Origin of the sequence: Bradyrhizobium lablabi, from assembly GCF_001440475.1 — a bacterium.
In the GTDB taxonomy this organism is placed as follows: Bacteria; Pseudomonadota; Alphaproteobacteria; order Rhizobiales; family Xanthobacteraceae; genus Bradyrhizobium; species Bradyrhizobium lablabi.
In genome coordinates, this window is sequence record NZ_LLYB01000034.1 from 224,692 (window position 1) to 282,362 (window position 57,671).

General features: G+C 60.6%; 52 protein-coding genes (1 of these 52 running past the window's edge). 36 read left to right on the plus strand and 16 right to left on the minus strand.

All coding sequences use genetic code 11. From position 1 onward, the window contains the following. A partial coding sequence (locus CQ14_RS02535; RefSeq protein WP_199805423.1) for an acyltransferase family protein occupies positions 1–511 on the minus strand: 511 nt, incomplete at its 3' end. Between the two features lie 55 nt (positions 512–566). Here CQ14_RS02535 and CQ14_RS02540 point away from each other — a divergent pair. The 7 genes from CQ14_RS02540 (at position 567) to CQ14_RS02570 (ending at position 4,772) form a co-directional block, all read left to right on the plus strand. Next, the gene (locus tag CQ14_RS02540; protein WP_057856356.1) at positions 567–1,253 is read left to right on the plus strand and encodes a hypothetical protein; all 687 of its coding nucleotides are present in this window, start codon (positions 567–569) and stop codon (positions 1,251–1,253) included. Then, positions 1,250–1,480: a hypothetical protein gene (locus CQ14_RS02545; protein ID WP_057856357.1), complete on the plus strand. Its 231-nt coding sequence runs from the start codon at positions 1,250–1,252 to the stop codon at positions 1,478–1,480. The genes CQ14_RS02540 and CQ14_RS02545 overlap by 4 nt, the downstream gene beginning before the upstream one ends. A gap of 1 nt (position 1,481) precedes the next feature. Further along, complete coding sequence (locus tag CQ14_RS43170; protein WP_156434633.1) at positions 1,482–1,649, plus strand: hypothetical protein; 168 nt, start codon at positions 1,482–1,484, stop codon at positions 1,647–1,649. 369 nt (positions 1,650–2,018) lie between these two features. Continuing rightward, the gene (locus tag CQ14_RS02555; protein ID WP_057856358.1) at positions 2,019–2,321 is read left to right on the plus strand and encodes a hypothetical protein; all 303 of its coding nucleotides are present in this window, start codon (positions 2,019–2,021) and stop codon (positions 2,319–2,321) included. Between the two features lie 49 nt (positions 2,322–2,370). Next, positions 2,371–2,799 carry a GNAT family N-acetyltransferase gene (locus tag CQ14_RS02560; RefSeq protein WP_057856359.1) on the plus strand — a complete coding sequence of 143 codons (429 nt, stop codon included), beginning with the start codon at positions 2,371–2,373 and terminating at the stop codon, positions 2,797–2,799. A 181-nt stretch (positions 2,800–2,980) separates the two neighbouring features. Further along, on the plus strand, positions 2,981–4,207 hold the full coding sequence (locus tag CQ14_RS02565) for an acyl-CoA dehydrogenase family protein (RefSeq protein WP_057856360.1): 1,227 nt from the start codon (positions 2,981–2,983) through the stop codon (positions 4,205–4,207). 10 nt (positions 4,208–4,217) lie between these two features. Next, positions 4,218–4,772, plus strand: a complete 555-nt coding sequence (locus CQ14_RS02570; protein ID WP_057856361.1) for a flavin reductase family protein — start codon at positions 4,218–4,220, stop codon at positions 4,770–4,772. Positions 4,773–4,825: 53 nt separating this feature from the next. Here the strand turns inward: CQ14_RS02570 and CQ14_RS02575 are convergent, their stop codons facing one another. Next, entirely contained in the window at positions 4,826–5,701 is an 876-nt protein-coding gene (locus CQ14_RS02575) for a polysaccharide deacetylase family protein (RefSeq protein ID WP_057856428.1), read from the minus strand. A 19-nt stretch (positions 5,702–5,720) separates the two neighbouring features. Then, the gene (locus CQ14_RS02580) at positions 5,721–6,827 is read right to left on the minus strand and encodes an LLM class flavin-dependent oxidoreductase (protein ID WP_057856362.1); all 1,107 of its coding nucleotides are present in this window, start codon (positions 6,825–6,827) and stop codon (positions 5,721–5,723) included. 170 nt (positions 6,828–6,997) lie between these two features. Between CQ14_RS02580 and CQ14_RS02585 the strand changes: the two genes are divergently transcribed. The 4 genes from CQ14_RS02585 to CQ14_RS02600 are packed head-to-tail and all read left to right on the plus strand — an operon-like array spanning position 6,998 to position 11,608. Further along, positions 6,998–7,879 carry an FAD binding domain-containing protein gene (locus CQ14_RS02585; protein ID WP_057856429.1) on the plus strand — a complete coding sequence of 294 codons (882 nt, stop codon included), beginning with the start codon at positions 6,998–7,000 and terminating at the stop codon, positions 7,877–7,879. Beyond that, the gene (locus tag CQ14_RS02590; RefSeq protein ID WP_057856363.1) at positions 7,876–8,361 is read left to right on the plus strand and encodes a (2Fe-2S)-binding protein; all 486 of its coding nucleotides are present in this window, start codon (positions 7,876–7,878) and stop codon (positions 8,359–8,361) included. The genes CQ14_RS02585 and CQ14_RS02590 overlap by 4 nt, the downstream gene beginning before the upstream one ends. Next, a complete protein-coding gene (locus CQ14_RS02595; protein WP_057856364.1) occupies positions 8,358–10,751 on the plus strand; it encodes a xanthine dehydrogenase family protein molybdopterin-binding subunit in 2,394 nt (797 codons plus the stop codon). Before CQ14_RS02590 ends, CQ14_RS02595 begins: the two co-directional genes overlap by 4 nt. A gap of 41 nt (positions 10,752–10,792) precedes the next feature. Beyond that, positions 10,793–11,608, plus strand: coding sequence for an enoyl-CoA hydratase/isomerase family protein (locus tag CQ14_RS02600; protein ID WP_057856365.1), 816 nt, complete (start codon positions 10,793–10,795; stop codon positions 11,606–11,608). Positions 11,609–11,624: 16 nt separating this feature from the next. Here the strand turns inward: CQ14_RS02600 and CQ14_RS02605 are convergent, their stop codons facing one another. Then, a complete protein-coding gene (locus CQ14_RS02605; protein ID WP_057856366.1) occupies positions 11,625–12,779 on the minus strand; it encodes a zinc-dependent alcohol dehydrogenase in 1,155 nt (384 codons plus the stop codon). 188 nt (positions 12,780–12,967) lie between these two features. Between CQ14_RS02605 and CQ14_RS02610 the strand changes: the two genes are divergently transcribed. The 6 genes from CQ14_RS02610 (at position 12,968) to CQ14_RS02635 (ending at position 18,652) form a co-directional block, all read left to right on the plus strand. After that, complete coding sequence (locus tag CQ14_RS02610; protein ID WP_057856367.1) at positions 12,968–13,975, plus strand: ABC transporter substrate-binding protein; 1,008 nt, start codon at positions 12,968–12,970, stop codon at positions 13,973–13,975. Positions 13,976–14,012: 37 nt separating this feature from the next. After that, positions 14,013–14,828: an ABC transporter permease gene (locus tag CQ14_RS02615; protein WP_057856368.1), complete on the plus strand. Its 816-nt coding sequence runs from the start codon at positions 14,013–14,015 to the stop codon at positions 14,826–14,828. A 4-nt stretch (positions 14,829–14,832) separates the two neighbouring features. Continuing rightward, a complete protein-coding gene (locus CQ14_RS02620; RefSeq protein WP_057856369.1) occupies positions 14,833–15,618 on the plus strand; it encodes an ABC transporter permease in 786 nt (261 codons plus the stop codon). Beyond that, a complete protein-coding gene (locus CQ14_RS02625; protein ID WP_057856370.1) occupies positions 15,615–16,676 on the plus strand; it encodes an ABC transporter ATP-binding protein in 1,062 nt (353 codons plus the stop codon). The genes CQ14_RS02620 and CQ14_RS02625 overlap by 4 nt, the downstream gene beginning before the upstream one ends. An 8-nt stretch (positions 16,677–16,684) precedes the next feature. Then, the gene (locus CQ14_RS02630) at positions 16,685–17,524 is read left to right on the plus strand and encodes a phosphodiesterase (protein WP_057856371.1); all 840 of its coding nucleotides are present in this window, start codon (positions 16,685–16,687) and stop codon (positions 17,522–17,524) included. Positions 17,525–17,683: 159 nt separating this feature from the next. After that, entirely contained in the window at positions 17,684–18,652 is a 969-nt protein-coding gene (locus CQ14_RS02635; protein WP_063800282.1) for a Bug family tripartite tricarboxylate transporter substrate binding protein, read from the plus strand. A 45-nt stretch (positions 18,653–18,697) separates the two neighbouring features. On the opposite strand, the gene CQ14_RS02640 is transcribed toward CQ14_RS02635, so the two are convergent. Next, positions 18,698–18,970, minus strand: a complete 273-nt coding sequence (locus CQ14_RS02640) for a hypothetical protein (RefSeq protein WP_057856372.1) — start codon at positions 18,968–18,970, stop codon at positions 18,698–18,700. Between the two features lie 348 nt (positions 18,971–19,318). Here CQ14_RS02640 and CQ14_RS02645 point away from each other — a divergent pair, with 348 nt between their 5' ends. From CQ14_RS02645 to CQ14_RS02655, 3 genes are all read left to right on the plus strand, one after another. Further along, positions 19,319–22,513, plus strand: coding sequence for an ATP-binding protein (locus CQ14_RS02645; RefSeq protein ID WP_082649668.1), 3,195 nt, complete (start codon positions 19,319–19,321; stop codon positions 22,511–22,513). A gap of 57 nt (positions 22,514–22,570) precedes the next feature. Further along, positions 22,571–22,990: a hypothetical protein gene (locus tag CQ14_RS02650; protein WP_057856374.1), complete on the plus strand. Its 420-nt coding sequence runs from the start codon at positions 22,571–22,573 to the stop codon at positions 22,988–22,990. A 234-nt stretch (positions 22,991–23,224) separates the two neighbouring features. Beyond that, the gene (locus CQ14_RS02655; protein WP_057856431.1) at positions 23,225–23,959 is read left to right on the plus strand and encodes a Crp/Fnr family transcriptional regulator; all 735 of its coding nucleotides are present in this window, start codon (positions 23,225–23,227) and stop codon (positions 23,957–23,959) included. A 45-nt stretch (positions 23,960–24,004) separates the two neighbouring features. Here the strand turns inward: CQ14_RS02655 and CQ14_RS02660 are convergent, their stop codons facing one another. From CQ14_RS02660 to CQ14_RS02685, 6 genes are all read right to left on the minus strand, one after another. After that, the gene (locus tag CQ14_RS02660) at positions 24,005–24,667 is read right to left on the minus strand and encodes an ATP-binding cassette domain-containing protein (RefSeq protein ID WP_057856375.1); all 663 of its coding nucleotides are present in this window, start codon (positions 24,665–24,667) and stop codon (positions 24,005–24,007) included. Continuing rightward, positions 24,664–25,410, minus strand: a complete 747-nt coding sequence (locus CQ14_RS02665; protein WP_057856376.1) for an ABC transporter ATP-binding protein — start codon at positions 25,408–25,410, stop codon at positions 24,664–24,666. The genes CQ14_RS02660 and CQ14_RS02665 overlap by 4 nt, the downstream gene beginning before the upstream one ends. Then, entirely contained in the window at positions 25,407–26,396 is a 990-nt protein-coding gene (locus tag CQ14_RS02670) for a branched-chain amino acid ABC transporter permease (RefSeq protein WP_057856377.1), read from the minus strand. Before CQ14_RS02670 ends, CQ14_RS02665 begins: the two co-directional genes overlap by 4 nt. Next, positions 26,396–27,292 (minus strand): branched-chain amino acid ABC transporter permease, encoded by an 897-nt coding sequence (locus CQ14_RS02675; RefSeq protein WP_057856378.1) that lies wholly within the window; start codon positions 27,290–27,292, stop codon positions 26,396–26,398. Before CQ14_RS02675 ends, CQ14_RS02670 begins: the two co-directional genes overlap by 1 nt. 95 nt (positions 27,293–27,387) lie before the next feature. Then, positions 27,388–28,695 (minus strand): ABC transporter substrate-binding protein, encoded by a 1,308-nt coding sequence (locus CQ14_RS02680; RefSeq protein WP_057856379.1) that lies wholly within the window; start codon positions 28,693–28,695, stop codon positions 27,388–27,390. 185 nt (positions 28,696–28,880) lie between these two features. Beyond that, positions 28,881–29,567, minus strand: coding sequence for a cyclase family protein (locus CQ14_RS02685; protein WP_057856380.1), 687 nt, complete (start codon positions 29,565–29,567; stop codon positions 28,881–28,883). A gap of 211 nt (positions 29,568–29,778) precedes the next feature. Here CQ14_RS02685 and CQ14_RS02690 point away from each other — a divergent pair, with 211 nt between their 5' ends. Further along, entirely contained in the window at positions 29,779–31,287 is a 1,509-nt protein-coding gene (locus tag CQ14_RS02690) for a tyrosine-type recombinase/integrase (RefSeq protein WP_245320147.1), read from the plus strand. 15 nt (positions 31,288–31,302) lie between these two features. On the opposite strand, the gene CQ14_RS02695 is transcribed toward CQ14_RS02690, so the two are convergent. Then, the gene (locus CQ14_RS02695; protein WP_057856382.1) at positions 31,303–31,512 is read right to left on the minus strand and encodes a MerR family transcriptional regulator; all 210 of its coding nucleotides are present in this window, start codon (positions 31,510–31,512) and stop codon (positions 31,303–31,305) included. Positions 31,513–32,798: 1,286 nt separating this feature from the next. On the opposite strand from CQ14_RS02695, the gene CQ14_RS41800 reads away from it, so the two are divergent. From CQ14_RS41800 to CQ14_RS45585, 4 genes are all read left to right on the plus strand, one after another. Then, positions 32,799–32,978: a hypothetical protein gene (locus CQ14_RS41800; RefSeq protein WP_082649669.1), complete on the plus strand. Its 180-nt coding sequence runs from the start codon at positions 32,799–32,801 to the stop codon at positions 32,976–32,978. A 1,878-nt stretch (positions 32,979–34,856) separates the two neighbouring features. Further along, positions 34,857–36,272 (plus strand): Wadjet anti-phage system protein JetA family protein, encoded by a 1,416-nt coding sequence (locus CQ14_RS44415; RefSeq protein ID WP_057856384.1) that lies wholly within the window; start codon positions 34,857–34,859, stop codon positions 36,270–36,272. Next, the gene (locus CQ14_RS02710) at positions 36,262–36,903 is read left to right on the plus strand and encodes a DUF4194 domain-containing protein (RefSeq protein WP_057856385.1); all 642 of its coding nucleotides are present in this window, start codon (positions 36,262–36,264) and stop codon (positions 36,901–36,903) included. The genes CQ14_RS44415 and CQ14_RS02710 overlap by 11 nt, the downstream gene beginning before the upstream one ends. Beyond that, positions 36,900–38,969, plus strand: coding sequence for an ATP-binding protein (locus tag CQ14_RS45585; RefSeq protein WP_245320149.1), 2,070 nt, complete (start codon positions 36,900–36,902; stop codon positions 38,967–38,969). The genes CQ14_RS02710 and CQ14_RS45585 overlap by 4 nt, the downstream gene beginning before the upstream one ends. Positions 38,970–38,992: 23 nt before the next feature. On the opposite strand, the gene CQ14_RS45590 is transcribed toward CQ14_RS45585, so the two are convergent. Beyond that, entirely contained in the window at positions 38,993–39,442 is a 450-nt protein-coding gene (locus CQ14_RS45590) for a hypothetical protein (RefSeq protein WP_245320150.1), read from the minus strand. Here CQ14_RS45590 and CQ14_RS45595 point away from each other — a divergent pair. The 6 genes from CQ14_RS45595 to CQ14_RS02740 all read left to right on the plus strand — a co-directional run bounded on the left by CQ14_RS45595 (position 39,416) and on the right by CQ14_RS02740 (position 49,530). Further along, on the plus strand, positions 39,416–40,399 hold the full coding sequence (locus tag CQ14_RS45595) for an SbcC/MukB-like Walker B domain-containing protein (protein ID WP_245320152.1): 984 nt from the start codon (positions 39,416–39,418) through the stop codon (positions 40,397–40,399). The two genes, CQ14_RS45590 and CQ14_RS45595, sit on opposite strands and share 27 nt — an antisense overlap. Then, positions 40,396–41,607 (plus strand): Wadjet anti-phage system protein JetD domain-containing protein, encoded by a 1,212-nt coding sequence (locus CQ14_RS02720; RefSeq protein ID WP_057856386.1) that lies wholly within the window; start codon positions 40,396–40,398, stop codon positions 41,605–41,607. Before CQ14_RS45595 ends, CQ14_RS02720 begins: the two co-directional genes overlap by 4 nt. Before the next feature lie 249 nt (positions 41,608–41,856). After that, entirely contained in the window at positions 41,857–44,250 is a 2,394-nt protein-coding gene (locus CQ14_RS02725) for a TerB N-terminal domain-containing protein (protein ID WP_057856387.1), read from the plus strand. Next, positions 44,247–45,581, plus strand: a complete 1,335-nt coding sequence (locus tag CQ14_RS02730) for an ATP-binding protein (protein WP_057856388.1) — start codon at positions 44,247–44,249, stop codon at positions 45,579–45,581. The genes CQ14_RS02725 and CQ14_RS02730 overlap by 4 nt, the downstream gene beginning before the upstream one ends. Further along, on the plus strand, positions 45,550–47,787 hold the full coding sequence (locus tag CQ14_RS02735) for a DEAD/DEAH box helicase (protein ID WP_057856389.1): 2,238 nt from the start codon (positions 45,550–45,552) through the stop codon (positions 47,785–47,787). The genes CQ14_RS02730 and CQ14_RS02735 overlap by 32 nt, the downstream gene beginning before the upstream one ends. Before the next feature lie 636 nt (positions 47,788–48,423). Continuing rightward, positions 48,424–49,530, plus strand: coding sequence for a Fic family protein (locus CQ14_RS02740; RefSeq protein ID WP_245320154.1), 1,107 nt, complete (start codon positions 48,424–48,426; stop codon positions 49,528–49,530). Positions 49,531–51,494: 1,964 nt separating this feature from the next. On the opposite strand, the gene CQ14_RS02755 is transcribed toward CQ14_RS02740, so the two are convergent. Further along, on the minus strand, positions 51,495–52,184 hold the full coding sequence (locus CQ14_RS02755) for an IclR family transcriptional regulator (protein WP_057856392.1): 690 nt from the start codon (positions 52,182–52,184) through the stop codon (positions 51,495–51,497). 236 nt (positions 52,185–52,420) lie between these two features. On the opposite strand from CQ14_RS02755, the gene CQ14_RS48045 reads away from it, so the two are divergent. From CQ14_RS48045 to CQ14_RS02775, 5 genes are all read left to right on the plus strand, one after another. Beyond that, positions 52,421–52,567 carry an ATP-binding cassette domain-containing protein gene (locus tag CQ14_RS48045; protein ID WP_283807187.1) on the plus strand — a complete coding sequence of 49 codons (147 nt, stop codon included), beginning with the start codon at positions 52,421–52,423 and terminating at the stop codon, positions 52,565–52,567. Positions 52,568–52,584: 17 nt separating this feature from the next. Beyond that, positions 52,585–53,361 (plus strand): ATP-binding cassette domain-containing protein, encoded by a 777-nt coding sequence (locus tag CQ14_RS02760; protein ID WP_283807183.1) that lies wholly within the window; start codon positions 52,585–52,587, stop codon positions 53,359–53,361. Between the two features lie 42 nt (positions 53,362–53,403). Further along, complete coding sequence (locus CQ14_RS02765; RefSeq protein WP_057856393.1) at positions 53,404–54,660, plus strand: CaiB/BaiF CoA transferase family protein; 1,257 nt, start codon at positions 53,404–53,406, stop codon at positions 54,658–54,660. A gap of 64 nt (positions 54,661–54,724) precedes the next feature. Beyond that, the gene (locus CQ14_RS02770) at positions 54,725–55,552 is read left to right on the plus strand and encodes a citryl-CoA lyase (protein ID WP_057856394.1); all 828 of its coding nucleotides are present in this window, start codon (positions 54,725–54,727) and stop codon (positions 55,550–55,552) included. 88 nt (positions 55,553–55,640) lie between these two features. Then, on the plus strand, positions 55,641–55,826 hold the full coding sequence (locus tag CQ14_RS02775; RefSeq protein ID WP_057856395.1) for a hypothetical protein: 186 nt from the start codon (positions 55,641–55,643) through the stop codon (positions 55,824–55,826). 974 nt (positions 55,827–56,800) lie between these two features. Here the strand turns inward: CQ14_RS02775 and CQ14_RS02780 are convergent. Together CQ14_RS02780 and pabB are read right to left on the minus strand one after the other, a co-directional pair. Further along, the gene (locus CQ14_RS02780) at positions 56,801–57,385 is read right to left on the minus strand and encodes an anthranilate synthase component II (RefSeq protein WP_057856396.1); all 585 of its coding nucleotides are present in this window, start codon (positions 57,383–57,385) and stop codon (positions 56,801–56,803) included. Then, positions 57,382–57,671: the final stretch of an aminodeoxychorismate synthase component I gene (gene pabB / locus CQ14_RS02785; protein WP_057856433.1), read on the minus strand. Its footprint extends 1,105 nt past the window's final position; only the last 290 of its 1,395 coding nucleotides appear in the window; the start codon falls outside the window, past its right edge — the gene reads right to left on this strand; its stop codon occupies positions 57,382–57,384. The genes CQ14_RS02780 and pabB overlap by 4 nt, the downstream gene beginning before the upstream one ends.

Sequence of the window (57,671 nt, forward strand, 5' to 3'; positions counted from 1 at the left end):
GTACCGCCGCGAGGCCGTAAATGCCGGTTAACGGCACAGTGACGGCTGCGACAGAGTAGAAAACCAGCTCGCGCTCTAGGGTCCAGCTTACGTCATATGCTGACGGACCATGCTGCGGCAGCAGCGTCATCGAGTAGAGAAAATGATCGATCGACTGAACGGGATATCTGCCGATCAGAATCATGATGGCAATCGCGCCCATTGCAGTCCAGTACATGGGGTACAGGCGGAAAAGGCGCTTAATGACGAACGACCGGACGGTGAAGCTTTTCTTTTCCGTCACTAGGCAGATCACATATCCGCTGATCGCGAAGAAGAAGTTGACACCGAGATATCCCCAATCCCTTAGAAAGGTGAGTGGATATTGAGCGCTCTCGGGATAGATGCGCAGCGCGATATACGAGTGAAAATAAGCGACACTCAGCGCCGCTAACGCTCTTGCCAACTGGAGTCCTGCAAGCCTGCCTTCCGCTGGTCGCGGCTGCGCGCCGCCGGCTAGATATTCTGACACTGCGCCCCCAAAAGCCTGTGTGTTCGCCCATACCACAACCACCCCGAGAACATCAATGACCGACCTTAACGCCCTCACCGCGGCGAATGCGCAGCGCTGGGTTGAAGCCAAACTGACACGAAATTTCACGCCTGTTGCCCGCCGTCTGGCTGCCCCGGATGCCAAGGCCAGATACCAGGCGGTTTCGGCCAAGACCGGCGTGCCATGGGCGGTCATTGCCGTCATCCATGAACGCGAGTGCTCGCAGGACTGGACCGGGTCGCTGGCGCAGGGGGATCCCTGGAATAGGGTGTCCGTCCACGTGCCAACGGGCCGCGGGCCATTCAGATCCTGGGAGGAGGCCGCAATCGACGCGCTGGTCAATTGCGCGCCCTATGCGGCGCGCAACAGGGACTGGAGCATCGGCCGGATGTTGGCCAAGCTCGAGCAATACAACGGGCTCGGCTATGCCGCGCGCGGAAGGCCTTCGCCCTACATCTGGTCCGGCACCGACCAGTATCGATCCGGCAAGTATGTCCGCGACGGCGTCTACGATCCGAACGTCGTCGATAGGCAGCCTGGCTGCGCTGGCCTGCTGATGGCGATGATGGCGCTTGATCCCACCATCACGTTTACGGGCGCGACCATCACGCCTGCGATGTCCAAAAAGCCTGCCACGCCGTCCATTGCCAACCCAGCGAAGGGATCTATCGGCGCATTCATCACCAACATCTTCAACGCCGTTTTCAGGAGGAAAGCATGATCAGTACTTGGAACAAGATCAAGGCATGGTTCAAGGATTCGGTGACGATAGTCTGGGCGCGTATCCAGTACATTGTCGGCATCATCGGTGCCGGCCTCATCGCGGCCTTCTCGGGATACGACTTCACGCAGCTATCGAGTCTGGATGCCAGGTCCGCATTCAAGATGCTGGCCTTTGCAGCGTTGGCCGGCGTGGTTACCGAAGCCTGTCGCCGCCGGACGCTCTGACATGAAAACCGCTCTCGCTCTGCTGGCATGGGCGGCCGCGCTGGCCGGCGGATGGCTGATCTGGGCGGCGAGCCAGCTCTTTCAGGTTCGACCGGGCGTGCTCGGTGCCGAGGGGCTTCTCGTCGTGTTCGCGGTATGGATGACGCTGGAGGCGCGCAAATGTGGATGACCATCATCAGCTTCATCGGCGGCCCGGTCATCAAGGGTCTGATCGACGGCTACAAGGCAAAGCTCGCGGCCGGCAATACCTCGGAAAAGATTGCGAGCGAAACGGCATCGGCCGAGATCGCTGCACAGGTCTCCGAAACCAACGCCATCATGCAATACCGAATCGCCGAGCTCGGGCATTGGTACGAGCCGGACAAGCTGATCGGGTATTTCGTGGCGATCTATTTCGGGAAATTGTTGATCTGGGACAAGGTTTCGGCCTTGGCACGACTGACCCGCTCGCGGGCTTCGCCGCGATCACGTCCAACCTCGTGGTTTCCTTCTATTTCGCCAAGCGAGGTTTCGAAAACGTGGCGCGGATTATCAGGCGATGACGGAGATGCAGGCTTCGGACGTCCGGGCCATCGTCATCGAGACGCTGGCCGAGCAGCAGAGGATTCGTCATGACGATATCGACGCGGTGGTTCTCAAAGCCGTCGCAACGACACTGACTTCGTTCGGGATAGACGAGGACGATCGGCGGGAGCTTCGCGCCGATTTTCAGCACCTGCGGCGCTGGCGCAGGAGCGTCGAGCAGGCGCAGAGTTATACCTTCAAGGCAGTTGTCACGATGATTGTAACGGGATTCGTCGGTGCCGTTTGGCTCGGCATCAGAGCGACGCTCGGCAAATGATCTGCTGACTGGCTGGATACCGACGACAAACTCGAACCGGGCACGCGCAATGTATCGAATTCGCGAAGTTGACGGAAATGACGATGGCATTGCGGATACCTTGGCGGACCTGCATCAATCGACCTTCCTTGATACCGCGCCCGTGCCGCAGTTTGATCAAGGACACTGGTGGCTTGCGCTTCACGGGACCAAGCCGGTCGGCTTCGCCGGCATCGTTGCGTCGACGCACGTTGTCAACGCGGGCTATTTTTGCCGTGTTGGTGTCGTGGGCAAGCATTGCGGGCATCGGCTTCAGCTACGCCTGATGCGAGCCATGGAGGCGCGTGCACGTCTGAACGGGTGGTTTTCGATCGTGTCCGACACCACGGACAATATTCCATCAGCCAACAACTTCATTCGCGCGGGCTACTGCCTGTTCATTCCGACGCAGCCCTGGGCCTGGCCGAATACGCTCTATTGGCGTAAGGACATGAAATAGCAGCTCTGGCCTTCCGTGCTCCAATGGATCAAAGGCCCGGTGGCTCATCAGCCACCGGGCCTTTTTTGCGTTTGGGGGTAGTGCTTTATGGCGAAATAGCCATGCTCGCCGCGCCTTGATCATTGGCGATCAGCCGGTAGACTAGCAGAGCTCGGACGGCTTAAAGCGGGCGAGGAAAGATATGGCGGAACACAGCGTCAGGCCCGATGCAGGTTTGCCCGGAGCACCGGGTACGGCCGGCTATGCCGCTATGGTCGCGCGAGCCAAGGCCCTGATTCCAGAGCTGCGTGATCGTGCTTCAAAAACGGAAGAGCTCCGGCGCTTGCCGCCGGAGACCGAACGCGACCTGCATGATGCCGGCCTGTTCCGGATCGTGCAGCCTAAACGCGTCGGGGGCGCGGAGCTTGACTATGTTGCTCTGGTCGATTGCGCCGATGCACTGGGGCAGGCGGATGCTTCCGTATCGTGGAATTTCGCCAATCTTGCCAGCCATCACTGGATGCTCGGCATGTTTGACAAGCAGGCGCAGGACGCGGTCTGGGACAGGAATGCAGATGCATTGATCGCGTCGTCCTTCATCTTTCCGGCCGGTCGGGCGAGGAAGGCCGAGGGAGGATACGTGCTGCGCGGTCATTGGCCGTTCTCGTCGGGTGTCGAGTCCTGCGACTGGAACATGCTTGCCGGCGTCGTTGCGTCCGACGATGAGGCCGACGGCATCGAATATCGGCTATTCCTGCTCAACAGGAACCAGTACAGGATCAACGACACCTGGAATGCGACGGGCCTGTGCGGCACCGGATCGAACGACGTTTGGGTCGAGGATGCCTTCGTCGCAGAGAACATGACGGTCGCAATCAGCGATCTGACTGGCGGGCCGACGCCGGGAAGTGCGGTCAATCCAAACGCGCTGTATGCGCTGCCGGTCTTCTCTCTCTTTCCTTATGTGTTGTCGGGTGTGGGTTTGGGCAATGCCCAGGCCTGTCTGAATGACTATGTCGAACTCGCACGACATCGGGCGTCGACTTACAATCGAGCCAAGCTCAGCGATTTGCAGACGACCCAAATCAAGATCGCGGAGGCGTCCGCCAAGATCGACGCGGCCCGTCTCGTCATGCGCACGAACTGCATCGATGCGATGGCTGACGCGAGGCGGGGCTATATCCCCGATCTGGCGGGCAAGACGACGCTGCGGCGGGATGGCGCCTTCGCGGTGAACCTCTGCACCGAAGCGGTCTCGCTGCTGTTTGCGGCAAGCGGCGCGCGCAGCCTGTTCACGTCTGGCGCGCTGCAGCGGCAGTTCCGCGACGCGCACGCGGTGAATTCTCACCTCGCATTCAATTTCGATGCGGCGGGAACCAACTATGGACGCGTGGCGCTTGGCCTGCCGTCCGAAAATCTGACGCTCTGAGGCCTGGTGGATGTCTGACGCACCCAAACATCCGGCCGATCCCGCCAACGAGCTTGCCAGCGACAACTCGGCGATCGACCCACGCGATTTTCGCAATGCGCTCGGCACGTTCGCCACGGGCGTCACCATCGTCACCGCAATGGCCGCGGATGGAAGGCCCTATGGCGTGACCTGCAACTCCTTTGCTTCGGTCTCGCTCAATCCGCCGCTGGTGTTGTGGAGCCTGGGGATGTTTTCGCAAGGGCTTACGATCTTCCAGAACGCCAGTCATTTCACGGTCAATGTTCTCGGAGCTTCGCAGCAGGCGCTGGCGTCGCAGTTTGCAAAATCGTCGGAGGACAAGTTCGCCGGTGTGAGCTGGACACCGGGGCTTGGCAACGCGCCGGTGTTGACCAACAGCGTCGCGAATTTCCAATGCCGCGCGGCCAACCGGTATTATGGCGGCGATCACATCATCTTCCTCGGAGCAGTCGAATCCTACGCCTATAATCGACAGGAGCCTCTACTATTCGCGCGCGGCGGCTTCGGCCGGTTTCTTGCCGGAGATGGCAAGAAATCCCCTTAAGCGGAAGCCGACCTCTCGGTGGAGCTTTCTCGGCCGCGCGCTCGGGCGTAACTCTAGGTCTTCGTCATCTCTGCGCGGTACCAGTCGCCAATCTCACTTGCGGTCATCAGCGCCACGCCGTCGTGACCAAGGACATAGTCGAGCAGTGCCTCCAGATACCTGATGCGGTGCGGCACGCCCGTAATATAGGGATGAATCGAGATCGCCATGATCCGCGCATTCGATGCGCCTTCGAGATAAAGCCGGTCGAACTGATCGGTGCAGCGTTTCAGGAATTGCTCCGAAGGCAGATGCTGCAGCGCATGGATGACGATGTCGTTGGTTTCTACCGAGTAGGGGATCGTCGTGATGGTGCCGTGGGGCGTGGCGATGTCCTGCGGCAGATCGTCAATCACCCAGTCCGCGACATACTCGATGCCGTTGAGGCGCAGCAGATCGAGCGTTTCCTCGGTCTCCGTGAGGCCAGGGCTTTCCCATGAGCGGGGCGGCTTCCCGGCAAACCTGGAAATTATCTCGACCGATCGCTTGATGGCATCCGCCTGGTTTTCGACCTTGTGCATCGGCCCCTGAACGTAGCCGTGGCCCATGAATTCAAATCCAGCTTCGAGCGCAGCCGAGGCAACGCGCGGGTAGGTGTTGCAGACGTTGGCGTTGAGCGCCAATGTCACGGGCATTCTGCGGTCGGTCAGTGCCTTGAACTGTCGCCAGAAGCCGGCGCGCATCCCGTATTCATGCCAGGACCAGTTCGGCACGTCGGGCAACAGCGGCTGGCCCATCGGTGGGCTCAGCACCGTGCGAGGCATCGCGTTCTCGATCCGCCATTCCTCGACATTGAGGATGACCCATACCGCGAGCTTCTTGCCGCCGGGCAGCGTCAGCTTCGGCCGGTCGATCTGTGCCTGATAGGGAATGCGATCGCTCAGTGCCACGGCAAGAATCCTTCGGCGATCATTCGGCAGCTTTGGAGCCGCTGGACGCGCCGACATTGATCATCGGCATGACCTTCTCGGCCATCAGGATCATCGACTGACGTCCCAGTTCGCGATCTTTCCAGTCCTTGCCGGCATAGAGCAATGTGCCGAAGGGCCCGGTCTCTTCCTGAAAAGCCAGCAACTGATCCGCCACGCTCTCCGGCGTTCCATGAATGATCAGCTTGTCGCAGATCGATTCCAGTGTCACTTCGTCGTCGGGTTGATCGCGACGCGTCTTGAACAGTTCGATGCGACCACCGCGCTTCAGCTTGGTGAACAGCGAGCGATAATAGTAGACATAGGGGCCGTCCGGATCGGTGGCATAGGCTTTTGCCGTAGCTGCGTCCTTGGCGACGAACACACTCTTGGCAACGCGCCAATTCGCCGGATCCGCTGGACGTCCAGCACGTTCGCAGCCTTCGACATATTTCGGCCAATGGCTTTTCACCCAGGCCGGCATCAGGAAGTTTGCCGAGATCGGATCCCAGCCACGAGCAGCGGCTTCCGTCACGCCTTTTGAGAACGGCGCCACTGCGGTCACCACGATCGGCGGGTGCGGCCGTTGCAGGGGACGCGGAATGAAGCCCTGGCCGATGTCCTCGATCAGAGTCTTCTGAATCGATATGTTCCAGTACTTGCCTCGAAGATTGTAGGGAGGCTCACTGGCCCAGATCTGTAGCACCTGATTGATCGCCTCCAGGAACATGGCATTCCTGTCCGCTTCGAGATTGCCGAATACTTCGGCGTCCGAGAGCAGGCCGCCGGGGCTAATGCCGAAGATCAGGCGCCCGTCGAGCATATGATCGAGCATCGCTATCTCGGCTGCAATCGCCGCAGGATGGGCATTCGGCATGTTGACGGTGCCGGTCCCGAGCTTGATCTGCCTGGTTACCGCCGCAAGCCATGCGATGAACGCGATGCAGGACGTGATGTTCTCGGCTCTATCGGTGGTGTGCTCGCCGACATAACCCTCGGTGTATCCGAGTTCATCGGCCAACAGGAAGGCCTCACGATCCTCTTTGAGCGAAAGCCGCCAATCCTTGTCGACGGGATGGATGGGCATCGTAAAGAAGCCAAGCTTCATGATCTGCTCTTCCCCAAGGGCAAGCTTTTGTTTGCACAGAGCGTGCGTCGTTCGCCGCTCGAAAACAAGCGCAAACTCGAAAATAATCGCCCGATAACTTGACCTTTGCTGGTCCGAGCCGTCTAATCCCGTGAAAATGCCGATAGTTGGCCGGGGAGGTCACGCTAAAAATGAAAGCCTCGGCTTTCGATTACGCTCGCGCGACCAGCGTCGCAAATGCGCTGGAATTGCTTACCGCGCATGGCGAAAGGGCTAGGGTGTTGGCGGGTGGTCAGAGTTTGTTGCCGGCGATGAACCTGCGCCTGATCGCACCGGAACTCATTATAGACATTGGCGAGCTGGATGAGTTGCGTGGAGTGGCGGCGAGGGGTGGCGTCCTCACCATAGGCGCGCTGACGCGTCATGCCGATCTCCAGAAATCTCCGGAAATAGCAGTCCATGCTCCCTTGTTGATGGACGCGGTCGCGCATGTCGCCCATCCCGCGATCCGCAACCGCGGCACCATTGGGGGAAGCCTTGCCCAGGCCGATCCGGCGTCGGAGCTGCCGGCCTGTATGCTCGCGCTTGGTGCCACCATTATTGCGCGCGGGCCGGGCGGTGAGCGGAGAATTGCGGCTGATGAGTTCTTCGCCGGGATCTACGAAACGGCGCTTACGCCGCAGGAGCTGCTGGTCGCCGTTGAATTGCCGGCGCAGCCAAAAGACTCGATGCATTACTTTCAGGAGTTCTCCCGCCGGCATGGCGACTACGCGATCGTCGGTCTGGCCGCGCAGGCTTTGGTAAGGGATGGGCGGTTTGCGGACCTTCGCCTTGGTTTCTTTGCAGTGGGCGATCGCCCGCTATTGGCCAGGTCTGCCGGGAAACTGCTTGACGTGGCCGTCACGCCTGCAGTCTTGTCCGAGGTGTCCTCCGCGCTGGATGAGGAGCTTAGTTCGCTTGGGGATCAACAGGCGACGCCCGCCATGCGCCGCCATCTGGCGAGGGTCCTGCTCACACGTTGCGTATCCTCGCTGCTCGCCCGGACCGATCTCTGTGCGGGAGTATCCGCGTGACGGCTGCGGTTGCGATTTCGCTGAGTGTCAATGGCGAGCGGATTGAAGCGAGTGTGCTGCCGCGTCTGAACCTGGCGGATTTTCTCCGTGAGCATCTGAAGCTGACCGGCACGCATATCGGATGCGAGCACGGCGTGTGCGGCGCCTGCACGGTCCGCGTCGATGGCGACATCGTCCGTTCCTGCCTCATGCTTGCGGTGCAGACGCACAATGCAAAGGTCGAGACGATCGAGGGGGTATCCGACAGTGGAGAGATCGCCGATTTGCAGTCCGCATTTCGGGAGCGTAATGCGCTGCAATGCGGCTTCTGCACGCCGGGAATGCTGATGGCGGCGCAGGATCTGCTGCAGCAATCGCCAACCCCGGATCGAGAGGAGATCCGCGCGCATCTTTCCGGCAATTATTGCCGCTGCACAGGCTACCAGGCGATCGTCGATGCCGTCGAGACCACAGCGCGGGTACGCGCCGGACGTCTGCCATGACATCAGTACAGCCAATTCCGGAAGCGCTTTCGGCGCTGGATCGTCCGAACTCCTATATTGGCAAGACGGTGCCGCGGCCGAATCTCGACCGGCTGATGCAGGGGCGTGGGCTCTATGTCAGCGATATCGAGCTGCCGCGGATGGCGCATGTCGTGTTCGTACGCTCGCCGCACGCGCATGCGACAATCAATGGTATCGACGTTTCGACGGCCAGGCAGATGCCGGGCGTGATCGCCGTCGTCTCAGGCAGGGAGCTCTCGACCGTCATCACGCCGTGGGTTGGCGTGCTATCGCATTTGAAAGGCCTCAAATCCGCTCCGCAAAATGCGATCGCGATTGACCGGGCGTGCTGGCAGGGCGAAGCGGTTGCGGCCGTCGTGGCGAATAGCCGTGCTCAGGCCGAGGACGCCGCGGAACGTGTCTCGGTCGAATATCAGGAGCTCGATGCCGTCACGGACATGCGCGCCGCGCTCAGTCCGGCATCAGCCGTGATCCATGCTTCGCTTGGCGACAATCTGGCTTTCGAGCGCAATCATGATGCGGGAGCAGTTGACCAGGCCTTTGCCGAATCCGACGAGGTGATCGAGGCGGAGTTCATCTTCGGGCGGCACACCGGCGTGACACTGGAGCCACGTGCGGTGGTGGCAGACTGGAACCCCGCGGAAGCCAGGCTGACCATCTATCAGGGCACGCAGGCGCCGCACATGGTGCAAAATATCGCGGCGCTGCATCTTGGTCTGAAGGAATCGCAGGTGCGTGTCGTCTGCAAGGACGTTGGCGGTTCCTTCGGCATCAAGGTCCATATCTATGCCGATGAGATGGCGACCTACGCGCTGTCCAAGCTGTTGCGGCGTCCGGTCAAGTTCGTGGCCGACCGGGTCGAGAGCTTCAACACCGACATTCATGCCCGCGATCATCGCTGCAAGGGAAAGATCGGCGTCAAGCGCGACGGCACCATCACGGCTTTCGAGATCGACGACCTTACGGGGATCGGACCCTATTCGATGTATCCCCGCACCAGCGCGATCGAAGCCAATCAGGTCGTCAATCTCGTCGGTGGGCCCTATGTGACCAGAAACTACCGTGCCCGTGCACGTGTCGTGTTCCAGAACAAGAACGTGATGTGCCAGTATCGCGCCGTCGGCCATCCGATCGCCTGCTCGGTAACGGAAGGATTGGTCGATCTGGCGGCCATGAAGATCGGCGTGGATCCGGTCGAGATCCGCCGCCGCAATCTGATTGCGGATGATGCATATCCCTGCGCCTCGCCGTCGGGCCTGCGCTTCGAGCAGTTGTCGCACCACGCGGCTCTGACCAAACTTGTTCGGATGATGGACTATGAGGCGTTACGCGCCGAGCAGTCGTCCATGCGGGCAAGAAACATCCATCGGGGTATCGGCATCGCGAGCTTTATCGAGGTCACCAATCCCAGCGCGGCGTTCTATGGTGTCGGAGGCGCGAAAATATCCTCTCAGGATGGCGTCGCGGTGCGGCTCGACGCTCAGGGTTCGGTGATCTGCCAGACCAGTATCACCGAGCAGGGACAGGGGTCGGAATCGCTCACGGCACAGATCGTCGGCAGCGTACTCGGCGTCTCGATGGATCGCGTTCGGGTGATTTTGGGCGACACCGACAATACGCCGTATGGCGGGGGCACCTGGGCCTCGCGTGGTGCCGGTATCGGCGGCGAGGCTGCGCTGCAGGCCACCAAGGTACTGCGCAGAAACATACTCGACGTCGCAGCCGCCATCCTCCAGTCTACGGCGGTTGAACTCGACATCGTCAACAACGCTGTGGTGACGGTGGCCGATGGCGCGCCGCGGATCGAGTTGAGCGAGCTCGCCCGCATCGTCTATTTCCGCCCGGACACGCTGCCGCCGGGCATTCAGCCCGAGCTGATGGCGACCAGGCACTTTGTCCCGCGCGAATATCCCTTCGCCTTCACCAACGGCGTTCAGGCCTCGTGGCTCGAGGTCGATATCGAAACAGGTTTTGTGAAGCTGCTGAAGCACTGGGTGGTCGAGGATTGCGGCACCATCATCAATCCACAACTGGTCGATGAGCAGATCAGGGGCGGCGTTGTGCAGGGGCTTGGCGCGGCGCTGTTCGAAAAGTGCGTCTATGACGAACGCGGCCAGCTCACCAACGCCAATATGGCCGACTATCTCGTTCCAATGTCCGGTGAGATGCCGGATATCGATGTCGGGCATGTGGTTTCGCCGACCTTGGAATCGGAGTTGGGTGCAAAGGGCGCAGGCGAGGCCGGCACGGCGGGTGCGGCCGCCGCAGTAACCAATGCGGTCAACGATGCACTCAAGCCGTTCGGAACGATCATCACGGAAATCCCGCTGACGCCTCAAGTTATCCTGACTGCCCTGGGACGAATATAATAAGACGGCAATAGGATCGATCAAACGGAACGAGAAGCCGCATGGATCAAACCCAACGCACCACGCAGACCGAATCCAACGAAGTCCTCTATGAGGTCGCCGATCATATCGCCGTCATCACGCTCAATGCTCCGGAGCGTATGAACACGATTTCGGGTCCCATGCTGAATGATCTGACGCGGTTGCTCGTCAGGGCAAACGAGGACCGCGACGTCCGCTGTGTCATTCTCACCGGCAATGGGCGGGCCTTTTGCGCCGGTCTGGATTTACGGAGGGAGCGCAGCGGTGATGGCCTTAGCGCGGCTTCCTCCGCGACTTCGCTGGATTTGCGCAACACGCCGCCGACCGTTCTGCAGGCGATGGACAAGCCGACGATTTGCGCCATGAACGGTGGCGCCGCGGGCTACGGCATGGACACGGCACTCGGCTGCGACATTCGCATCATGGCCGAATCGGCCAAGCTGGCTGCGGCATTCGTTAAACGCGGTGTGGTGCCGGAATCGGGAGGCACCTGGTTTCTGCCGCGGATGATCGGCTGGGCCAAGGCGTCGGAACTGATTTTTACCGGCCGCACCCTCTCGGCACGGGAATCACTCGAATGGGGCCTTGCCAATGAGGTCGTGCCGGACATTGTGCTGATGGGACGGGCGCGCGAGATAGCACGCGAGATCGCGGCTAACGCTCCGCTGGCGGTTCAGGCCGCCAAGCGGATGATGCGAATGGGGCTCAACGAAACGTTCCCCGATCATGTGCACCATGTCTATCTGCAACTCCTGCCGCTGTTCAAGACGCAGGACATGCAGGAAGGCATCAAGGCGTTCATGGAAAAGCGAGAACCGAAGTTCGAAGGACGGTGAGTGCTGCCGCTCCGTGCTATTCGGCCGCCGTCCTCGTGATCGCGTCCGCCTTCCGGTTGGTGACGACCACCTTGATCGCATCTTCGACGCGCTCGCGGGCATATCGCAGCGCGGTCGGCAGGTCGGCCAGCGGAAATGTGTGGGTGTGGATCTTCGTCGCGTCGAAGCGCTTCTCCGCCATCAGTGCCATGGCGCGGCGGGTGGCGCTGCGGCCTTCGCCGCGGATTCCGTAGGCATAGATATTGTTCTTCACGAGATGTGCGAGATCCATCACGACTGGATCGTGTGGAAATGCGGCGAGACATATCTTCCCGCCGCGATTGGTCATGTGAATGGCCTGGTTGATTGTCGCCTCGTTTCCGGCACATTCGACCACATAGTCCGCGCCGATGCCGCCGGTGAGCTGTTTGACGACCGCAACCGCGTCTTCGCCGTTGATATTGATAACGCGGTCGGCCCCGAGTTCCCGGCCGATCGCGAGCCGTTTATCGCGCGTTCCGGTCAGGATGACCGGGCTGGCGCCCAGCGCCTTTGCGACGGCCACTGCGAGTAGTCCGATCGGCCCCGGGCCGATCACCACGACGCTCTCGCCGGCAACCAATCCCCCCAACTCTGTCAGCCCATACATCGAGGTGCCTGCGGTAACCACGAGCGTTGCCTCGGCATCGCTCATGGTGTCGGGCACCCGCGCCAGCGTGTTGATGTGATTGACGGCGTATTCGGCAAAACCGCCATCCGTCGTGAAGCCGTTTGCGCGATGGCCCTTGTCCGGCTTCCCGTAGTTCAGGCATGACGTGTACATGCCCTGGCGGCAGCGCTTGCACTGGCCGCAGCCGGCGTGGATCTCGACGCTGATCCGTTCTCCGATCTGGAATTCGTCGACATCGGGCCCGAGCGCTGCAACGGTCCCCATGTACTCATGCCCAGGCGTGAAATTCTTGTTGAAAGGCAGACCACCCTGGATGCTGGCCGGCGAGCCTGAATGAATGATTTCGAGATCGGTGGCACAGATAGCAACGGCATCAATCCGGACCAGCACTTCGGCGCGTGCGGGAACGGGTACCGGCTTTTCCCGCAGTTCAAGTTGATCCGGATCGCCCAGCACCCAGGCCTTCATTCGATCAGGAATGGGAAGCTCCGGTGAGGTCGTTACGCCTGAAGGTTGATACATAAGCGTCTCCTCTCGCACCGGATGCTACCGGAAATCGCCGGCCAGCGAAATCGCCGGATCGCGACAACGTGGTGCCACGTTTGCTGCATAGCAAAACGCTTCGTCGCAAAACCTTCATACGCGGCCTATACTTGCTCCCCGGTTGGTGTTGAAATCCTCAACTACCATTTTTGAAGCCGGAGTGACCCATGAAGACCGCCCGTTTTGCTCTTGCCTTGCTGGCGCTAACGCTGATCGCGCCCTGGCAATCGGCCAAAGCGGCCGACGTCATTTGCTACAATTGCCCGCCGGAATGGGCGGACTGGGCTTCTATGCTCAAGGCGATCAAGGCCGATCTCAACTACGATATTCCACACGACAACAAGAATTCCGGCCAGGCGCTTGCGCAGATTCTCGCGGAGAAAAACAATCCCGTCGGCGACATCGGCTATTTCGGTGTCACCTTCGGCATGAAGGCCAAGGCGCAGGACGCACTTGAGCCCTACAAGCCGGCCAAATGGGATCAGGTCCCCGCCGGCCTGAAGGATGCTGACGGTTATTGGACCACGATTCATTCCGGCACGCTGGGCCTGTTCGTGAACAAGGACGCGCTGGGCGGCAAGCCGGTGCCGGCCTGCTGGAAGGATCTTCTGAAGCCCGACTACAAGGGCATGGTCGGTTATCTCGATCCGTCGTCGGCGGCGGTCGGCTATGTCGGAGCGGTCGCGATCAATCTGGCGCTCGGCGGTTCCGAAGCAAACTTCGATCCTGCCATCAACTTCTTCAAGGATCTGCGCAAGAACGATCCGATCGTTCCCAAGCAGACTTCCTATGCCCGCGTCGTCTCCGGCGAGATGCCGATCCTGTTCGACTATGATTTCAACGCCTATCGCGCGAAATACTCGGAGAAGGGAAACTTTGAGTTCGTGATCCCCTGCGAGGGATCGGTGGTGTTTCCCTACGTCGTCGGCCTCGTCAAGAACGCGCCTGACAAGGAGAAGGCCAAGAAGGTGCTGGACTATCTCTTGTCCGACAAGGGCCAGGCGATCTGGACCAATGCCTATCTCCGCCCGGCGCGGCCGATCGAGCTGCCCGAAGCCGTAAAGAAGAAGTTCCTGCCTGACAGCGATTACGCGCGCGCGAAGAATGTCGACTGGGGGCAGATGGAAAACATGCAAAAAGGCTTCGTCGACCGCTATCTCGCCGAGGTCCGCTAAGGCAATATGGCGCCTCTCGCCGGGGCGCTAACCTCCGATGTCACACAGGTCCTTTGTCTGGTTATGCCTGCTGCCGCTTGCGGTAGTGACAGCGGCATTTTTCCTGTTGCCGATGGCGCGGCTGGTCGTAACCGGGGCAGGGGGACCGCAGGGGCTTGCGGGATATCTCGCGATCCTGGTCGAGCCGCGTTACCGTGTGACCCTCATCAACACGGTTCTGCTCGCCGCCGCGACCACCATCGTAACCCTGATCGTGGCGACGATCGCCGGGATGTTCCTGCAGCGGCACCGTTTCCCCGGCCGAGCCGTTCTGATTGCGATGCTGACCTTTCCGCTCGCGTTTCCCGGCGTTGTGGTCGGCTTCATGATTATTCTCCTCGCCGGCCGCCAGGGCCTAATCGGCGATTTCTCCAACCGCCTGTTTGGTGAGAAGCTGGTCTTTGCCTATTCGATCTACGGCCTGTTTCTCGGTTATCTCTATTTCTCCATCCCCCGTGTCATCCTCACGGTCATGGCGGCGGTACAGAAGCTCGACGTCGGCCTGGAAGAAGCCGCGCGTTCGCTGGGCGCGGGCCCATGGGCGGTGCAGCGCGACGTCGTTCTGCCGGCGCTGGCGCCGGCCTTCGTCGCCTCCGGTGCGATTGCGTTTGCGACCGCGATGGGGGCGTTCGGCACGGCGTTTACGCTGGCGACCAATATCGACGTGCTGCCGATGCTGATCTATACCGAGTTCACGCTGGCTGCGAATTTGTCGATTTCAGCGGCGCTGTCCGTCGGTCTTGGCATCATCACCTGGTTCATTCTTGCGCTTGCCCGCTCCTTCAGCGGAAGCGCCGTCGCGGCTGCCGGATGAGACCATGCGCGATCGCCTGATCTTCACCGGCCAACTTATCTTCACGCTACTGGTCGCCTCCTTCCTGGTGGTGCCGGCGATCTTGTCGATCTCGGCCGGCGTCACGGTGAACTACTTTCGCGGCATCCAGTCCGGCGTCACCCTGCAATGGGTCGTGCAGGTTTGGGAGCTCTATGCCGGCACCATCCTGCTGTCATTTCTGGTCGCCTTTGCGACCCTTGCCGTGACGCTCGCCGCAGGCGTTCCGGCCGCCTATGCCTTGCATGTGCGGGGCGGCCGGCTGTCACGGATCGTCGAGGAAATCATCACCTTGCCGTTGGCGATTCCGGGCCTCGCTATTGCGCTGGCACTTCTCCTGACCTACGGCGGCTTCGGCGACTTTCGCCGCTCCTGGCTGTTCATTCTTGTGGGACACGTCATCTTCACGATGCCGTTCATGGTGCGATCGGTCATGGCGGTATTCGCGACCGTCGACATCAAAACGCTGGACGAGGGTGCGGCATCGCTCGGCGCATCGCCGTGGCGGCGTTTCCGCGATGTGATCGTGCCCAATGCGCTGCCCGGAATATTGGCGGGCAGCCTGATGGTGGTGACGCTGTCGCTCGGTGAATTCAACCTGACCTGGATGCTGCATACGCCGTTGACCAAGACGTTGCCGATCGGGCTCGCCGACAGCTACGCCTCGATGCGGCTGGAGGTCGCTTCCGCCTACACGCTGATCTTCTTCGTGATGATCATTCCGCTGCTGGTTGCCATGCAACTGTTCGCCGAGAAGGAATTGAAGAAATGAGTGCGGAGGCCGGACACGGCGCCTCGGTGCGTATCGAGGCCTGCGGCAAGACCTTTGCCGACGGAACGCACGCGCTCGAACCTGCGACGCTCGACATTGCCAGTGGCGAGACCCTGGTGCTGCTCGGCCCATCCGGCTGCGGCAAGACCACCATGCTGCGTATCATCGCGGGGCTCGAAGCGCCCGATGCCGGCGGCAGGGTGCTGTTCGACGGCAAGGACATGACGGCGGTGCCGATCGAGCGGCGCAACGTCGGCATGGTGTTTCAATCCTACGCGCTTTTCCCCAACATGACCGTCGCGGACAATATCGGCTATGGCCTGAAGATTCGCGGGATGCCCGACAAGGAGCGGGCGGCACGCGTTGCCGAACTGGTGACGTTGACCAACATCTCCGGCCTCGAGAACCGACGCATCGACCAGCTTTCCGGTGGCCAGCGTCAGCGCGTGGCGCTGGCGCGCGCGGTCGCGATCCGGCCGGGCATCCTGCTGCTCGACGAGCCGCTGACAGCACTCGATGCCGCGTTGCGCGACCGGCTGCGCGGCGAGCTGAATCGTCTGCTGCGCGCGCTCGGCATCACCACGATTTACGTGACGCATGATCAGTCCGAGGCGATGGAGCTCGGTGATCGCATTGTCGTCATGCAGAAGGGTGCAATTGCCCAGATCGGCACGCCGCGCGAGATCTACTTCACGCCGCGAAGTCGCTTTGTCGCCGAATTCATCGGTGCCGCGAATATCGTCGAAGCGGCCGTTGAGGACGGTCATCTCGTGTTACCGGGTGGGCGGCAGCCCATTCACTGCGATGGTGACATGCCGGCGGCCGTTGCGATGATCCGCCCGGAAACCATCCACGTGGCGGCGGCCAGAAGTGCGTCGCTTTCGGGCACCATCGACAGTGTCAGCTTCATCGGTGACAGGCAAAGGCTGGTCGTCAGTGGCGCGTCCAGCAGGTTGCTCACGGTCGACGCACCGAATACGGTTCAAGCGAGGCCGGGCGAACGGATCGGTTTATCGATCTCGCCGGATGCTGTCCGTCTGCTGCCGCCCGAGAACTGAGAAGGCCGATGTTGCCAAAGCCGATTCATATCGCCCAGATTTCCGACCTGCATATCAAGCCGCCGGGATCACTCGCCTATGGCAGAGTGGATACGGCCAAGGCGCTCGAACGTTGTGTGGCCGCCCTGAACGAGTTCGCGCCCGTGCCAGATTTTGTGGTGATTTCCGGGGATCTGGCGGACACGCCGACGGCAGAGGAATATCAGTATCTCAAGCGGCTGCTGGCGCCGTTGAAACTTCCGTTCGCCGCTATCCCCGGCAATCACGATTCGCGCGAGTTAATGCGCGCCGCGTTTCCTTCCGCTGCGTACGCCTTCGTATCCGGTCCACTCAACCAGAAGATCGAAGTGGCGGGGCTCGATCTGCTGTTGCTCGACTCGAGCGTGGATCGGAAGCCGCACGGTGAACTCGAAGAGGTCTCGCTGCAATGGCTTGACGCGACGCTGGCTTCGTCGCCCGACCGGCCGGCCCTGCTGTTTCTGCATCACCCGCCGTTCAAGGCGGGCATCTGGCACATGGACCGCCAGAATCTCCTCAACGCAAGCGACCTAGCGCCGATCGTGTGCCGTCATCCACGCGTGCAATTGATCGCAGTCGGGCATGTGCACCGCGCGGCGCTGACCATGTTTGCGGGCGTGCCGACCACAATCTGTCCGGCTCCGAATCATGCGGTCGATCTTGACCTAGCCGCCCTGCGCGAGCCCTCCTTCAAGGTCGAGCCGCCGGCTTTCCACCTCCACAGCTGGTTTCCCGGTGAGGGCGGCGGCACCATCGTCACCCACCAGGTTCCGATCGGGAGTTTCGACGGTCCGCATCCGTTTTTTGGGCCGGATGGAAAGTTGCTTTAGCCACCGCGCCGTGCCGCAGGCCTGGCGAAATTGATTGACCGGCCGGGCCATTTCGCTTCCGGCCGATTGCAAAACGAGGCGTTGGCGCGCACACTTTCCCCAAGAAAATAGCGGCCTCGATTATGCAAATTCGCCGCGAACAAGGTTTGGGGGACACAAATGCGCTTGATCCATTTTCTGATTCCAGCGCTCGCGCTGCTTTCAAGCCACCAGGCGATCGCGCAAGCGAACTATCCGGACCGCCCCATCAAGATGATCGTGCCGCTGGCCGCCGCGAGCGCGGTCGATGTCGCTGCTCGGATCGTGGCTCAGAAGATGGCTGACAATATGGGTCAGCAAATCGTGATCCTGAATCAGCCTGGAGCATCAGGGTCAATTGGCGCAGAGGCCGTTGCCCGGGCTGAGCCGGATGGCTATACGATCGGCGGGTTCAACGACAGCATCATGACCATGGTGCCGAACCTTCAATCCAAGATGCGCTGGGATATTCTGAAGGACTTTGAACCGGTGTCGCTGGTCGCGACGGTGGAGTGGGGGCTGATTGCCAACAATCAGTCCAGCTTTAAGAGCGCAGCGGATCTGATCTCGGCTGCGAAGGCGGTGCCCGGCAAGATCGATTATGGCTCCGGCGGACCGGGAAGCCCGCAGCATCTGGCGATGGCGATGTTCGCGTCGGCTGCCGGCATCTCGTTGACGCATGTGCCCTATAAAGGGGCCACCCAGGCTGCAACCGACATTGCCGCAGGCCAGATTCCCGTCGGTTTCCAGGGACTGGGCACCGTCGCAACGCTGGTGCGCGGCGGCCAGCTCAAGCTGATCGGGGTAACCACCGAAAAGAGATTGGCGCAATTCCCCGACGTGCCGACCGTCTCGGAATCTGGTTTGCCCGGCTTCTTCTTCAATTCATGGTTCGCGATTCTTGCCCCTGCTGGCACCCCGAAGGACATTATTGCCCGGCTGAACGCCGAGGTGCTGAAGGCCGTCGGTGATCAGGATGTGCGCCGGAAACTCGAAGAGCTGGGATTCGCGGTGCGCGGCAGTTCAGCCGAGGAGCTGCGCGCCATGACGCGTGATCAGCTCGCGAAGTATGAGCGCGTGATCAAGGAAACGGGAATCGCCAAGGAATAGCCGCTGGGCGCATGGTGCGACAGGCGCCAGCAGCGAGTCTCGTAATCAGTAGCAGGCGTAACGGCGCCCGCCGCGGCCGACATAGAAGTCAGCGCCCATCGCACAGGGACTAACCCCCCACGCATAAGCTCCGTGAATCTGGTTACGCCGCTGGTAGTCGCCGGTATAGGGGCTGTTGGCTCCCTTGTTCTGGCAGTTCGCGTTCGGATAGAACTGCGCGCAATAGCCGGGATTGTAGACGACTTCCTGCGCGGCGGCCGGCGCTGCGACCGCAGCGGAAAGGAGGGCGGCCACGCCCAGCAACGCGAATTTCATCATGGATATTCTCCTTAAAAGACAGATCAAGGGGGCGCCGGCTCAAGCCAATTCGGTCCCGTGCGCGGGTGGGGGTAACGGTCAATCTGAGCCGTTAGTGCCGCGCATGGAGGAAAGGTTCACGAAGCCATGCGCGGCATGGCGGGTTGTCCGGCATCCCCTAGTTGCATGGCATGTTATCTGCTAGGAGAATCCCGGTTATGTTTGAATCAATTGTCTTCAGATCCCTCCGAGATCCAGTGCACCATGGCTTGCCCGTCCAAACGCCCACCGATCCCGACTGCCGACGTAAAGGCTTGTTCGCCCACGATCTTTCGCTAGTCTGAACAAGGTGGATGGAGGAAGCTGAGGGTGTCTTGCCAGGTCTGTTCGTCGACGCTGAGAGCTGGCGATCTGTTTTGCTCTGCATGCGGCGCGGCCGCGCCCAACCATCCAGTGAGCCCGTCTGTTTCCGAAGCGCGTGGCCGAATTGCCGGCGAGCGGAAATTCCTCACGGTACTTTGCTCCGACCTGCAGCGTTCGACCGATTTGATTTCGGAGCTCGACCCTGAAGAAGCGATTTCTCGTCTCGAGCCGGCCCTGATCGCCATGCGCACAGCGGTTCGGCGCAGCCGCGGCATCGTCAGCAAAGAGGGTGGTGACGGGCTGATTGCCTTGTTCGGCGCACCGCACGCGGACGACAATCACGCCGTCCTGGCCTGTCATGCAGCCCTCGAGCTCGTCAGGCGTATCAAGCTGCTGAACGATCCGGAGCTTCACGTCCGGGTCGGCGTCCATTCCGGCTATGTCGTCGCGCATGTGATCGAAGCGGATTTCTCGTCAATCTATGAAGCGGGCGGACCGGCGGTCCATCTGGTGAAGCGGTTCGAGAGCGCGGCGAATGCCGGACAGATCCTTGCTTCGGAGTCCTGCCAGAGTCTGGCGACCGGAATAGTGGCCTTCAAGGCCCTGCCGCCGAAACGGCTGGAGGGATTTCCCGCACCGGTACCTTGTTACGAGGTCGTCGAGATCAGTGGTCTCAGCCGCTGGCGAGCCCGGTCGACGAGTGGTCTTTCATCCTTCGTTGGCCGGAACGAGCAGATTTCGCAATTGGAGCGCGCGGCACAGCTGGTTGGCCCTTCCGGGAAGATCGCTGCCGTCGTTGGAACGGCCGGAATAGGGAAGTCCCGTGTGGTCCACGAATTCGTGGATGCGTTGCGGCAACGTGATTGGCAGGTGATCGAAGCCGAGGGCAATCCGCTCGAACAAGCGGTTCCCTATGCCCTGCTGAAGAAGCTTCTTCAAAGCGCGCTGCAGCCAGAGAATCTCGTCGTCGCCGATCAGGCAGGCTCAAGCGAGGTCCTTGCGTCGGCTGACGCTGAGCTTTGGCCGGCGGCACTCAATTCTGTTCTCGATCAGCCCGTCGCGGATCCGCGCTGGCGCGATCTTGAGCCGCTGCTGCGACGGCGCGTAATTATCGATGCCGTTCGCAATATGCTGGATCGGGTGATCTCGTCGCGGCCCACGGTGCTGTTGTTGGAGGATTTGCATTGGATCGACGGCCAAAGCGAGACCGTCGTTGAAGCTCTGATGTCGCTTGCGGCAACCCGCCCGTTGCTGGTGCTGCTGACGTGGCGGACCGAATATACGCCGGAATGGCTTGAGAACCTCGATGTGCTGCGGATCTGGCTTCGCTCGCTCGACGCCGCCGCGGCGAACGTGTTGCTCGACAATTTGCTGGGAACTGCTCCCGATCTCGATGCGCTCAAGGCCCGTATCCTCCGCCACACCGGACAGATCCCGCTCTTCATCGAGGAGGTTGCTCGGCAGTTCATCAGTCGACGCAGTGCTGGCGGCGCCAACGCGTCCTGGGACGCTCTCGAAATTCCTCCCACCGTGCAGGGCGTGATCGCGTCACGCATTGATCGTTTGCCGAAAGACGACAAGGCGATTCTGCAACTCGCTTCGGTCCTCGGACCACGCGTATCACCACATCTGCTCACCGCCGTCACCGATATGCCGGCGGCGCAATTGCAAAGCCGGCTTTGGTCGCTGGAGGTTCTGGACTTTCTCGAGGAGGTGCGGTCGGTCCCGTCGGTCGAGTACGTGTTTGCCCACGACCTTATTCGCGAGGTCGCCTACGAATCTATCCTCCGCTCGCAGCGGGAAGTGCTGCATCGCCGGATTTTAACGGCTCTGGAAGCAGCTTCGGCCGGACGCGAGGAAGATGTTGCGGAAGCGCTTTGCCATCACGCGATCAAGGCGCAGGACTGGAGCAAGGTTGACCGATATGGCCATTTGGCCGCCAGGAAGGCGTTTGTCAGATCGGCGTTCCGCGACGCTACGGAATATTTCAAGGCCGCCATGGATGCGGTGGACAAGCAGCCGGAATCGACGGCCCGTGAACAACGGGCGATCGATCTGCGCATCGAGGCGCGGCTCTCGTTCGTGTCCTTTGGAAGCATCGAGGAATGGTTCAGCCTTGGTCAGGACGGCGAGGCGCGGTCCAGGAAGATCGGCGATGAAAAACGCCGGCTCGCCTCTATCGCGATCAGGGCGGCGGCGCTCAATTTTTACGGGACCCCCTATGAAGCAATTGCGGTGGCGGAAGAAGCTGTCGCGCTCGCCAACCAGATGACCAACACCCCCTGGCTTTGCTTCGTCGAATATGGCCTGGGCCAATCGTATTTTTTGGCCGGACGATTTCGGGATGCACAGCGGCATCTCGCAAAGGCAACTGCATTGCTTGCGAGTGCGCCGAATAACGTCCCGCCGGGGACAACGGGATCCAGCCTTCTGGTGCTCTGCCGCATGATGAGCGCCATCGTTCATGCGTGGCTCGGCGAATTCGACGAGGCCGAGCATTGCTCCGAAGAGGCGAGTATCCTGGCGGAAACGAACGACCGCCCTTATGACATGATCGCAGCCGACTACGGGCGCGGGGTCGTGCAACTGATGCGCGGCGATTTTGAAGAGGCAGAAAGCGCCCTCGATCAGGCGCTTCGTGTTTCGCGCGAAAGCGAGGCGCGTCTATTTCAGCCTCTCATCATGAGCGCGCTGGGAAGCCTTTACTCGCAGCAGGGATATGCCGTGCGCGCGACAGAGATCCTGTTGCAGGCGAAGGATGAAGCCGACAAGCTTGGTCACGAAACCAGCAAAGTCGCCGTCTCGGCGTATCTCGGTGCTGCCTATGGCCAGCTGGGGGAAGTCCAGCACGCATTGTCTCTCTTGCGCGCCTGCCAGGCCAGCGCGAGACAGAAGGGATATGCGGGTATCGAAGCGCTGGCGGTGAGTGCGGAGGCGAATATTCTGGCGTCCCAGGGCGAGCACATGCTTGAGGAGGCCATGGGCTGCCTGCAACGGACAATCGAATTCACCGCCAAACTCGGAGCGCTACCCTTCTTGGGAGCGGCAAGAGGGCTGCTGAGCCGGCTCCTGGCGGCCTCGGGGCGGACAGACGAAGCGAGGGAAGAGCTGGTCCAGGCGATCACGCTCTTCGACCAATCAAAAATGACTGTGCATCTAGAACGTGCTAAGGCCGAACTCTCCAATTTCTCTGATATTTGACATATTGTGGCCACGTTGTGGCCACGGCGATTAACGCCGCTATTCAAGGAGCAAGAAATGGGTGGATTAGTCTACAGCGGAAAATTTGAAGAACACATCAATGAATTGTATAGCCCGCAGAATATCAACAAAACCGCGAAGAAATTCAAAGAGTACGAGAAGAAGAACGGTCCTTACGCGTTCGGTAAATTCACGAAATTCCTGGTGCCGAAGAAGGAAAACTGGGCCGGCGAATCCGGATCGACCGAGGGGCATGACAAGTGGGAAAAGCACTCTGGAGCAATTCCAAAGGCGGTCCGCGACAAGATTACCGAAGTCATTGCGACCAATCTCAGATCGCCCAATCCGATGCCGCTCGTGCTGAAGGTTGGCGAGAACGTCGATGGTACGCATGACCTGAAGGTTCGGATTTTTGCCCATAATGGCCACATGCATATCGGGCTTCACATGCTTTGCCCAAACTCTTCGCTGAAATAGCCTCATCGCGTAGAACTGGAGTTAGCCAGCAAGACCATTTGGTTTTGCTGGCTTTTTGCTACAAATATCCCGCCCGCCGGAACGGCCGGCGGTCCAGCCGTGGTTCGGCCGCCAAGGCGGGGGCCGTCTGGTGGCCGCCAAATCGACGCGGCGGTGCGCTTTCCGGTTGAAAACCCTGCCTGCGTTGATTACGGAAGGACTGTAATCCCGTGTTTCCCCTGGAGTTTGACTGGCGTGCCTCAACAAAGGACGGGTGAAGCTCACGGATTCTCGAGCAGCAAACTGTCGGTTTTGCGCAAGTACCGGGCTTTTGCCGACCTCGAGCCTGAGGCTTTCGAACAGCTGTGCCGTTACGCCAAACACACCGCGCTGAAGCGGGGAACCACCCTGTTCTCCAAGGGAGACCCCGGCAACAGCCTCTATGCTGTCATTTCGGGCACGGTGAAGATGAGCATTTCTTCACCGGATGGACGCAATGCCATTCTCAATATCGTTGGGCCTGGCGAAATTTTCGGCGAAATCGCACTGCTCGACGGAAGAGCCCGCTCTGCCGACGCCATTGCAAACAGTAATTGCGAACTCTTCGTCATCGACCGGCGCGAATTCATCCCGTTTGTGAAGGGGCAACCGGCGCTGGCGATGAAGTTCATCGAATTGCTCTGCGACCGTTTGCGATCGACCAGCGATCAGGTCGAGCAGATCATCCTGCAGAATCTGCCGGGACGGCTGGCCAGCGCGCTGCTTCGCCTGTCCGAAAAGCACAAATCGGAGCCGCAGGGCCGCACCATCGCGATCACCCAGCAGGAGATCAGCGAGATGGTCGGCATGACCCGGGAGAGCATCAACAAGCAATTGCGCGCCTGGGCAAGCCGCGACTGGGTCCGCCTCGAGCATGGTGCCATCGTTGTGTTGAATGCCGAGAAGCTTCATGACCTCGCCGAAGCGGGGGCCGGACACGACGGCGAATGACCGCGTCGCGAAGCTGGCCAGCGAGGTCCGTACGTTCAGGGCTCACTAAGGTACGGGATTGGCGCCACGTTCGATCGTGAATTCCATGTCAATCAATTCTCGCGAGTGATTCAGGTCCGATTGCGACATCAGCAAGGTCAGATCCTTGCCCTTGAGAGATGCAAGCACCTCCGACAGCCGTTCCGAAAGCGCCGGTGCGATGCCTTCGAACGGCTCGTCAAGCAGCAGGCATTTAGTGCCAATGGCAAGCGCTCGGCCGAGCGCGACCAGCTTTTGCTGTCCGCCGCTCAGCAATAGCGCCTTGCGCTGTCGCATCTCGGTGAGTTCGCCGATCACCTCATAAACGAAGTCGAGCCGGGCCTTGCGGTCGAGATGCCCCGCGACCCACAGCGGCAACATGATGTTTTCCTCGACCGTCAACTGCGGCACCAGGCAGCGGTCTTCCGGCATATAGCCGATTCCGAGTGCCGCGCGCGCATGGCGCGGACGGGACGACAGGTCGCCGCCTTCGAACCGTACCGTGCCCCTGGCCGGCGTGAGGTGCCCCATGATCGAACGCATCAGCGTCGTCTTACCCGCGCCGTTGCGACCCACCAGACTGACCATCGCGCCTTTCGCGACGTGCATCGTGAAGCCGCGCAATGCCGGCATCGACTGGATCTCGACGACAAGATTGTCGATTGCGAGCAAGGGCGCTGCGTCATTCATCGCACGCCCCCCGTGACGTAGCGGCGGACTTCCTGATTATTCAGGACCTCGGCGGGCTCCCCGTCGGCGAGAATCCGGCCCTGGTAGAATGCCACGACGCGATCGGCATAACGGCTGACGATTTCCATGTCGTGCTCGACGAATACGATGGTCGCTGCGTCAGGCGCGACGGCGTGGATAACGCGATCCATGGTCACGAATTTCTCTTCGGCCGATACGCCGGACGTCGGTTCATCCAGCAGCAGTAGCCTTGGACGACGCACCAGGGCCATGGCGATATCAATCAGCTTGCGCACGCCGCCTGCAAGCTCCGAGATCGGGCGATCGGCCAGATCGGCAAGGCCAAAGCGCTCCAGCAACTCGACGGCCTTGTCGCGGCGGCCTTGGGCCTCCGCCGGCGCCCGGAGTGACATCCGCTTGCCGATACCAGAAATCGCCACAGTGAGATTTTCGGCGGCGGTGAGCTCGACAAACAGCTGCGGAATCTGGAAGGAGCGGGAGATGCCAAGCCGGGCTACGCTGCGCGGCGAGCGCCTACCGATGTCGATTCCGTCGAGCAGGATCGTCCCGCTGTCGGGTTTGAGATAGCCGGTGACCATGTTGACGAAGGTGGTTTTGCCGGCACCGTTGGCGCCGATCAGGCTGATCTTCTGGCCGGCCGGAATATCGAGGGTGAGCGCATCGGCCGCAACCACCGCGCCAAAGCGCTTCTCGAGCTGGCGCACCGAAAGAACCGGGGTCACGGTGCGGCTCCTCGTTCGGCGGTGAGGGTAGCCGCAGCCGGGATACGCCGCTTGCGCCGGTCCCTGATCCAGAGCGAGCCGATGCCGCGCGGCAGAAACAGAATGACGCCCAGGAGGAAGACGCCGAGCACGAGCTGCCAGGTGTTGGGCAGATAGAGATTCGAGAACGAACGGACCAGTTCCAGCGCCATCGAGGCGACGAAGACGGCGGCCACGCTCTGGTTGCCGGCAAGCACCGCCACGAAGACGAATTCGCCCGATGTGGTCCAGTATGCGAATTGCGGATCGATATGCCGCTGCGCCATCAGCGCAAAGGCGCCGCTGGCGCCGGCGAAGATCGCGGCGATCAGGAAGTTGATCGATATGATCCGGTTGGCCGAGAGCCCGAGATATTCCACTCGCAGATTGTTTTCGCGCACCGCAAGACTGGCGAGACCGAATTCGGACCGGAATAGGATGGTCGCGGCAATGCCGGCAAACCCAGTCACGATGACTGAGACGGCATACAGCATGAAGTCGGCCTCGCGCGGATCGGTGAAGCTCATTCCAAACAGGCTTGGCCGTCCAACATTGAATCCGTCGGAGCCGCCAAGTGCGGTCGATTTCACCAATGCGCCGTAAAACACCATCGACAGCGCCAATGTCAGCATGCCGAAGAAGATTCCGCTGTAGCGCGCGATCAACGGCCCGATGACCAGACCGAGCAGGCCGCCGCAAGCCGCGCCGACGATCACCTGTGCCATCGCGTCGGTGAGACCCCAGGTATTGGCGATCAGCGCCACGCCATAGCCGCCGGCAGCAAAGAACAGGCCTTGGCCGAACGACACGTTGCCGGTTCGTGCCAGCACGACGATGCCGAGGGCGATCAGCGCATTGGAGGCAGCAATCGTCGCCAGCGACAGGGTCCAAGTCGGTAGCGCGCGGCCGGCCAGCGTCACCATGGCGATGAGGGCGATCATGACCAGGGGATGCAGGCCTTTCCTCATCAAATCCGCCTTGCCGTTTCGCGCTTGAACAGGCCCTCAGGGCGAAACATCAGCACTGCCGCCATGATCAAATAGATCATGAACAGTTCGGCCTGCGGCATAAGATGCACCGAAGCAGCGCGCGCCAGCCCAACCAGAATCGCGCCGACTGCCGCCCCCTCGACGCTGCCCAGCCCTCCGATTACGACGATTGCGAAGCTCAGGATGATAACGTCCGAACTGAGGCCAGGCTGCATCGATATTTTCGGCGCGGTCAGGGCGCCGGCGAGGGCGGCGAGCAGGACGCCGAACGCAAAGGCGACCGCATAGACGCGGTTGACGCGAACGCCCATGCTCACGCTCATTTCCTCGTTATGTATGACGGCGAGCACGATTTTTCCGATCACGGTGCGATTGAGGCCGAACCAGATCGCAAAGCCGATCAGGGCTGAAATCGGTATCAGCACCAGATCGTAGCCGACGTAATAAAGTCCGGCGAACTCGATATTGCCGAACAGTTCGTATGGCTGCGTCGCATAGATCGGATTGACACCCCAGATCAGCTTGGTGACGTCTTCAAGGATCAGAAACACGGCGTAGGTCACGAGCAGCAGCACTACTTCGTCCCGGCCATAAAACATTTTCAGGAGGCCGCGTTCCAGCAGAAGTCCGACGGCGGACGCGATCAACGCCACCGAGAGCAGCATGGCGACGAACCCAACGCTTGGGGGAAGGCTGCGCGCGGCCACCATGGTTACTACGGTTGCGGCGATGTAGGCGCCGAGGGCGTAGAAGCTGCCGTGGGCGATGTTGAGGATTTTCAATACACCGAATACCAGCGTCAGCCCAAGGGCCACGATGAACAGCCACGAGGCCTGAATCAGGCCATCGAGAACGATCGTCAAAAAGAAATTCATGGCGGTGGCGTCGCGCGGGTCGTCGGTGGACAGAGAAGGGCGGCGCGGCGCACGATCATGCGCCGCCGGTGTGCATCACTGGATGCCGGTGCGGCCTAATTGCACTTGGCGCCTTGCATGCCGCCCTTGATCCACTCGATCGACTTCACGCCTGGGGGCGGGTTGACGCATTCGGCGGCAAAGTACTGGATATCAATCAGATCGACCCGCTTGAGATCCGGATTATATTTGGTGCGGCTGAAGGCGATCGGCTGAATCGCCTGATGGCCGTCGGCGAGCTTCATCTGGATGAGTCCGCCAGGCGACAGCCACTCCAGGCCGGTCATTGCCGCGACCATTTCATCGGTCGAAGGCTTCTTTCCGCCGTTCTTGCTCATGGCCTTTTCGACCGCGGCCTTCAATCCGAGAATTGATTGCGTAATGCGATAGGCGGCCTGAACGGGGTAGACGCCATTGGCTGCCTCGTACCCCCTAAAGAGCCAATCGTTCAGCGGGGATTTCTGCGACATCAGGCCATAGGAGCCCCGCGCGCCGATGATGGTGCCGTCGGGCATCTTGTCGCCAAGCGGCGGCAGCACATGATCGGCGGCGCTGAAGACGAGCTGGCTACGCTTGGGCAGCCCGCGGGGAGCTGACTGCAGAACGAAGGCCTGCAAGTCGCCACCCCACAAGCTCGAATAGACCACGTCGGAGCCAGCGCCTACGAGGGCGGAAATTTCGGTACCGTACTGGCCTGCACCGAACTTGGGCAACAGGTCGGTCTGAACCTTGACGTTAGGGTAGAGCTGCTGGGCAGCGGCAACGAAGTCGGCCCGGCTGTCCTGGCCCCAAGCGTAATCCTGATTGATCGCCGAGAGCGTGTCCATCTTGATGTTCTTGGCCTTCATGTACCTGACGAGGCCGACGTTATCCATCGTGGCATGAGCGGCAGTGCGGAAGACGTAGTTGTATTTGGCTTCCTCGAAGATACGCGGCGTGCCGCAATCCATCAGCACCAGCATCTTCTTCAATTCTTCGGCGATTGGTGCCACTGCCAGGCAGTCGCCTGAGCTGATGTAGCCGAGGACGACGTCGACATTGTCGCGCTGGTAGAGGTTGCGCAGCTCCTGCACCTGCTTGGTGGCGCCACCATTCTCATCGATGATGACGGGCTCTACCTTCATGCCGCCAAATCCGACCTTTTCGTAAGGTGAGGGAACCGAACCTTTATTCAGTTGGTCGATGACGAACTGCGCGCCGTTGCGTGCAGGAACGCCGAAGCTGTCGGCTGCCGGACCGGAGAGAAACGTTACGATACCGAGCTTGAAGGTTTCTTGCGCAGATGCCGGTATCGCCATGGGGAGCGACATCGCGGCGACGGATGCAACAATGAGTGCGCGGTTAGCGCGCCGAAAATGATCCATGAACTCCTCCCTGATGTCGGCGGGTGTGCCCGCCCGATCGTCCGCACCTTTAATCAGGCGTCGGTTTTCATTGGGATGAGTTTAGGCAAGCTTTTCCGGCGCGTCCATACGCGCGAGGTTTAGAAGGGTAGCGGCCTGATGCCGCCTTTGGCGACGCTATGCCGCCAGTTCGGCAGCCGGCTTCCTCACATATCAAATACCGCGACTGCGCGGATCGGCGAAGCCGTCCCGCCGCGCCACTTCATCGGCAGGCCGATGAAGGTGAACTGGCCGCGGCCGAGCAGCGCTTCGAGATTGCACAGGCTCTCGATATGGGTGATGTCGAGGTCGAGGCAGGCCTTGTGGACGAGGGCATTCACCTTGCCCTCGGGGCCCGGCCGCATCGAATCGATGCCGAAATGCACGACGCCTTGCTGCGCCAGCCATTCGGTCGCGGCGACGTTCACGCCTGAATTGTCGCTGGAATATTCCTTGCGGGGGAATGTCCGTTCGTGGTGACCGGTGCAAAGCAGAACGGTGCCGCCCTTCGGCACCGGCACGCCGGCCTTTGCCACCGCAGCCTCGAGATCGGCGGGTGTAATCTCGGCACGGGGCGCGATGTGGCGCAGGTCGATGCAGATGCCCGGCACGATGCATTTCTCCAGCGGATACTGATCGATCGAAATGCCGCTCTTTCCGAAATGCCGGGGCGCGTCGATGTGGGTGCCAGCGTGGTCCACCATGGAGATGAACATCGAGGCCAGCCCGTGCACATTGCCGGATTCGGCAAAGGATTCCTCGTGGGTCTTCCAGACGCCGTGCATCACGGGCGGGTGGCCGGGATAACTCGGCGTACGGTGATAAAGCTCTCGGCTGAGGTCGACGATCTTCACGCGGAGTCTCCTCTGGCCGCAAACTGCGGCGCCTGATCTAGAACCCGAACGCCCTCGGCAGCGCCAGTGACAGCCACGGCACGTAGGTGACGATCATCAGCACCGTAAACATCACGTAAGAACGCTGACTGTTCGGAGACGTCCTAAGATGTTCGATGGTGTTCGCAGACGCTCAGAAACGCTTGAAAAATAGGGGTTTCTGCGTACATTCATGTTCGTCACTGTTTGTTCCCATTCGCGCCCAGCCGCCGACTTTGTTGGTATTTTTGTTGGTATCGGAAGAACAGACGTCGCGGCATACTTCCGGTCTTCCAACACGCGGGAATCGAAGCAGATGGCACGCAGTCAAGTTGGCGAGCACGCGAACCCCGAGCAGATCAGGACCGACGTCGACTGTCGCGCCGCCAAACCGAAACTCGAGAACGGCGCTTGGACGGCCACCAAGATTTCTGACGTGACAGGCGGCGGTCTCTATCTCTTCATCAAGCCGGACCTGAGCAGGCCGGGCAAAGCCGCCTCCAAGCTCTGGCAGATGGCCTATCGCTTTCACGGCCGACAGAAGACCTACTCCATTGGGGCTTACGGCGATGGCAACGACGGCACCTTCTCACTCGCCACTGCACGTCAGAAGCGCGACGCGGCAAAGGCGCTGCTCGCCAAAGACCCACCAGTCGATCCCTCCGTCGAAAAGCAATTCGAAAGACATCGTCAGGCGACCGAACGCCCTCTCAGCGTGTGGATCGATGAATGGCTCGCAGAGAAGAAGATCGAGAAGATCAAACGCGGCAGACTTGTCACAGTTCGCAGTCCTGAAACCATCGCGCTGCTCGAAAGGTGGGCTGGTTATTTGAAGGGTCGTTTCGGCAAGCTCTATCGAAAAGACATCAAGCGCCCCGACGTCCTCGCTTTCTTTCGGACGATGCAGGCTGAAGGCAGACTAGAGACTCGTGACCGAGTTCACAGTATCGGTTCGCAAGTTTGTGACTACGCTGACCTCGAAGGGGATGGCTACAATCCGTTTCGTGCCTGCAAGAAGCAGCTTATTGTCAACGTCTCGACGCCGCGGCCCGGCGTCACTGATCCGCAGGATGTCATTCGCCTGTTCAGGCTGATCATGCCGACATGGGCGAAGGCCAGATTTAGCGATGTCGTCGGTGATGCCCTTCGGCTCGATGCACTTACGATCCCGCGCCCCGGCATGATCAACAACATGGAGTGGTCAGAAGTCGACTGGGATAGCGAACGATGGACTATCCCTGCTGCTAAGATGAAGACCGGCTGGGATCATGTCGTGCCCCTGTCGCGACAAGCCGTCGCTATCCTGCGACGCGTGCGGAAAATCACCGGCAATCGGCGATACGTGTTCGCTTGTGCCGAAGATGCACCCTTGTCCGGTAGAACGCTCTGTTCTCGGCTGCGCGCGCTCGGCATCGACACCAAAACCGAACATTGCGCCCATGGCTTCCGCACTACGTTCTCGACCCTTTGTCACCATGAGGAGATCAAGGAAGCCAAGGCATGGGATGGCGACGTCATCGAGTTGCAACTTGCGCATCTCGAAAGTGACTCGGTAAAGGCGATCTACAAACGGCATGGACCGCTGGCCCTGATCGGCTCGCGCACCAAGCTGATGCAGCATTGGGCTGACCGGATCGATAGCTTTGCCTATCCAAAAAAGATTGTGCCGATCAAGGCAATCCTTGAAAGCTGCGCCAACTAGCTAGAGCGCCTTTCTTCACGTCCTCGGCTGAATGCGAGGGAGGGTCATATGATAGGCGTCGATGGAATCGGCATCGACCATGGTCTGGCCCTCCATCTTGTAGGCGATGATCTTTCCCTTCCTGATGAGCTTGTAAGCCTTGGTCCGGCCAAAACCACCCCGCTCCAACGCCTTTTTCAACGGAATCAGGTTCCTTTTTTGACGGGGCTCATCCGTAATCGCCATCGATCGCTCCCGTGCTCGGTTGTTCATTCTTCTCCCCGCCCGCAATTGAATCAACATCGGCGGTCTGGTGCTGCTAACGTCCGCGCGTTCGGAACAGCGCGCGCCTGACGTCCGCCTTTGTAAGTATGGTTCTCGAGACCAGGTTGGTCACCGCAATATAAAACGAGTGGCAGGGAAGAAAGCTCGGCGTCGATCCATTCAATCACGGCGTTCGCTCCTCTCTCCAGTGAAAGCTAAGAAAGTTTCGAGTATTACGGGACAGCTGAAAGAGCCGAGGATCATTGAGAGCCGGTGAGATCGGGAGAAGAACACAGCGATCATTTTCCGGTGACTTCATTTTTGGGTGTGGCCAAGTTTGCTGAACGCGCATCAAGCCGTCGCCTTCGTTGCTTTAGCTCGCGCAATTTTGGCCATGATGGACTGGACAGGCCGACGGTTGCCCTAACTGGCTGCTATCGGATCACGTGAAGTGACGATGTGATGCGGAGAGATCGTCAAAAATTGCGCGTTGTGATTAATGGGCAGAATTCGTCAACGGCGTGTTTGGGAAGCCAGTGCTCCAAGTTGCTAGAGGTGCCGTAATTGTCCCGCCGAGTGCTATTTGGATTGGTCACATGTAAGGCTGATCGTAAGGGACCAGATGGCCCGCCGGGCGCAGCACTAACGGTTATGACGCGTTCGGGCTAGACGGCAAGAAAGTGCAGGTAAGAACAAACTATGCCGCGTCGCAAATTGGCTTATTTAACGATCGACATGAACGGTGACTGGGAGCGCAGCGCTGAAAATCGAGAATCTGGATACATGCCGCCGGAAGTCTTGCCTTTTGTTGAGGCAGGTCGAGTCGCCCATTTTGCGGGTAGGAATATTCGACCCGCCGCTCGATGCCCCGAAAAAAACGCTACAGAGCAAAAGGGTCGGCCAATTTGCGACCCGGCTTTCGAATTTAGAACTTTGCGCGGGCTTCTTTTTCACGTGACCGCTCGGTGTCTGCGCTCGCATGCCGTCGTCATTGTTCGTAAGGCCCAGAAGCCGTTTCTTAACAAAGGGTCTGTCTCTTCCGCAAGCGCCCGAACGAGGCGCGCTCTATCCATATATAATCGCTCGCCCCATGCAGGTCCCCCCTTGACATGAGAGGTACATGCTCGTTTTTGCGCCCGACAACAGTAATTCAGATCTCAGGCAGCGAAGTCGCATTCACATTCTCGCAATAGAAGCTTGTTCATTGTCGTCTACGCAGACTGTCATGATAGAAGCCCGGCTCTGTCCCAATCCGATTCGGAGAAAGAATGGCAAAAGCAAAGAAAGTAGTTCGCCGCGCGTGGACAAAAGACGATGTTCGAAAAATGAAGACGATGGCAAAAGCAAAGTTAGGCGTCGCCAGGATCGCAAAGGCGCTAAGGCGGACTCCAGGTGCCACCACTGTGATGGCAGCAAAGCTAGGCGTTTCATTATCAACGCGCGCTTAACCTATAGGCGACGGGCCGGTGTGCGGCCTGTCGCCCATTTCCCGCATCGCCGGTCTTAGCGATTGGTGGCGGTCATGTCGGGACCAATCAATGCGAGCCGGCTAAGATCTTGATTTTTGGTCTAGTCCAAAAAAATCGTGAGTCTGAAAACCAAAAAAATATGAGTCGATTCAAGCCTTGAAACCAACAATTGCGAATCGCTTCTTTGAATGGGCTTGGACTTGGGTTCGGAATGCCACGGGTCCCCATAGACATTCTAGATCGCCGCCAGGATCAGATGGATAAACTACCGAGCATTCGGAATCTCGCCGTCCTTGTGAGGCGTTCGTTGAGGGGGGCGTCCAGGTGCGCTCGGAGGGTGCCCACAGCCCATATTCCTTCGCGTTGGACACCACCCGGGTTTCGCCGATCGTGGCGTCGAAGGACTCGTGCGTGTGGCCGTAGAGCCAGAGCGCCCCGTCCGTCGTCAGGCGCAGAGACTATCAGTCGGCTTAGATCGCTGCGGTAGGCGGGGTCGAAGGTGAGGTCGCTCTCCGGACGCCGCGCTGCGGGCGGCATCTGGCGCACCGGCGCTTGGTGCGTGATGACGACCAAGCGGTCCCGCCGCGCGGCTTGCGCATTACGGCCTCCAGAAACGCCCCAGACTTGAAACGCCTCGTGAGGGCGTGACGTGGCAGGAAGCGCGGCTCATAGTTCGAAATCCGGATCTTCTTGAAGTCGTTCGTCCGACGCCGGTGGTCATCATCGCGCGATGCGCGTCGTCGCCGTTGAGGCCGACGTCCGCCCAGAGCGTCGCACCGCGAACGTGACATCGCCGACGCGGACGGTCTCGTTCTCCAAAACGTGCACGTGCATTCCGGCAGCCGCAGCCCTGGCCTTCTCAAGCGTTCTTCCCAGGTCGGTGCAGTAGGCTTGGTGATTGCCGGGCTTTCGATGATCTCGTCGGCGAGCTGGTCCGGCATTTCTTCGACGCCGAGCGCGAACTGCACCTCGCGCGAGCCGCAGCGCGGGCACTCGTGCCGCTTCGGGTCGTAGACGAAATCGCCTCGATTCAGGGGGAGGCGGGATCGACGTCCACGAACGCGTCGTTCTCCCGGTCGTAGCGGCGGCAGGTGATCCGTCGCTAATCGCCGATGCCGTACCGGACGATGTGGATGTTCTCGAAGCCGGGACGGACCTCGGCAGGGGCCGGCCCTCGGCGTGCCGGTCGCAGCGCGGATCGAGCCGTATTCCTCTTTGATCTGCGTCAACTGGAAGGTGCCTCCGTCGGCTTCGACCGCCGTCCGGATCTCGACGCAGCACGGTCGATGAGATCCTGCCACCCGGGCCCGCACTCGCGCGAGCCTTGCTCAGGGGCGCCGGCGGTTGGAAGAGGTCGCGGTGGCGTTCGATGAGCTCGACCCTCCAATTTCCAACGACGCCCGACATGTGACCGACCTCGAATACGACTTGATAACGTGAGAACGAAACAAAAACATTAAAAATCAGGAAAGTCAGCTCGGTCAGGCGCTTAGCGCGTCCTTCTTATATAAGAAGGAAATAAGAAGGGGCGCGAGCGCTAGCGCGGCCCCTTCTGGTTAACGAAAGGTTTCTCGCAGCGGATGGGTCAATGGTGGGAAGGAAGAGGGCGCCGAAAAGGGGCAAACGAACCCCCATCGGGGATCGGGTTACGTTTATTGCGATGATGGACAAGGACGTCATCGCAGACATCAAGCAGGCGGCCAACTACGAGCATCGGGCAGCCTGGGATATCATGGAGCAGGCTGCGAGGGAGTTTCGGAATCGGAGGAAAGCAAGGAGAACGCCCTGAAACTCTAATGTTTTTCCTTGCGGTTGAAGGTGCGTAACGGTTCAATCTATCGGCTGAAGGACCGATAAATGAAGCTGTTTGGTTATCTTCCGGAGACCCTCTTCAAGCCTCTGTCGGGGCCGAAGAAGCACGTCTACGCGCGCCTGCTGATGCGTCTCTACGAGAGGCTCTATTCGGCACGGATCCTCGAGACGCCGCTTAGGGAAGAGGTCGTGAAGCAGATCGAAATCGGTCTCTCGGAGTTTGCCATAAGATCGACGGGCGAGCTTTCCGAGGGCGACCCTGAAGAAGATCAGACCACGAGCCAAGCTCATTACCTCGCCTATTATCGACTGCGCGATACCGGTTGGCTCACGGAAGAGACCGAGAAGTGGCGCACCTACGTCGACATGAATCCGGACGCGTTCATGGTCCTGGGCGCGATCACCGATTTCGGCAACAGCCGGGTGCGCGTCGCCGGCGCCGTTGTCGACGTCAAAAACAACCTTGAGGCCGCGAACCGCGAGCCGGAAACCATGGCCCAAGGTCTGGCCAACGCGCACGACACCGCCTTGCGGTTCGCCCGCAGCATGCGCCGGATCCTCGCCGGCATGCGCGAGATTGAGGACCGCATTCTGGGCAATCCGAACGCAGCGGCCATCCTCCGCACTTTCTTCCAGGACTTTGTCGACGGGCTGCTGATCGCCGACTACAAGCAGCTCAAGACGTCTAACAACCCCTACCGTCATCGCCGCACGATCGCATCGCTTGCGGGCGATATGCTCGCGGACGCCGAGCGCATCGGCAAGATCGCGCGCGCCTACATCGAGCAGGGCGTCATGGCCCCGGGCGCCACGGTCGCGACGGCCGAAGAACGCGTCATCGCGGAGCTCGAGAAGATCAAGAGCGTGTTCGAGGACGTCGGTCCCTTCATGGACAAGATCGAGGACTTCCGCGATCGCCTCGAACGCCGCATCCGCACCACCGTCCACTACATGGATGTCATGGGAGAGGGGGCGGCCGAGCGGATCGTCCGGTTGATCGAGCAACTCTCGAAAATCGGCACCGACGAGGTGGAGATCCGCCTGAGGTCGCCGGATGTGGGTCTGCCGATCACGTCGCTCGCGCTGTACACGCCGCCTCCTCCGAAGGCGCCGCCCGAGCGGACGCGCTTCAAGGTCCCGAAACAGGATCCTTATCTGCGCGCCTACGTCCAGGCCACTACCGAGTTCGACCGGATGGTGCGCGTGTCCGACCAGAAGCTGCTCGAGTTCGCTCGCCGGCACATGCAAGGCCGCGACGCCGTGTCATCATCTGAGATCGAGATCGAGAGCATTCCCGATCTCTTCGCCTATCGGGCCATCCCGAATCTGGCTGCGGTCGGTCGCTCTGTGCGGCTGGGCGAATTCACGATCACGCTCGAGGAGGGGCGCACCACCAACGACTGGATCGACGTGACCGCCTTCCGGATCGATAGAACGAGGACCACGGCCGATGCTGCGTGATCTTTCCAAAATCATCGACGACGCGGACTCCGAAGGGCAGTACGGCGACCAGTTGCAGAAGGAACTGCGTCAGGCCGCCCAGACGCTCTGGCGCGCCCAGTTCATCTACGAGAACGATTGGGGCGTGAAGACCTCCTACGAGCTGCTCCGCCGCTACACGGGCTACTTCGAGAACCTGTTCGATGCGCTCGGTTACCGCGTCGTGGGCAGGCCGAACGACGGCTACGTCGGCCTGGTGGCGAACGAGCTGCCTCAGCGTCAAAGCATGAAACTCGACGAGAGCCTGCTCCTGCTGGTGCTGCGGCTGCACTACGAGGAGGCGTTCACGCGGTTCGAGGCCAAGGAATTCGGCGAGGTCGAGGTCGAGAGCGAGCAGATTCTACAGATCTACGAGGACCGGACCCATCGGGAGCGACCCAACTTCGGGCGCGTAAAGGAAATCCTGGCCGGCTTCAGGCAGCGCGGGCTCGTCCGGATCGAGGATAGGGACGACAGAAACTTCACCTTGTTCCTGCGGCCTGCCTTGCCGATGGTGGTCTCCAAGGACACGCTCGGCTCCCTCGAAGAGTTCGTCTCGCGCTCGACCGCGGCGACGGCAAAGACCGACGCCGCGAGCGAGGTGCAGGCGTGATCGAACTCCGTCGCATCATCCTGGTCGATTGGTACCTGTTCCGAGCGCAGCAGGTCGATATGCGCGGCATGACCGCCATCATCGGCCCGAACGGCGCGGGGAAATCGGCGATCATCGACGCAGTGCAGACCGTGCTCTCTGGTGCGAGTATGGCCAGCATCCGCTTCAACCCGAGTGCCCAGAGCAACGTCAGGAGCAAGCGGACGCTGCGCGACTACTGCCTCGGCGTGGTCTCGCTCGACGAGAAGGGCGAGCGGTCGGAGCCGACGCGCCGGCACGCCTACACGTACATCATCCTGGTCTTCGAGGATCTCGACGACGGCTCGGCGGTGAGCCTGGGCGTGGCCTTTTCGGCATCGGCATCGAGAAGCGACGAGTCCTGCGAGGCGCGCTTCATTGCGAAGGGCGCGCTGACGAAGGACGACATCCTCGCTGCGGTTGGCGACGACGAGGTCGAGACGCTGCAGTGGCATGCCGTGCGCAACGCTCTGCGCGCTCGCAAAATCGAAGTCGACGACGCGTTCTCGAGTGCAACCGACTTCGTGGCTGAATCGCTCAGGGCCTTGTCGCCGGCGGGCTTCCCGCTCGATCCGAGGCGCTTCCAGAGGGCCTTCCGGAATGCCCTCCTGCTGAAGCCGGTCGACAATCCCACGGATTTCGTTCGGAACTACGTTCTCGACGTTCAGCCCATCCAGGTCGAGAGGCTTCGGCGCGGTATCGAACATTGGCGTTCTCTGACGCGCCGCATCGAGGAATTGAAGGCGCAAAGCGCGAGCCTGGCGGGAATCTTGCGCATCGTCGGCCGCGCGGTCGAAAACGAGCGTGTTATCGCAACTACTAGCTGGCAGATCGCCCGCCTGGAATGGGAGAGGTTTCGCCGGGAGGCCAGGCGACAGGAAGAAGCTCTCGCGCAGCTCCGGAGCGCCGCAGGCAAGGCCGAAGTCGAAGCGACCGCGGCTGCGGCCAGACACGCCACGCTCGTCGCCGAGCACAAGACAATCGAACTCTCGATCAGGACCAGCGACGCCGAGCAGCTCGCCCAGATGTACGAGTCGGACAAGACCGCAACGCTGAGCCAGCGCGCCAACGCCATGGCGCCAGTCAAGGACATCGATGGTCTCATCGCTTCGGTCAAGAAGGCCGTCGAACTCAATCTGCTGGTTCGTCGTGATGACCTGCTGCATGCGCTGCTCAGCGCGGTCGTCGTCGCGCGAGGAAGGGCGCCACTTTCCGAATGGGACAAGATACTCCCGGACGACTGGAAGGATAGCGCCTCGCACCTCGACGCGGCGCTTGTCGCCGTCGACCAGGAGCGGCTTGCGGCGGTCCGCAGGACGTTCTCGGATGCCCATTTCACTGCCCGCGTCGCGACAAAGGATCTTCAAGATCGCATCGATCAGATCGACAGCAATCTGAAGCGGATGGACCAAGGGCTCAGTCCTATCGAGCGCGGCACCCGGGATCTGATCGATCAGCTTCATTCGCACGGTATCGAAGCCGAGCCGCTGTGCGATCTGGTGGAAATCCGCGACGACAAATGGCGAATGGCGGCCGAGGCCGTCCTGGGTCGCTCCCGTGAGGCGTTGATCGTCGAGCCTGGTCGGGCCGTCCGCGCCCTGGAGATCTACCGGGAAGGAGGCGAGTATTCATTCCAACACGCCGAGGTCATCAACACGACCAAGACCGACAGTACACGACCCGCCGAGAAGGGCTCGTTGGCGCAGATCATCAGCACGGAAAACCGGCACGCTCGGGCCTTCCTCAACTATCGGCTCGGCCGGCTGATGATGGTGGAGACCATGGACAGGATGGTCGCCGCCGAGAACGCCATCACCCCCGACCGGATGATGCAGGGCGGGCGGACGGTCCGACGGTTACCCAGGCCTGAGCACCTCAAGCTCGGGCGCGCCACGCAGGGCCAAATGCGTCAGCAACTTGAGGCCGAGCGAAAAGAACTTGAGCAGCAGCTCGCCGAGCGGGCGCGCGAGGTTGGCCGGCTGGAGGATGAAGCGCGGTTGTTCGAGGACATGTTCGCCCGCTTCGAGAAGATGATCAAGCTGGTCTGACCTGCTCCGGATGCGGTGCCGACCTAGCCGCTTTCGACCGCAAGCTCGCCGAGATCGGGAAAAACATCGAGGATGCCAAGCGAAATCGCGATCCCAAGCTCGTCGCCGATCTGGAGCGCCTCGCCGGCGAAGTCGAGACGGCCGGCCGTAAGAAGTCGGAGACGCAGAAGGCCTTCGATACTGCAAAAAGTGCTCGAGATAAGGCCGATGGCGCGTACGAGGACTATTTGAAAAAAAACCGTGAAGCCTGGTCGGCCGCGCGGCGCGACCGCGCGCGCCAGATGCGGGGAAGCTTCCCGCAATCGCCGGCCATGCGTGAGTACCAGGGGCAGGTCCCTGCGATCACCACCGAATCCATACAGAACCTCATCGCCGGCTTCGTCGCGGATCGGGATCGCCGCTCGACGGATCGCCGCTCGAGTCTCATGCGCGAAATGACCGGGGCGATGAACAAACATGGCCAGGAATTCCATGTCGTGCCGCCATTCACCGCCGAAGAGGCGACGCCGACGGCCGTCGAGCAGTGGGCCGCGGCCGAAAAGGAGCGCCTCGATGGGCACGAACTGGTCCAGTATGAGGAGCAGTGCCGGAACGCCGCGACCGAGATGACATCGGCCTTCCGCGACGATCTCCTTCATCGCCTCGACGATGCCTTCACCGGCATCAAGGCCACTTTGAACGAGCTCAACCGTCACCTGAAGGATCGTCAGTTCCACGGGCGAGACTACTACTCCTTCAAAGCGCTGGAGGCCCCGACCCATGTCGACATGATCGAGCTCGTTGAGGAATCCAGGAAGCCGGAGTTCAATCTACCGCTCTTCGGCGATCGCTCCGAGGATGCGAACACGCCGATGATGCGCGCCGTCCGTCAGATCGAGGAGATCCTGTCGAATCCGGAGGCTCGGACCGAGGAAATCGAGGATCCGCGCAAGTATTTCAACTTCGAACTCTACATCCAGGATGCCGAAGGCAAGATCCGATCATCGCTGACGAGCCGTGCGGGCACGGGATCCGGTGGTGAAGGCCAGTTGCCGTTCTACATCGCCATCGGTGCCTCGTTGGCCGCCACGTACCAGAACCGGCGCACCGGCGAGAGCGGACTGTCGCTCGCCATCTTCGACGAGGCTTTCAATCGATTGGACACGAAGGCGATCGGTCAGTGCTCGGAATTCATGCGGGATCTCGGGCTCCAGGTCATGCTGGCCACACCCGACGAAAAGCGCCATGTGTTCATGGAAGTGGTCGACACCGTCGTTAACGTGAACCGGCTTGGCAACCAGGTGATGATCGATACCGAATTCCTGACCGAGAAGGCCCGCGACGCGATCGTTGCGATCGATCCGTACCGCAAGGGCTTCGACGTGTTCAAATCTGAGCTGATCGCGGCTGAGAAGGCTGAGGTTATCCCTCGGGATCAGGCCGCTGAATGACCGACGTTCGTACAACGGATGCCGGCGTCGAATTCTTGGAGCGACTGCTGGAGCGGAGCGAACGCAACCCTGATCGCTCACGGCCAGCTTCCGCGGCTCCGGAGTACGACCTGCTTTCGACCGCACAGCAGGTGAGCCGGTTCCACGATCTGATGTCCGCGGCGGAGAGGTTCGGCGCCGTCGAAGTGCAGCGGGGCAAGAGGGACCGCAGCCACCTGATCGAGCGGGTCCGAGTCCTAAATCCCGAACTGCTCGCCAGGCATCTCGGTCGCCCGACTGCGTCGGCGACAGCGCAGCGCGTTAGACAAGAATTGCAACGAGTGGCAGCGACAGGAGAGCCGTGGGTCGCCACACTGTTAGACGAGATGGCCGTCCGGTGGGCACGCGGAGAGGCCGCTTATCGTCTGACGGCCGCTCAGGCCGATGCCGCCAAGGAGTTCTTCACGCTATTGGCGTCCATCTCGCGGGAGGAGGCTCGCGGACTGGACGCGCGAACCTTCTCCCTCAAGGCAACGGATGACACAAAAGCCTTCGATCGCCACGCTTCGCGGCTTGCCGCCATCATAGCCGTTCGGATCGGCCAGCCTGGCGCAGCCGCGGACGTGGTCTGGACGCACATCGGACTGGAGCGTTTCAGTCACCCTATTTATCTGAGGGGGCCCGTTGCCGTGGAAGGGGCAAGCGGTCGTTTGGCCGACGGTCGCGCGAAGCCCTTCGCCTCAATTCATCCGGAGATGCTCTCGCAACTATCGGTCTTTGAGCAGCCGACGGCAATCCTGACGATCGAGAACTACGCAAGCTTTAACCGGCAAGTCCGCGAGATCGAGGATGGCAGCCTGGTCGTATACACCGGCGGTTTCCCGGCGGCGGGAGTCACCGAGCTCCTGTCGAAGGTTCTGGTGACCGTGCCGGCCGAGGTCCCGTTCCTTCACTGGGGCGATGTGGATGCCGGTGGTCTGCGGATTTTCAGGCATTTGGAGGAAAACTTGCCTCGTGGGCCGCGGCCGCATCTGATGACCAAGGAGCTGGCCGAGAAGGCCGGGCAGCCGGCCAATCCGGAACCGAGCCTAGCGTCGATCGCGAGATCCGAAAGCGCTATCCGCAATTTGGCTGACTGGCTGGCGTTTGGATCCGATGTGCGCCACCTGGAGCAGGAGGCGCTGGAGCCGCGGTCCGTCGTGCCAGCTGCCGATCACGGCCTAGGCTGATCGTCAGGAAAACAGGCGCAGGGGGAGCAGGGTGCAGATGGAAATGAAGCGGTTTTGGGGTAGGACGGCCGATCGTTCGCGCCTAATCTTCTTATGAAGTCAAAGTCATACAACGCATAGGCCTTCAAACAGGTGGAAACGGCAATGGAGTTTCTCGATTGCGCTTGCGACAATCGGCATCTCCATGGGACGGTCTTGTAATAACGGCGCCCATTGGATCGGTGCCTGCATTTATCACGAAGCTGAGCGATGGGGCGACGCAGCAATAATTCGGCGGGAATGGGCCTATTGATCGTTTTGGGTCTCGTTTTTTGGGCCCTGAGCGCGGCGTACCACTTCGTCCTGCAAAATGGCGCTGCTATCGCAGGGTTTGCAATTGTTGTGGGGGTAATACTCCTGATCTGGTCCATAGGGGCGCGGGCGCTGTCTTCGGGCAAAGCTCCCCCGCCGTTGCCCGCGCAGAGCGACCACGGTTCAGTCGCCGCGCAGATGAACCGGCAGGCAGCAAAGCGGGCTCTAGCGCGGTGGGTTGATCCTTCGGAAACTGTGGTCGTGCAGGGCGCGCAGATCCCGGGCGGGTTGTTCTATCTGGGCGATTTCGTGAAGTTGGACGACCGGCGCTCGACGGATCAGTACGCGATCAATCCGAAGCTCTCCGCGAGCGCAACTCGGCCTGACGTCGAAGGAAGTTCGATGCCCTATTGGCCGTCCTATGCCGCCATCACTCCTGCCGCCCGCCGCGCCTTCCTGAACTGGATGGCCGAAGGGCGCAGCAGCCGAGCTTACGGCGTGGGGCATGTTTTCCTTTTTTTCTACGGTCTGGAGCACCGCGCCTTCATCGAGACGAATCCTGCGTCGTTGCCTGCTCTCATTCAGGAAGTGGAGCGGCTGCTGACTGTCTACGCGGACAACAACTCCTTCCGTGGCTACGCCACGCGCTTTTTGAGCTATGCCAGAATAGCCGCCGGGATTCCGATCTCGCCGCCAACTCCTTCCCCGGAGCGGACAGTCTCCTCGGAAGTGGATGTCGCGATCCGGCTGCACCTCGGGCGGGCGCTTCAGCAGAATGGAGCGCTCGGCCCCCACGACGCCTTCCTGTGGGCGCTTGCAAATCCGGACGTCTATCTTCGGACGCCTGCATTCCGGTGCTTCGAGGAATTCGAGCGGCTCTTCCGCTATCGGTTCAACGAGCGCTATCCCAGCGGACTTGCGCTTCGAGCAACGGGCAGCATCCGCCTCAGCTATAAGGCCGCGAGCGGCGCGTTCGAAGTTCCCGTACCGGGTAGTCACGAGAGATATCCGGATATTTGCCAGACTTCGGAAAGGGGGCGGGCCGATCTGAAGAGGATCGTTCAGGAGTGCACGGACGAACTCGACAGCTTCAGTCGCTTCGTCGGACGGCGTCCCGACTCCCGCGAGTCTATGCAGGCCGCACTTTTGTTGCCGGAGCCGCTGCAACGAGACCCTGCGGATGGCCGCATTCACCTCTTTGGCCAGAAGATGCACCGCTCGATGGGCGAACACAAACGCGCCAGCACGAAGATGCGCAACATGCTGGAGGCGGCGGGCTTCGACATGCCGGCGAACGGGAAAGTCACGCCTACGCTTGCCGACCAGCTCGGCGCGGCTCTGGACCGCATCGACATCGCGATAGAGCCGGATCGCCGCTATGGGAGCGGCGTCCCTCAACTCGAGGATCAGGTCATCATCTTCAAAGCCGATGGAGGCGGAAAGGTCGATTCCGAGCGATCCAGCTACAGAGCCGTGAAGGCTCAGGTCGAGGTGGCCGTGTTGGCCGCGGCCGCTGACGGCGATGCCTCGGCCGACGAGTTGAAGCGCGTGGTCGCAGGAGTTCGAGACGCCTCGGATCTGTCCCCGATCGAGCAGGCACGGCTGATCGCCTATGCAGCGACTGTGTTCAACAGTCCGCCCAAGCAGGAGCGGGTAATGCGCAAGCTGGGCGAGCGCAGCCCAGAGGAGCGCACGATCATCGCCGATGCCGCACTAGCGATCATCGCTGGCAACGAGAACGTGGATCCGAGCGCAGTGCGCTTTCTGGAGCGGCTCCATAAGGCGCTCGGTCTTCCGAACGAACGGGTGTATTCCGCCTTGCATCGCGCAAGTCCAACCCAGCCTGCCGACGAGCCCGTCGCCATCTCACAAGAAGTCGGTGCCGAGGAGGTACCGATCCCCGTCTCGGAGAAGGCGCTCATTCCGGCCGAGATGGCCAAGGCGCAGGCGGAGTCGGCGGCGGCATCGACGATCCGCATAGATGCCGCCCGGCTTGCACGTACGCAACGCGAGACCCAAACGGTTTCGGCGCTCCTAGCGAATATTTTCGAAGAAGACGCGCCATCGCCGCCCGAACCATCCCCTGCCGTCTCCGGCACGACCGGCTCGCTCGATGGGCTCGACGCCGCACATGCCGAATTGGTCGAGCTCCTCGAAATTAAGGGATCTCTGCCGAGGGCGGAGTTCGAGCAGCGCGCGAAGGACCTCAAGCTGCTGCCGGACGGGGCCATCGAACGGATCAACGATTGGGCCTTTGACCGATTCGAAGAGGCAATCATCGAGGACGGCGAGTACGTCGTCATGGTAGAGCACCTGCGCAACAGGCTGGCTGAACTGAGAGAAGCGGCATGAATCCATCCACTGCACGCCCGATCAAAGCGAAGGATCGGGACACCATCATCCAGGCGCTCGCCGCCGGCGTGGTGCCACGCATAGGGCTGCCGCACATCCAGGTCGGCCGCGCGGCGGAGATCACCGCGCTGGTTCGCGACATCGAACGAATCTCCGACGGCGGCGCGGGCGTTCGCTTCATTATCGGCGAATACGGTGCCGGCAAGACGTTCTTCGCGAACCTGATCCGTCTCATCGCGTTGGAGCGGAAGTGCGTCACCGTCCACGCCGATCTTGCACCGGATAGACGCATCCACGCGGGCGGCGGACAGGCGCGGGCGCTGTACTCAGAGGCTATTCGCAATATGGCCACTCGCACGAAGCCGGACGGCGGCGCGCTGGGTGCGCTAATAGAAAGGCTGGTCACGGACTCCGTTAAGGAGGCCGCCGATCGGCAGCTTTCGGTGGAGACCGTGATCGATCAGAAGCTCGCTCCCATTCAGGATTTCGTCGGGGGATACGATTTCGCCGTCGTGCTGAAGGCTTATTGGCGCGGCAGCGAACATTCCGACGAGTCGTTGAAAACTTCGGCCCTGAGGTGGCTCCGCGGGGAGTTCTCGACCAAGACGGAAGCCCGCCAGGCGCTTGGGGTGCGGACCATCATCGACGATGATAACGTCTACGACTCGCTGAAATCCCTCGCCTGTCTGACGCGGTTGGCAGGATATGCCGGCCTGATCGTGATGTTCGACGAGATGGTCAACATCTACAAGCTGCAGAATTCCCAGGCCCGCAATCAGAACTTCGAGGAAATCCTTCGCATCGTGAACGACGCCCTGCAGGGCAATACCACCGGCATCGGCTTCATGATGTGCGGGACGCCGGAATTCCTCCTCGACACGCGGCGCGGCCTGTACAGTTACGAAGCGCTTCAATCGCGTTTGTCCGAAAACCGCTTCGCGGTGAACGGGCTGGTCGACTATAGCGGTCCGGTCATCCGACTGCAGAGCCTCACGCCGGAAGATCTCCTCGTGCTTCTCTCCAACATCAGGAACGTCTTTGCTAGCGGTGACTCCGCGAAGTTCCTGGTGCCGGACGAGGCCTTGACCGCGTTCATGGATCACTGCAATCGCCGCATCGGAGAGGCGTATTTCCGGACGCCACGCACCACCGTCCGCGCGTTCGTGCAGATGCTCGCCGTTCTTGAACAGAACCCAGGCGCACGCTGGCAGGACCTGATCGGCGGGATCCAGATTGCGCCCGATGCGCCCGATATCGCCGTCACGGAGGAAACGACGCAGTCCGCGGGAGGGGAGGGCGATGAGCTCACCAGTCTCCGTATCGGCAACTGAAGGGGCCTTCGATCGGCTTCATCCAAAGATCAGACGTTGGATACGCGACCAAGGCTGGGATGAACTTCGCGAAATCCAGGCACGCTCCATCGGCACCATTCTCGACGGGGCGGGGGACGTCGTAATCGCTGCTGCGACCGCCGCCGGAAAGACGGAGGCGGCGTTCCTGCCCATCCTGACTTTGATCACGGATAGGAAGGGTGGCGGATTCTCTGCAATCTACGTCAGCCCTCTGAAGGCGTTGATCAACGACCAATTCCGGCGGCTGGATGAACTCTGCGAAGCGATGGAGATCCCTGTCGTCAAATGGCATGGGGACGCCTCTCAGGCGGAAAAGCGGAAGGCCATCGCGAAGCCTTCGGGTATCGCGCTGATTACGCCTGAATCGATCGAGGCGATGTTGACGCGGCGCCCGGGCGATGCGCATCGCCTTTTTGCGTCGGCAGACTTTATCGTGGTCGACGAACTCCACGCATTCCTGCAGGGTCCGCGCGGACTGCATGTGGCCAGCCTCCTGAAGCGCATCGACGCGATGGCTCAGAAGCCAGCCCGCAGAGTCGGATTGTCGGCTACCATCGGTGATCTGACCCAAGCTACGGCCTGGCTTCGTCCGTCGGCTCCGCAAAATGTCGACCTTCTGGTCGCGAAGGCGGATTCTCCGGAGTTGCGGCTCCAGATACGTGGCTACGTCGAGCCGCCGGATCTCGACGATCCCGATCATGCGGAAGGAGCCAGCCAAGACGCTCAAGCGCCTAAGCGCATCGCGCTGGACGCGATCTGTGACCATCTATTTTCGACCTTGCGCGGCACGAACAATCTGGTCTTCGGCGGGTCTCGGCGAACCGTGGAGTCGGCCGCCGACCGTCTTAGGCGTCGATGCGAGAAAGCGGGCGTTTCGAATGAGTTCTATCCTCATCACGGCAGTCTTTCGAAGGTTCTCCGAGAGGATCTCGAGATTCGGCTGAAGGACGGCAGTCTGCCGACGACGGCGGTATGTACGTCCACCCTCGAGCTTGGCGTCGACATCGGCTCCGTCAAATCGGTCGCCCAGGTCGGCGCGCCTCGCTCTCTTTCGTCGCTGCGACAGCGTCTCGGCCGAACTGGTCGGCGGCGCGGGACCCCGTCGATCCTACGCGTGTACGTTCGCGAGCCCTACGTCGACGTCAAGTCGGGGATCCTCGACCAATTGCGTCCGAATACTATCCGGTCAGTGGCTGTCGTCCGCTTGCTGCTGGCTGGGTTCGTCGAGCCTGCTGCGCCCAGCCCCGAAACGACCTCCACGCTGATCCATCAAGTTCTGTCCGTCATCGCCGAACGGGGCGGCATCCGTCCGAAGCCGTTGTTCGATCTGCTGTGCGGGCCGGGACCGTTCAACTCGATCGATAGGGCGGACTTCGCGCAGCTGCTGCGTCATCTGGGATCCGGTGAGGTCCGGATGATCGAACAGGCGCCAGACGGCGTCCTGATGCTCGGTTCGGAGGGCGAGAAGATCGTGCAGTCGCGCGATTTCTTCGCTGTGTTCGAGACTTCGGAGGAATGGCGGCTCACCGCGGCCGGGCGCACGCTCGGCACTCTCCCGATCTCGTTCCCGGTTCACAAGGACAGCCTGGTGGTCTTCGCCGGGCAACGGTGGATCGTTCTCGAGGTCGACGAGGCCGGAAAGGTCCTGTCGGTCGCTCCGCATCCGGGAGGCATGGTGCCGCGGTTCGAGCCGTCTCACGGTGAGGCCGCGCACGACCGATTGTTGGCCGAGATGAGGGCGGTCTACCTCGACAACGATGTTCCGGAATACCTGGACAAGGCAGCCCAAGAACTGTTGGCCGAAGGGCGCGATACCTTTCGGGCGCTCGACCTCGATCGGCGCTCCCTCATTCAGGAAGAGCGCGACCTCCACCTCTTCGTCTGGAGGGGCTCGCAGACCACGGCCGTCTTCAGCGCTGCGCTCGGAATGGCCGGCTTGGAGTGCGGTGTCCACGATTTGGGAGTGACCGTGCCCGAGACCACGCCGGCGCAGATGGTGCCCATTCTGGAGAAATTCGGCTGCATGTCCGCGCTCGACCCTATGGACGTCGCAGCTTTCGTGAAGAACGTTCGCTCAGGCAAGTTTCAGGACTTCGTACCGGAGGCGCTCGCTCAGAAGCAGTGGGCACTTCAGAACGGGCAGTTCGTTGGCACGGCCACGGCAATCGCTAAGACTTTGCGCTGACCATCCGCCGATCCTCACCAGACGCGTGTGTAGCTCCGGCAAAGAAGATCGAATCCCCGCGGAGGCCGCGGTAAAATGGTAGGACTGGTTTTTCGGATTTCGAGCGGCATGTTTTACCGATCACGGCGTCGAGCCGGCGCCTTCTTGATCGGGCGAATAGTTGCCGAAGAGTTCAACCGGTGAGAGCATTCCGCGCCTTTCAAGGACTCAGGCTGCGCCAAAATACTGTCAACTCGAGGCGCACCAAAGGCGGGGCTTTTCGTCGGCAGATGCAAGTGCGCAGAAGGGTGGTCGTTCATACGTCTCTCGCCGGTCATCGTACGGGTACATGCCGCGCGTCGCAACGAACCTGACGTGCACGTCATGACCATGGCCAGCTTGCAGGTGGCCTTCAGGACGGCCGAGGTGCGAAGGGGTGCTGCACCCCAGCGATGGGTAGGATCCTGGAGCACTGAGGGGGACGGCAGGCACGTTGCCGCTTGCAATAGCCTTCGTTAATGGAACATATAGGGAACATAGCCCGGCCGAATCCGCGAGAGCCTTAAAAGGCTACCGCCGCCCTACGACTCCCATTACGGGATCGTCCCGCCTGCCCCCCCGGAGGACGGCGTCTTCGTTGGAGGAGCGACGAAGGCCTTGGACGCCGCTCAAGCGGCCTTCGGCAAGGTCGATGCCATCGCGGCCCAGATGAAGGACCCCTACATCGTCAGTCGGGTCCTTACCAGACGCGAGGCAGTCAGTTCCTCGTCGATTGAGGGCACCCAGAGTACTCTTGACGAACTGCTTTCCGTCGAAGAGTCGGGTGACGACGGCGCCCGGGACGAAGCGCGCCAAGTCCGCAACTACGCCGTTGCCTTGGACGGATTCATCCCGAGAGCCGCCAAGGACGGCTACAGCGTCTTCACGATGGACCTGATCAAGGATCTCCATCACGCCGTGATGAAGGATGACCCCGACTACCAGGACGTTCCCGGCGACCTCCGCACGCGCGTTGTGTGGATCGGCGGAAACAAAGACATCGCATATTCTAGTTTGAATCCTCCCCCTCCTGCCGACGTCCCCGCCTGCCTCGCCCAAACGGTCGATTACCTACGGAACGAGGGGATGCAGCAGATGACGCAAGGATTCATCACGCGCATGGCGATCGCGCACACCCATTTCGAGGCAGTGCACCCCTTTCGCGACGGCAACGGACGTGTCGGTCGCCTTCTACTTCCACTCATGATGGCGGCGGAGAAGCATGTGCCTCTGTACCTTTCGCCTTACATCGAAAGCAAAAAGAGTGCGTACTACGCTTCGCTTAAGGATGCTCAACAACGGCTCGACTGGGAGCCCATCATCACCTTCATGGCCGACGCCGTGACCGGTACCGTCGAAGAACTCATCCGAACCCGGACGGCACTTTCGGAATTGTCCGAGCGCTGGAGGCAGCGCCGAAAATTCCGAAAGGGATCTGCGGCCATGCGAGCCTTGGATGAGCTTCATAACTATCCGGTCGTGACTGCGAAGCGGCTCGGCCAACTGCTCGATATCTCGCCTGCACAGATAAATCAGGGCATCGCGCAATTGCAAGAAGCCGGCATTCTGCAAGAGAGGACCGGATACGCGCGCAATCGAATCTACGGCGCTCCCGAAGCTCTCGCTATCATCAACCGCCCGTTCGGCGAAGAGCCTATCTTTGCCGAGGTCGATCCGGACCAGATTGATCCGGACGCAGTTTCGGCCGGCCCAAAAGGGCCGTGATCCGCGTTACATTCGAGGACCAGGCAGTCGATCTTCCCTGCGGTTGGTGGTTAATAGCCCGTAAGATGGCAGGCTGACGATCATCACCGGCACGATCGAGATGCTGGCATTACGATCATGGTGGCCGGCACCAGACGATCATCATCATCGGTGGCGCCGCCGGCGATCAGTAGCGCCTGATCCATCAATTGGATCGGAACTCCGGTCGGGAGCGAAAGTGGGCAGTCGAGCGTCTAGTCGACCCTGCAGCTTCCCTTCAGATCTGTCGTCGTAAGGCGCGGGCTCCGGCAGCACAAGGCTCAAAGTAGCATAAGAAGCGCCGATCATCGGCCGACGCTACGCCGATGATCAGCATGATGCCGCTGCTCATCGGCGTGTTGATCGACACAGAGCGAGCATGAGACGATCATCGCCACCGGCATCATCATCGTCAGCACCAGCAGCAGCGCCGATCGTGGTGCTGACAATTGTTAACAGCCTGCGGTCATCGATCGCTTGCGATCACCGCGAAACCTATTATCTGCCTTACGGCAAAATCTTAGCGGCGTTAATGTTTGGCTCCGAGCCCGGCCGCCGATTTCCCCTGATAGGCATCGAATTTACGAAATCGACTCGTTCTTAAAGCCCTGAATCAAATCGCTATTATAGCCCGAGCGAGTCGTTCTTAACTTGGACCAACAACCTAAACCGCAAGGGCGATCCAGGCAGGACTCGAAACTGGAATGAAACCGCTATGAAAGACGGGCTCTAACTATTCAAGCGTGGGAGAGACATTTGCGGTCGCTCGCAAGCGCCCCTTATTTGGACTTTCGTCGCTCCAGCTGTTGTGTCACGGCTTCCTCCATTACATCCCACGCGGCGCGGTCGTCCTCCAAAGCGGCCTGCTTTATCGCCTTTATGATTTGTGGCGACATCATTGTCAGGAACTGCCTGCTATTACCGAGCGAGCTTACTGTCGATCGCCGCTTTGTAGAACTTGCGCGTGGCGTGACGTTTTGGTTGGCCGAACGTCGGTGGTTTGCGCATCGCCCTTTGGCGCAACAACGCTGATTTGATGACGAAGATCCCAGGCGCAACGTCGCCCTTTGGCAGATCGCGCGATCTCACTCCAGTTGCGAACGACCAGCGCGATTTGGCTCAAGCCGCTGACTAAGCTGACGGCACTGGAGGTCGCCGAGCGTTCGATTCGGTTGATCAATCGGGCGGACTCAGCAGGCATGGCAAGGCCTCTACGGCGTCATCATCACCCTCAGCTCCTCGCGATGGGCACCACCATCATGGCGATGGGAAGACGGCACTCAGAGGGCCCACCGCGCGGACGGGACAGTTCGTGGCTGGGACGTCGGCACAAGACGCCCAGCGGGCAGCTGCATGTGCTTTGAATAAGAGCCAGTGCTCCGGCTAGCCGGTCTCAAGGACGAAGGCGGCACTGACGTACAGCTCTGCTTTCGAGGGCGAAGCGGAATTGTTGTCCCTGATCTGAGACTCACCGATTTGAGGCTGACCTTCGCCTGGTCCAGACGTGCCGACAGGAACATCCCGATCAGAGAAAGCTTCGGAATCTGGCGAGTTCCGTGATGTGATCGGCTAACAAGATTTCCGTTACGAGCGGAGGCTGTGGCGCTGTGTGGATCTCGTAAAGATGACGTGTGTCCTCAGGCTTCGTCATAAACTCTCGTATGCAGTCGTCCAGCGTGCCTTCCGCCAGCTGATAGGAGCTTCTGTCTGCACGTCGTTTGTTGTTTATGGAGGGCCATTTGCGAAGCGTGGCGGGCGCATCGAATCGCATGTGAATGCCATTCGCCTCCATCATCTCTGTTGTCGATCGTTCAATGTGGCTGCTCCGCCTCTGAACAGTCGGGAAATGCCTAATTGCCTCATGCTGCGCCATAAGACATTGCCAGCCTTTGCCGAAGCCGCGTCTGCTTCTTTACAAAATGGCGCGAAGCAGATGCCCTCAAAGATCAGTATTCGCTTGCGGGCAGTAACCCCGCTAAGGCCTTGGCTTCCGATTTGAGAGCCCCGATTGCCACCTTGCGGGCTTTGGCATCGAAGCGCGTCTTGATCGCTGATAGCGAAAGGGCACCCCTCAGGTTGCCGTGTACGTCCATCAACGGCACGGCCGCCGCGGCGGCCTCCGGATCCCGCTCTCCGATCGAAACATAAAAGCCTCTATCGCGGATCTTCTTCCCTTCTACGTTCGTTGGCTCGCGGAATGCAGTGAGAATTCGACCGGCGGCGCCGCAATCAATTGGCAATCGCTGGCCTTCTTCGAGATGATGTCGAACTGAACGTGGAGAATTGACGCGGTAAAGACAGATGCGTTCGTCGCCATCTGCAACATAAAACGATCCAGTTTCTCCCGTTGCCTCAACCAGACGCCGAAGGGATGGCCGGATGACTTCGCCAAGATCCAGACCGCGCTGATAGAGCGCCCCAAGACGCCACAATTCCGGTCCTGGTCGAAACAACCGGTCCGCGCCGCGGACGAGAAAGCCATCAGCTTCCAAGGAAGAGGCCAATCGGAGCACTGTGCTCTTGTAGAGGTCTGTCATCTCGGCAATCTGCGTCAGCGTCATCGCAGACTGCTCCGGGTCGAAACTTTTCAGAATCGCGAGCGCTCTCCTGACGGCGTCAACTCCTATCTTGCTCATCCTTACTCCAAGTTCTGAACAGTAGAACCACCGTAAAATTGAGGTGCTAGAGGCTATCAAATTTGGAGGAAGATAGTTCTGTTTGCCAGAACAGATTGACCTTTTTCACACGCAGGACTATGAGTGCACATAACAGAACGAGTTCTGAAATGCGAGACAATGGAACGCCACCAACGCTGGCCGTTGACTTGCGCGAGGTAATGATCCGCTTCGGCGCATTCATCGCAGTCAAAAGCATGAACGTCCAGGTAGGCGACGCGGAGTTCGTTGCGGTGGTGGGTCCAACCCATTGCGGCAAGTCCACCATCCTGAACACTGTCACAGGCCTCTTCAAACACGCCTCGGAGACGTTCAGATCTTCCGCAAGCCGCTCACGAAACTGAATGATCAGCCCGGCTACATGCTCCAACAGGCGGGCCTAATGCCGTGGAAGATCGCGCAGGACAACATTGGGCTCCGGCTCGTCCTTCAGGGCAAGTCAGTCAAGGAGGCGCGCGCCGAGGCTCGGTTCGGCGTGACGGGGTTTGAGCAGCGTTATCCGCATCAGCTATCAGGCGGGCAACGCAAGCGCGCGGCGATGCAGACGCTCATCACGGAGCCGAGAGTATTTCTTCTGGACGAGCGCTTCTCGGCCCTCGACGTTCACACGCGCCGGCTGATGCACCGCATCCTGCTCCGGCAGGCCGGGCGCCGCTCGTTGATCTTCATCACCCATGATCTCGATGAGGCGATCACGCAGGCTGACCAAGTCGGCGTGATGTCCGCGGGGCCTGCAAGCGGGATGGTCGGCGAGCTCAGGAAGGCGCTGCCTGATCGCCGGGACGTCTCCGCGCTGCAGACCACGGACGAGTTCGTCGCGCTCTATCTCGAAATCTGCTCGCTACCTGGCGCTAAAGTGGAGAAGAGCTATGCCGGCCGAACTAAACTCGTTGTCGCGCAAGGCGCCATATTTGTCGCTCTTGTCCCGATCTCGGAGCTCGGGGTGCGATCAGGCATCATCGACGCCTTCTTGTTTCCGGGGCCGTCGACCCTTGTCGTCGGCAGGATGAGGGAGTGGACGTCGACGCCGAATTTCCGGGGCGATGTTGGAATAACGCTGGTCGAGACGATCCTATCGACTTCAGCCAAAAACTTCACCAATCGCTTCGCCGAGCGTGCGACCCAGCAACTGCAGTAGCAACCGCAGCGGCCGAAGATACCGCAAAGAAGGCTTCGTCAGATGTCCCTGCCGCTCACCGGTATCCGTGTCCTCGACCTGTCGAACGTATTGGCAGGCCCGTTCTGCGGCTACCATCTCGCGCGCCTCGGCTCGGAGGTCATCAAGATCGAAAACTCCAATGGAGGCGATCTCGCGCGGCGCCTTGGCGCCGATCCGCAAAGGGCAGAGCGCCTTCAGGGCCTCTCCTTCGTCGCCGTGAACGCCGGTAAGCAGTCGGTGGCGCTCGATCTGAAGTCAGAAGCGGGAAGAGAAGTGTTTTTCAGGCTGGTGTCCAAGGCCGACGTCCTTCTCGAAAACTTCCGGCCCAAGGTCATGGAGCGACTTGGTCTAGGTTTTGACGCGTTGTGCAAGCGCAACCCACGGCTCATATATTGTGCGATCTCAGGCTTTGGGCAAAACGGTCCTTGGTCCGCCCGCCCGGCCTACGACCAGATCGTCCAGGGCCTTTCCGGCGCGATGAGTATTACCGGTGATGCAGCCACGGCTCCGCTGCGGACCGGCTTCCCGATCTCTGACACCATCGCCGGGCTAACGGCCGCCTTTGCCATCTCCGCGGCACTCGTCGAGCAGCAGCAAATGGGCAGGGGCCGGTTCATCGACGTGTCGCTGCTCGAAGCGACAATCGCAGCTATGGGATGGGTGGTTTCCAATCACCTGAACGGCGGAGTCGAGCCGCGGCCGATGGGGAACGAGAATTTCACGGCCGCACCCTCCGGCACGTTCCGTACCGCAACCGGCCCGCTGAATATAGCCGCCAATGAGCAGAAACACTACCGGATCCTTTGCGATCTGATCGGCCGGCCGGATCTGAAGACAGATCCGCGCTTCGCTAAGCGCGAAGCACGTAAACTGAACCGCGGGGCGCTTAGCGATGAGTTGAATGCGGCCTTGAGCTGCAGGCCTGCGGAGGAGTGGGAGGTACTGTTGAATGCCGCCGGCGTCCCCGCCGGCTGTGTGCTGACCGTTCCGCAAATTTTGCGCGAGCCGCAGTTGCTGGAGCGCGGCTTTATCGAGGCGCTGCCGCTGGGCAGGGCTGGCGAACTACCATTACGCATTACGCGCCCTGGTTTTCGGCTGGATGAGGCGTTTCCTGTCCCCGCACTCCCTCCGTCGCTCGGTGCGGACACAGAGCGATGGCTGGCTCGGCTCGGTTATACCCATCCGGAAATTGAGCACCTTATCGCAAGCGGTGCCGCCGGAACGCGACGTCAAGGAGGAGCTCCGCGGGGCCGCCCGGCGATGGGTGGAGCAGCGTGACGGGCAGGGCGTTGCGCGCAAGCAAGCTTCGGCCGGACATAGGCTGACGAGATCGGAGAACAGAATGAGCGAAGCGCAGCTGCGAGAGCAGGCCGCCCATTGGTGGCGGACCTCCATATGCGACATTGCGCCCGGGCGGATCGCCTACCGCGGATACACCATCGAGGAATTGATTGATCATATTTCCTTCCCGGCAATGATCTGGTTGATGCTGCGCGGCGAGCTACCCACACCGGCGCAGGAGCGGCTGTTGCAGGCTGCACTGGTCGCATCAGTGGATCATGGCCCGCATGCACCTTCTATCGCCATCGCGCAGATGGCTGTCAGTTGTGGGCTTCCGCTCAATGGCGCGATGGCTTCCGCGATCAACACGCTCGGCGACCTGCATGGCGGAGCGGGGGAGCAGGCGATCGAGCTCTACGACGAGGTCCTACGACGCAGCGAGACCAAGAATATGGATGAGGCTGCCGCTGAGGCAATCGATCATTTCACCGCCACGCGCAGCAAATATCTGCCCGGCTTCGGTCACCGGTTTCATCCCGTCGACCCGCGCGCTGACCCGCTGCTCGCACTAGTCGATGCTGCGGTCAGTGATGCTGCCGTCAGCGGTCGCTACGCCAGCGCTGCGCGCGCGATCGAGCGCGTCATGCGCGAGCGCAAAGGCAAGCTCATCCCGATGAACGTCGATGGAGCCACTGCAGTCATCTACGCGGAGCTGGGCTTTGCTCCACCCCTAGCCCGCGGCATCTTCTGCTTGTCACGCGCGGTTGGCATCCTGGCGCATGCATGGGAGCAGACCGGACGCAAGGACCGTAATAAAGGGCCAATGCCCAAGCAGTTCGCCTACAAATATCAGGGGCACCCAAAGCGCGGCCTGAAAGAAGCGCCATGATGTACCTTGAGGGACTGCCGCAGCTCATCCAAATGCGCGTCTTTTCGGCCGTGCACGCCAAATTTCGCCGGCCCGGAGTCCGCTCCGATTGGACGGACGCAAACCGCGTAGGCAAGCCCCGGCTGACTGCTTCATCGAGGGGCCGTCGTTCGATGCGTCTGGAAATCTTTATCTGGTCAATATTCCCTTCAGCCGCATCTTCAGGATTGCACCCGATGGCTTCTGGTCCTTGACCATCGAATTGAGGTTGGCCGAACGGGTTGAATTGCGCTGATGGCCGCATTCTGGTCGCCGACTGCATGAATGGGCTCGTGGAGCTTATGCTGGTCGCGGCACAATCCACACGTTACTCGGTCACCGAATTCCGAGTCGTTCATGGGCTGCAATGGCCTGTATATCGCCTCCACCGGCCTCATCTACTTTAGCGAGTTAGACCGGACTGCACGACCAAACGGACCGCGTGTTCCGCCAGCGTCCGGACCAACGACTAGGTTGCCTGATTTCGAAGGGCCCGAACTGTCTCTTGCTCGATCCGCATTGGTCCGTAGTGTTCATAGCAATGAGGCGCGATAACACCCTTGGCGCGTGCCCTGATGAAAGATGGTGGTGTCGCACACGTAGGTAGGTTTAGCTCATTTTTCGGAACGAGCGGTCCCGTCGCAGATCTTGGCACTTCATAATACAGAAGGATGTAGCCACGTCCTCAAAACAGCGGTACGTTGGCAAGCTGCATCTTTCTGCCATTTCAATCTGCTTGGTTCGAATGGTCTCAGACCGTCGGCCCTTGCGGTCGCGGCGAGCGGACCTGGCGCCAAACCGACGACTTCCACGCCGCTATGAAGAGAGGCCGCGAGCTCGGGGGTAGGCTAGGCCGTTTGCTGGGGGGCTTAGAACGGCACACGCACTTTTCGCTGCGACGTTAACAGTCGGAGACCAAGACTATGATTAACATCTTATCGTCCGTCGCCCTGCGACGTGGCGGGGTTGCGCGACCCGACGCCGGGCCGCGGGCCACTGGGCACCAACGTCCGTAACACCCGCGCAAGGGCGCATTTGGCTCAAGGCGGAACCGCTGCTTAGTGCCCGCCAAAGCTTCGTCGGGTGATCGCGGCGCCGATTTCACGTTGATTTAACTTGCTGCCATTCCCTGCCCTAAGCGATCTGCGTAGTATCTATCAGTCTCGTAGAAGGTGACGATTCGCTTCCGTGCGTTGAGCTGGCAAGTGTGCGACACGCTCTCCGATATCCTCACGATTGGCAAGTCTCTGCGAGTCGCAAGAAGTTCATCAGTAGCACCTGCCCTTGTTGGGTAAGTATCGATTCCGGGTGGAACTGTACGCCATAGGTCGGATGAGAGCGATGTGCGAGGGCCATGATCTCGCCTTCATCCGAACGCGCTGTCACCGTTAGTTGCATTGCGCATGACTCATCGAGCTCAACAACAAGAGAATGGTAGCGGCCAACGCAAAGTGGGGACGGGAGGTTCTTGAACAGTCCGCGGCCGTCATGGGTGACGTATGAGGACCGGCCGTGCATCGGACGACGGGCACGCGCGACGCGTCCGCCGAACACGCTCCCAATACACTGGTGTCCGAGGCAGATGCCGAGAATTGGGAGATGACCTGACAGCTCGCGGATTACGGTTGTCGACAGTCCGGCCTCCATTGGGGTGCAGGGACCGGGGGAGAGGACCAGCGCGTGCGGCTTGAGGCAGGCAAGATCGCTGACGCTGACGACGTCATTCCGGATCACTGCCGTTGCGGCTCCCAGCTGGCGAAAATAGCGGGCAATGTTGAAGACAAAGGAGTCGTAGTTGTCGATGATGACAATCAAGATGCACCAGGTGTGTCAGCACGAAACGCGTCAAATATTCGCTGCGCCTTGGCGAGCGTCTCCTCGTATTCGGCCTCTGGATCCGACATGGCCGTGATCCCGCCTCCTGCATGAAATAGAGCCAAGTCATCGTCGATCGTGACCGTGCGGATCGCGATATTTGTATCCATGTGCCCGTTGAAGCCGATAAAGCCGATCGCCCCGCAATAGACCTCTCGCGCCACCCGCTCGATCTCTGCAATGATCTCCATCGATCGCACCTTGGGCGCCCCGGTGATGGAGCCGC

Bases quoted from the DNA above. Each gene is read 5' to 3' on its own strand.
- CQ14_RS02620 (WP_057856369.1), top strand. From the start codon at position 14,833: ATGCGCGATCGCCTGATCTTCACCGGCCAACTTATCTTCACGCTACTG.
- CQ14_RS02615 (WP_057856368.1), top strand. From the start codon at position 14,013: ATGTCACACAGGTCCTTTGTCTGGTTATGCCTGCTGCCGCTTGCGGTA.
- CQ14_RS02585 (WP_057856429.1), top strand. From the start codon at position 6,998: ATGAAAGCCTCGGCTTTCGATTACGCTCGCGCGACCAGCGTCGCAAAT.
- CQ14_RS02680 (WP_057856379.1), bottom strand. From the start codon at position 28,695: ATGGATCATTTTCGGCGCGCTAACCGCGCACTCATTGTTGCATCCGTC.
- CQ14_RS48045 (WP_283807187.1), top strand. From the start codon at position 52,421: ATGAACGTCCAGGTAGGCGACGCGGAGTTCGTTGCGGTGGTGGGTCCA.
- CQ14_RS02570 (WP_057856361.1), top strand. From the start codon at position 4,218: ATGTCTGACGCACCCAAACATCCGGCCGATCCCGCCAACGAGCTTGCC.
- CQ14_RS41800 (WP_082649669.1), top strand. From the start codon at position 32,799: ATGGCAAAAGCAAAGAAAGTAGTTCGCCGCGCGTGGACAAAAGACGAT.
- CQ14_RS02580 (WP_057856362.1), bottom strand. From the start codon at position 6,827: ATGAAGCTTGGCTTCTTTACGATGCCCATCCATCCCGTCGACAAGGAT.
- CQ14_RS43170 (WP_156434633.1), top strand. From the start codon at position 1,482: ATGAAAACCGCTCTCGCTCTGCTGGCATGGGCGGCCGCGCTGGCCGGC.
- CQ14_RS02640 (WP_057856372.1), bottom strand. From the start codon at position 18,970: ATGATGAAATTCGCGTTGCTGGGCGTGGCCGCCCTCCTTTCCGCTGCG.
- CQ14_RS02710 (WP_057856385.1), top strand. From the start codon at position 36,262: ATGCTGCGTGATCTTTCCAAAATCATCGACGACGCGGACTCCGAAGGG.
- CQ14_RS02725 (WP_057856387.1), top strand. From the start codon at position 41,857: ATGGGGCGACGCAGCAATAATTCGGCGGGAATGGGCCTATTGATCGTT.
- CQ14_RS02540 (WP_057856356.1), top strand. From the start codon at position 567: ATGACCGACCTTAACGCCCTCACCGCGGCGAATGCGCAGCGCTGGGTT.
- CQ14_RS02650 (WP_057856374.1), top strand. From the start codon at position 22,571: ATGGGTGGATTAGTCTACAGCGGAAAATTTGAAGAACACATCAATGAA.
- CQ14_RS02565 (WP_057856360.1), top strand. From the start codon at position 2,981: ATGGCGGAACACAGCGTCAGGCCCGATGCAGGTTTGCCCGGAGCACCG.
- CQ14_RS02545 (WP_057856357.1), top strand. From the start codon at position 1,250: ATGATCAGTACTTGGAACAAGATCAAGGCATGGTTCAAGGATTCGGTG.
- CQ14_RS02555 (WP_057856358.1), top strand. From the start codon at position 2,019: ATGACGGAGATGCAGGCTTCGGACGTCCGGGCCATCGTCATCGAGACG.
- CQ14_RS02595 (WP_057856364.1), top strand. From the start codon at position 8,358: ATGACATCAGTACAGCCAATTCCGGAAGCGCTTTCGGCGCTGGATCGT.
- CQ14_RS02770 (WP_057856394.1), top strand. From the start codon at position 54,725: ATGAGCGAAGCGCAGCTGCGAGAGCAGGCCGCCCATTGGTGGCGGACC.
- CQ14_RS02610 (WP_057856367.1), top strand. From the start codon at position 12,968: ATGAAGACCGCCCGTTTTGCTCTTGCCTTGCTGGCGCTAACGCTGATC.
- CQ14_RS02765 (WP_057856393.1), top strand. From the start codon at position 53,404: ATGTCCCTGCCGCTCACCGGTATCCGTGTCCTCGACCTGTCGAACGTA.
- CQ14_RS02635 (WP_063800282.1), top strand. From the start codon at position 17,684: ATGCGCTTGATCCATTTTCTGATTCCAGCGCTCGCGCTGCTTTCAAGC.
- CQ14_RS02675 (WP_057856378.1), bottom strand. From the start codon at position 27,292: ATGAATTTCTTTTTGACGATCGTTCTCGATGGCCTGATTCAGGCCTCG.
- CQ14_RS02625 (WP_057856370.1), top strand. From the start codon at position 15,615: ATGAGTGCGGAGGCCGGACACGGCGCCTCGGTGCGTATCGAGGCCTGC.
- CQ14_RS02720 (WP_057856386.1), top strand. From the start codon at position 40,396: ATGACCGACGTTCGTACAACGGATGCCGGCGTCGAATTCTTGGAGCGA.
- CQ14_RS02605 (WP_057856366.1), bottom strand. From the start codon at position 12,779: ATGTATCAACCTTCAGGCGTAACGACCTCACCGGAGCTTCCCATTCCT.
- CQ14_RS44415 (WP_057856384.1), top strand. From the start codon at position 34,857: ATGAAGCTGTTTGGTTATCTTCCGGAGACCCTCTTCAAGCCTCTGTCG.
- CQ14_RS02670 (WP_057856377.1), bottom strand. From the start codon at position 26,396: ATGAGGAAAGGCCTGCATCCCCTGGTCATGATCGCCCTCATCGCCATG.
- CQ14_RS02735 (WP_057856389.1), top strand. From the start codon at position 45,550: ATGAGCTCACCAGTCTCCGTATCGGCAACTGAAGGGGCCTTCGATCGG.
- CQ14_RS02690 (WP_245320147.1), top strand. From the start codon at position 29,779: ATGTTCGTCACTGTTTGTTCCCATTCGCGCCCAGCCGCCGACTTTGTT.
- CQ14_RS02755 (WP_057856392.1), bottom strand. From the start codon at position 52,184: ATGAGCAAGATAGGAGTTGACGCCGTCAGGAGAGCGCTCGCGATTCTG.
- CQ14_RS02600 (WP_057856365.1), top strand. From the start codon at position 10,793: ATGGATCAAACCCAACGCACCACGCAGACCGAATCCAACGAAGTCCTC.
- CQ14_RS02695 (WP_057856382.1), bottom strand. From the start codon at position 31,512: ATGGCGATTACGGATGAGCCCCGTCAAAAAAGGAACCTGATTCCGTTG.
- CQ14_RS02760 (WP_283807183.1), top strand. From the start codon at position 52,585: ATGCTCCAACAGGCGGGCCTAATGCCGTGGAAGATCGCGCAGGACAAC.
- CQ14_RS02630 (WP_057856371.1), top strand. From the start codon at position 16,685: ATGTTGCCAAAGCCGATTCATATCGCCCAGATTTCCGACCTGCATATC.
- CQ14_RS02660 (WP_057856375.1), bottom strand. From the start codon at position 24,667: ATGAATGACGCAGCGCCCTTGCTCGCAATCGACAATCTTGTCGTCGAG.
- CQ14_RS02730 (WP_057856388.1), top strand. From the start codon at position 44,247: ATGAATCCATCCACTGCACGCCCGATCAAAGCGAAGGATCGGGACACC.
- CQ14_RS45590 (WP_245320150.1), bottom strand. From the start codon at position 39,442: ATGGAATTCCTGGCCATGTTTGTTCATCGCCCCGGTCATTTCGCGCAT.
- CQ14_RS02560 (WP_057856359.1), top strand. From the start codon at position 2,371: ATGTATCGAATTCGCGAAGTTGACGGAAATGACGATGGCATTGCGGAT.
- CQ14_RS45595 (WP_245320152.1), top strand. From the start codon at position 39,416: ATGAACAAACATGGCCAGGAATTCCATGTCGTGCCGCCATTCACCGCC.